The sequence below is a fragment of the Streptomyces sp. NPDC093149 genome (genome assembly GCF_044754145.1).
In the GTDB taxonomy this organism is placed as follows: domain Bacteria; phylum Actinomycetota; class Actinomycetes; order Streptomycetales; family Streptomycetaceae; genus Streptomyces.
The window spans coordinates 518,814-563,584 of record NZ_JBIVON010000002.1 but is presented as its reverse complement, the minus strand read 5'-3'; the positions used below and the strand labels follow the sequence as shown (position 1 = coordinate 563,584).

Annotated in this window: 35 protein-coding genes, 2 tRNA genes and 1 pseudogene (1 of these 38 only partly in view); 9 read left to right on the top strand and 29 right to left on the bottom strand. The window is 70.3% G+C overall.

The features are described 5' to 3' along the window. The 14 genes and pseudogenes from ACIQCZ_RS09030 to ACIQCZ_RS08965 all read right to left on the bottom strand — a co-directional run. Nucleotides 1-951 (bottom strand): annotated as a pseudogene (locus ACIQCZ_RS09030) (ribonuclease E/G); the annotation flags it as partial. 232 nt (nucleotides 952-1,183) lie between these two features. After that, complete coding sequence (locus ACIQCZ_RS09025) at nucleotides 1,184-1,966, bottom strand: TIGR03936 family radical SAM-associated protein (protein WP_402280875.1); 783 nt, start codon at nucleotides 1,964-1,966, stop codon at nucleotides 1,184-1,186. Nucleotides 1,967-2,088: 122 nt separating this feature from the next. Further along, nucleotides 2,089-3,288, bottom strand: coding sequence for a hypothetical protein (locus ACIQCZ_RS09020; protein ID WP_402280873.1), 1,200 nt, complete (start codon nucleotides 3,286-3,288; stop codon nucleotides 2,089-2,091). Between the two features lie 89 nt (nucleotides 3,289-3,377). Further along, the gene (locus ACIQCZ_RS09015) at nucleotides 3,378-5,303 is read right to left on the bottom strand and encodes a TIGR03960 family B12-binding radical SAM protein (protein WP_402280871.1); all 1,926 of its coding nucleotides are present in this window, start codon (nucleotides 5,301-5,303) and stop codon (nucleotides 3,378-3,380) included. Nucleotides 5,304-5,353: 50 nt separating this feature from the next. Continuing rightward, nucleotides 5,354-6,880: a CHAD domain-containing protein gene (locus ACIQCZ_RS09010; RefSeq protein WP_402280869.1), complete on the bottom strand. Its 1,527-nt coding sequence runs from the start codon at nucleotides 6,878-6,880 to the stop codon at nucleotides 5,354-5,356. A gap of 51 nt (nucleotides 6,881-6,931) precedes the next feature. Further along, the gene (gene rodA, locus ACIQCZ_RS09005) at nucleotides 6,932-8,122 is read right to left on the bottom strand and encodes a rod shape-determining protein RodA (RefSeq protein ID WP_402280867.1); all 1,191 of its coding nucleotides are present in this window, start codon (nucleotides 8,120-8,122) and stop codon (nucleotides 6,932-6,934) included. Continuing rightward, on the bottom strand, nucleotides 8,122-10,287 hold the full coding sequence (gene mrdA / locus ACIQCZ_RS09000) for a penicillin-binding protein 2 (RefSeq protein ID WP_402280864.1): 2,166 nt from the start codon (nucleotides 10,285-10,287) through the stop codon (nucleotides 8,122-8,124). Before mrdA ends, rodA begins: the two co-directional genes overlap by 1 nt. Before the next feature lie 61 nt (nucleotides 10,288-10,348). Continuing rightward, complete coding sequence (mreD, locus tag ACIQCZ_RS08995; protein WP_402280862.1) at nucleotides 10,349-11,011, bottom strand: rod shape-determining protein MreD; 663 nt, start codon at nucleotides 11,009-11,011, stop codon at nucleotides 10,349-10,351. 11 nt (nucleotides 11,012-11,022) lie between these two features. Continuing rightward, nucleotides 11,023-12,075 (bottom strand): rod shape-determining protein MreC, encoded by a 1,053-nt coding sequence (gene mreC, locus ACIQCZ_RS08990; RefSeq protein WP_402280860.1) that lies wholly within the window; start codon nucleotides 12,073-12,075, stop codon nucleotides 11,023-11,025. 119 nt (nucleotides 12,076-12,194) lie between these two features. Next, on the bottom strand, nucleotides 12,195-13,214 hold the full coding sequence (locus ACIQCZ_RS08985; RefSeq protein ID WP_402280858.1) for a rod shape-determining protein: 1,020 nt from the start codon (nucleotides 13,212-13,214) through the stop codon (nucleotides 12,195-12,197). Between the two features lie 290 nt (nucleotides 13,215-13,504). Then, complete coding sequence (gene ndk, locus ACIQCZ_RS08980) at nucleotides 13,505-13,918, bottom strand: nucleoside-diphosphate kinase (protein WP_093898216.1); 414 nt, start codon at nucleotides 13,916-13,918, stop codon at nucleotides 13,505-13,507. A 140-nt stretch (nucleotides 13,919-14,058) separates the two neighbouring features. Next, a complete protein-coding gene (locus tag ACIQCZ_RS08975) occupies nucleotides 14,059-14,418 on the bottom strand; it encodes a DUF4233 domain-containing protein (protein ID WP_376277141.1) in 360 nt (119 codons plus the stop codon). 5 nt (nucleotides 14,419-14,423) lie between these two features. Beyond that, complete coding sequence (locus ACIQCZ_RS08970; protein ID WP_402280855.1) at nucleotides 14,424-15,941, bottom strand: bifunctional folylpolyglutamate synthase/dihydrofolate synthase; 1,518 nt, start codon at nucleotides 15,939-15,941, stop codon at nucleotides 14,424-14,426. Between the two features lie 138 nt (nucleotides 15,942-16,079). Then, nucleotides 16,080-18,728: a valine--tRNA ligase gene (locus tag ACIQCZ_RS08965; protein WP_402280854.1), complete on the bottom strand. Its 2,649-nt coding sequence runs from the start codon at nucleotides 18,726-18,728 to the stop codon at nucleotides 16,080-16,082. 314 nt (nucleotides 18,729-19,042) lie between these two features. On the opposite strand from ACIQCZ_RS08965, the gene ACIQCZ_RS08960 reads away from it, so the two are divergent. After that, nucleotides 19,043-20,080: a hypothetical protein gene (locus tag ACIQCZ_RS08960; protein ID WP_402281263.1), complete on the top strand. Its 1,038-nt coding sequence runs from the start codon at nucleotides 19,043-19,045 to the stop codon at nucleotides 20,078-20,080. 77 nt (nucleotides 20,081-20,157) lie between these two features. On the opposite strand, the gene clpX is transcribed toward ACIQCZ_RS08960, so the two are convergent. The 5 genes from clpX to ACIQCZ_RS08935 all read right to left on the bottom strand — a co-directional run bounded on the left by clpX (nucleotide 20,158) and on the right by ACIQCZ_RS08935 (nucleotide 24,916). Then, nucleotides 20,158-21,456 carry an ATP-dependent Clp protease ATP-binding subunit ClpX gene (clpX, locus tag ACIQCZ_RS08955; protein WP_351078417.1) on the bottom strand — a complete coding sequence of 433 codons (1,299 nt, stop codon included), beginning with the start codon at nucleotides 21,454-21,456 and terminating at the stop codon, nucleotides 20,158-20,160. Between the two features lie 157 nt (nucleotides 21,457-21,613). Then, complete coding sequence (locus ACIQCZ_RS08950) at nucleotides 21,614-22,294, bottom strand: ATP-dependent Clp protease proteolytic subunit (protein ID WP_351078414.1); 681 nt, start codon at nucleotides 22,292-22,294, stop codon at nucleotides 21,614-21,616. Nucleotides 22,295-22,374: 80 nt separating this feature from the next. Continuing rightward, on the bottom strand, nucleotides 22,375-22,980 hold the full coding sequence (locus ACIQCZ_RS08945; protein WP_176729207.1) for an ATP-dependent Clp protease proteolytic subunit: 606 nt from the start codon (nucleotides 22,978-22,980) through the stop codon (nucleotides 22,375-22,377). Nucleotides 22,981-23,244: 264 nt separating this feature from the next. Beyond that, a complete protein-coding gene (gene tig / locus ACIQCZ_RS08940) occupies nucleotides 23,245-24,651 on the bottom strand; it encodes a trigger factor (RefSeq protein ID WP_402280851.1) in 1,407 nt (468 codons plus the stop codon). 188 nt (nucleotides 24,652-24,839) lie between these two features. Then, nucleotides 24,840-24,916 (bottom strand) — tRNA-Pro (locus tag ACIQCZ_RS08935). 165 nt (nucleotides 24,917-25,081) lie between these two features. On the opposite strand from ACIQCZ_RS08935, the gene ACIQCZ_RS08930 reads away from it, so the two are divergent. Continuing rightward, nucleotides 25,082-25,155, top strand: a tRNA-Gly gene (locus ACIQCZ_RS08930). Nucleotides 25,156-25,280: 125 nt separating this feature from the next. On the opposite strand, the gene ACIQCZ_RS08925 is transcribed toward ACIQCZ_RS08930, so the two are convergent. Continuing rightward, entirely contained in the window at nucleotides 25,281-25,475 is a 195-nt protein-coding gene (locus ACIQCZ_RS08925; RefSeq protein WP_351078408.1) for a hypothetical protein, read from the bottom strand. Nucleotides 25,476-25,957: 482 nt separating this feature from the next. Here ACIQCZ_RS08925 and ACIQCZ_RS08920 point away from each other — a divergent pair, with 482 nt between their 5' ends. Next, nucleotides 25,958-27,112: an acyltransferase family protein gene (locus tag ACIQCZ_RS08920; RefSeq protein WP_402280849.1), complete on the top strand. Its 1,155-nt coding sequence runs from the start codon at nucleotides 25,958-25,960 to the stop codon at nucleotides 27,110-27,112. Nucleotides 27,113-27,121: 9 nt separating this feature from the next. On the opposite strand, the gene ACIQCZ_RS08915 is transcribed toward ACIQCZ_RS08920, so the two are convergent. The 3 genes from ACIQCZ_RS08915 to ACIQCZ_RS08905 are packed head-to-tail and all read right to left on the bottom strand — an operon-like array spanning nucleotide 27,122 to nucleotide 30,963. Next, nucleotides 27,122-27,628: an HD domain-containing protein gene (locus ACIQCZ_RS08915; protein ID WP_402280848.1), complete on the bottom strand. Its 507-nt coding sequence runs from the start codon at nucleotides 27,626-27,628 to the stop codon at nucleotides 27,122-27,124. Between the two features lie 9 nt (nucleotides 27,629-27,637). Next, the gene (locus tag ACIQCZ_RS08910) at nucleotides 27,638-30,118 is read right to left on the bottom strand and encodes an FtsX-like permease family protein (protein WP_402280847.1); all 2,481 of its coding nucleotides are present in this window, start codon (nucleotides 30,116-30,118) and stop codon (nucleotides 27,638-27,640) included. Beyond that, a complete protein-coding gene (locus ACIQCZ_RS08905) occupies nucleotides 30,118-30,963 on the bottom strand; it encodes an ABC transporter ATP-binding protein (RefSeq protein WP_402280845.1) in 846 nt (281 codons plus the stop codon). The genes ACIQCZ_RS08910 and ACIQCZ_RS08905 overlap by 1 nt, the downstream gene beginning before the upstream one ends. A gap of 374 nt (nucleotides 30,964-31,337) precedes the next feature. On the opposite strand from ACIQCZ_RS08905, the gene ACIQCZ_RS08900 reads away from it, so the two are divergent. After that, nucleotides 31,338-32,534, top strand: coding sequence for a cation:proton antiporter (locus tag ACIQCZ_RS08900; protein WP_402280843.1), 1,197 nt, complete (start codon nucleotides 31,338-31,340; stop codon nucleotides 32,532-32,534). Nucleotides 32,535-32,657: 123 nt separating this feature from the next. Here ACIQCZ_RS08900 and ACIQCZ_RS08895 read toward each other — a convergent pair whose 3' ends face one another. Continuing rightward, nucleotides 32,658-33,803 (bottom strand): PP2C family protein-serine/threonine phosphatase, encoded by a 1,146-nt coding sequence (locus tag ACIQCZ_RS08895; protein ID WP_376211369.1) that lies wholly within the window; start codon nucleotides 33,801-33,803, stop codon nucleotides 32,658-32,660. Nucleotides 33,804-33,907: 104 nt separating this feature from the next. Between ACIQCZ_RS08895 and ACIQCZ_RS08890 the strand changes: the two genes are divergently transcribed. Beyond that, entirely contained in the window at nucleotides 33,908-35,140 is a 1,233-nt protein-coding gene (locus ACIQCZ_RS08890; protein WP_402280842.1) for a GNAT family N-acetyltransferase, read from the top strand. A 7-nt stretch (nucleotides 35,141-35,147) separates the two neighbouring features. Here ACIQCZ_RS08890 and ACIQCZ_RS08885 read toward each other — a convergent pair whose 3' ends face one another. Further along, nucleotides 35,148-35,957, bottom strand: coding sequence for an Fpg/Nei family DNA glycosylase (locus ACIQCZ_RS08885; protein WP_402280840.1), 810 nt, complete (start codon nucleotides 35,955-35,957; stop codon nucleotides 35,148-35,150). 92 nt (nucleotides 35,958-36,049) lie between these two features. Next, nucleotides 36,050-36,538 (bottom strand): ribose-5-phosphate isomerase, encoded by a 489-nt coding sequence (locus ACIQCZ_RS08880; protein WP_402280838.1) that lies wholly within the window; start codon nucleotides 36,536-36,538, stop codon nucleotides 36,050-36,052. Nucleotides 36,539-36,794: 256 nt separating this feature from the next. On the opposite strand from ACIQCZ_RS08880, the gene ACIQCZ_RS08875 reads away from it, so the two are divergent. Continuing rightward, complete coding sequence (locus tag ACIQCZ_RS08875; RefSeq protein WP_376211379.1) at nucleotides 36,795-38,243, top strand: amino acid permease; 1,449 nt, start codon at nucleotides 36,795-36,797, stop codon at nucleotides 38,241-38,243. 97 nt (nucleotides 38,244-38,340) lie between these two features. Then, nucleotides 38,341-39,654, top strand: a complete 1,314-nt coding sequence (locus ACIQCZ_RS08870; protein WP_402280836.1) for an FAD-binding oxidoreductase — start codon at nucleotides 38,341-38,343, stop codon at nucleotides 39,652-39,654. Here ACIQCZ_RS08870 and ACIQCZ_RS08865 read toward each other — a convergent pair. Further along, nucleotides 39,635-40,231 (bottom strand): biotin transporter BioY, encoded by a 597-nt coding sequence (locus ACIQCZ_RS08865; RefSeq protein WP_402280835.1) that lies wholly within the window; start codon nucleotides 40,229-40,231, stop codon nucleotides 39,635-39,637. The genes ACIQCZ_RS08870 and ACIQCZ_RS08865 overlap by 20 nt on opposite strands. Before the next feature lie 557 nt (nucleotides 40,232-40,788). On the opposite strand from ACIQCZ_RS08865, the gene ACIQCZ_RS08860 reads away from it, so the two are divergent. Further along, the gene (locus tag ACIQCZ_RS08860) at nucleotides 40,789-42,207 is read left to right on the top strand and encodes an amino acid permease (protein ID WP_402280833.1); all 1,419 of its coding nucleotides are present in this window, start codon (nucleotides 40,789-40,791) and stop codon (nucleotides 42,205-42,207) included. On the opposite strand, the gene ACIQCZ_RS08855 is transcribed toward ACIQCZ_RS08860, so the two are convergent. After that, entirely contained in the window at nucleotides 42,197-42,829 is a 633-nt protein-coding gene (locus tag ACIQCZ_RS08855; RefSeq protein ID WP_402280832.1) for a histidine phosphatase family protein, read from the bottom strand. The two genes, ACIQCZ_RS08860 and ACIQCZ_RS08855, sit on opposite strands and share 11 nt — an antisense overlap. 105 nt (nucleotides 42,830-42,934) lie before the next feature. Continuing rightward, nucleotides 42,935-44,362 (bottom strand): FGGY-family carbohydrate kinase, encoded by a 1,428-nt coding sequence (locus tag ACIQCZ_RS08850; RefSeq protein WP_402280830.1) that lies wholly within the window; start codon nucleotides 44,360-44,362, stop codon nucleotides 42,935-42,937. A 163-nt stretch (nucleotides 44,363-44,525) separates the two neighbouring features. On the opposite strand from ACIQCZ_RS08850, the gene ACIQCZ_RS08845 reads away from it, so the two are divergent. Continuing rightward, nucleotides 44,526-44,771, top strand: partial view of an ABC transporter substrate-binding protein gene (locus tag ACIQCZ_RS08845; RefSeq protein WP_402280828.1) — the 5' portion only. It continues 1,182 nt past the right edge of the window; only the first 246 of its 1,428 coding nucleotides appear in the window; its start codon is at nucleotides 44,526-44,528; the stop codon falls past the right edge of the window.

The window sequence follows — 44,771 nt, the reverse complement described above, 5'->3', positions numbered from 1 at the left end:
GGCCTTCGGCGCACCGGCCGGGGCGGTCGCCTTGCGCACCGCACGACGACGCGTACGCGCAGGCGGCGCCTCCACGACCTCGGCCTCGACCTCGGCCACGGCGGCGGGCTCCACGATCTCCACGGCCTCGGCGGCCTTCGGCGCACCCGCCGGAGCGGTCGCCTTGCGCCGGGTACGACCGCGCGGCGCGGCGGGCTCGGGCTCGGCGGCCACCGCCGGCTCGGGCTCGACCACGGTCGTGGCTTCCTCGACGATCTCGACGGGCTCGGCGGCCTTCGGCGCACCGGCCGGGGCGGTCGCCTTGCGCACCGCACGACGACGCGTACGCGCAGGCGGCGCCTCCACGACCTCGGCCTCGACCTCGGGCTCCACGATCTCCACGGCCTCAGCGGCCTTCGGCGCACCCGCCGGAGCGGTCGCCTTGCGCACCGCACGACGACGCGTACGCGCAGGCGGCGCCTCCACGACCTCGGCCTCGACCTCGGCCACGGGCTCCACGATCTCCACGGCCTCAGCGGCCTTCGGCGCACCCGCCGGAGCGGTCGCCTTACGCACCGCACGACGACGCGTACGCGCAGGCGGCGCCTCCACGACCTCGGCCTCCGCCTCGGCGGCGGCTACGGTCTCGGCGGCGGGCTCCACGATCTCCACGGCCTCGGCGGCCTTCGGCGCACCCGCCGGAGCGGTCGCCTTGCGGACCGCACGGCGACGGGTGCGCGCGGGCGGCGCGGCCTCCGCCTCCGGGGCACTGCCGGCTTCGGCAACGGTGCTGTCGGACACTGCGGCGTCAACGGCCGGTATGGCCGGCGCGGCAGCACCCTGGGCATCCGCCACCGGCGGACCGGCCGGGCGGGACGCGGCACGACGCCTGCGGCGCGGCGGCAGCTTGTCGCCGGGTGCGTTGTTCTCTTCACCGTTCCCGGTCGTACCGGGTTCGTTGGACTGGGGCATGCGGGCGGTTCTCCCGTCAGGCTCCCGGGCGCCGCGTCTGATTCCGGTCCGGCACGGTCCGCGTGATGTACGCGGGACCGCCGTCCGGGGCGCGGGCGCCGCACGGGAGCTCAATGTCTGGCTCGCCGGTTCCGTACGCTCCGTGCGTACGGCCTGGCGAAAGTCTTATGGGTCATCGCGCGGCCCGGCCCAGGTGGCTCCCGAGTCGGAGGGCTGCGCTGCAACGACCGCCTTACGCGGAACCTGCACCTTCCGGCGCCGTCGCGACGGCGGTCCCGACGGCCGTGGGTGGAGCGGCCGGGGCTGCCTCGCGGTCGGGCGCGAGCGGGTCGGTCACCGTGCCGGACTCCTCGTCGAAGAGCCCCTGCGCCAGCCTGGTCACCGCTGCGGGGACCGGCGGCGCCAGGTCGGCCACAACGCGGAGACCGGACAGGACGTCGTCAGGTCGCACGGCAGGTGTCACGTGCCGAACAACCAGCCGCAGTATCGCACAGGGCTTGTCCTCGGGCCTATCAGCCTGTGGATCAAGGGCCTGCAGGTCGACCACGGCGGCACGGGCGTCGAAGGTGCGCATGCCGTTCTTCGCACGGCGCTGGACCTCGACGGTCTCGGCCCCGTTGAAGGCGGCCACGGCCTTGACGGCCTCCTCGGCGGTGACTCCGTCGAGACGCAGCTCCCAGACGGAGGCGGTCAGCCGCTCGGCGAGACCTGAGGTGCGGGCCTCGACGGCGTCGGTGATGTCGAGGCCGTCCGGCAGCGAGTCGTTGAGCAGCTCGCGCAGGACACCCGGATCCCGGGCCTCGGTGAGGGCGATCTCCAGGAACTCGGCCTCGCTGCCCGTGCCGGTGGGGGCGGCGTTGGCGTACGACACCTTCGGGTGCGGGGTGAAGCCGGCCGAGTAGGCCATCGGCACCTCGGAGCGGCGCAGTGCCCGCTCGAAGGCACGCTGGAAGTCACGGTGGCTGGTGAACCGGAGGCGGCCGCGCTTGGTGTAGCGCAGTCGGATGCGCTGCACCGCCGGTGCGGGCGGCGGGCCTTCGGGCTGTCGCTTGCCCAGTGGTTCTTCTCCTCGGTGCGGGGCGGGCGCGGTGGCACGCCGCCCTCGAAATGCGGGTGGCCCGGGGTGTCCGGTCCGGCTCACCCCCGCTCGGCGTTCTTCTCTCCGAGCGAGGAGATCTCTGGTTCGGGCGCCGCGCAGGGCACAGTCGTTGGTTGTTGCGTAACACCCAGAGTACGCGCAAGGGGGCTTCCCGGTTCCCGGGGCTCGGGCGCCCCCGGCCCGCCGACCAGTGCCCGCCAGGCGTCACGGCGCGCCTGGGCCACCGTCTCGCGTGCCGAGCGCAGCGCCGCCCGGACCGCACGTCCCGTCCCGACCGCGGCCCGCCTGGCGGGAGCCCAGACGGCGTCACGCACGAAATGTCCCACCGGCGTGCACACCGTGCGCCAGACCCAGGCCACCGGCGCCCCCACGAGGTGCCACGCCAGCCAGGCGACGGCTCTGCCGACGGCCCGCGAGATGAATCCCGCGATGCGCCAGGCGACACCGAACGCGGCGGCGACCTCCCTGCCGACCGGGGCGAGAACCCTCCGGTACAGCCATCCGATCGGTGCGACGATCAGCGTCGAAACCAGCCACACCGTCGCCGTCCACAGTCCGCTCCCCACCGCCGCGATCGCGCGCGCCGTCCCTTCGAGCAGCCGGCTGATCCCGTGGCCGAGCAGCGTGAGCAGGTGCCGGTACGTCCAGACCGACGGCCGTACGAGCAGGTGTTCCACCAGCCATGAGGCGGCGAGCGCCAGGGGCGTCAGGACGTGCCTCCACAGGCCGACGGCCGGCCGGACCAGCACGGCGGTGAGCACCCGGCCGACCGCGACGCCGATCCCCCGCCCGGCCGGGACGAGCAGCTCCCGGTACAGCCGGCGCAGCCCGTGGCCGATCGGGGTGAGCACCGCCCCGTACAGCCACACCACCGGCACCACGAGCCCGTAGCGCACCGCCGGCACCAGCGCATGCCGCCAGAGCGCGACCCACGGCCGGACGAGGACCGCCGCGGCCAGCCACAGCAGCGCACGGCCCAGCGGGGTGAGCACCGTCTCGTACAGCCACGCCGCGGGGATCAGCACCGCGGTCCGGAACAGCCGGGCCAGGGCACGGCCCAGGGGGCGCAGCAGAACGCGGTCGGCGGCGCGGGCGCCCGTCACCAGGGCGTCCCAGACCAATCGCACCGGCAGGACGATCACCAGCACCACGATCCGTACCGGGATCCTGATCAGGGTGGTCAGGCAGCCCTCTCCGGCTTCGTACCGCGCGGGGGCCTGATGCTTGCCGTACTCCATGCCGTACACGACGCGAAGGCCCGGACCGGGGTTTCCCGGTCCGGGCCTTCGTCACCGAGCTGTCACCCGGACGGACTCACCCGAGGCGGCTACTTCACGACCGACAACGGCAACAGCTTCTTGCCGGTCGGGCCGATCTGGATGCTGGTGTCCATCTGCGGGCAGACGCCGCAGTCGAAGCACGGGGTCCAGCGGCAGTCCTCGACCTCGGTCTCGTCGAGCGAGTCCTGCCAGTCCTCCCAGAGCCAGTCCTTGTCGAGGCCGGAGTCCAGGTGGTCCCAGGGCAGGACCTCCTCGTAGGTCCGCTCGCGGGTGGTGTACCAGTCGACGTCCACGCCGTACTCGGGCAGCGTCTTCTCGGCGGCGGTCATCCAGCGGTCGTAGCTGAAGTGCTCGCGCCAGCCGTCGAAGCGGCCGCCGGACTCGTAGACCGCCCGGATGACGGAACCGACACGGCGGTCGCCTCGCGAGAGCAGGCCCTCGACGATGCCGGGCTTGCCGTCGTGGTAGCGGAAGCCGATGGAACGGCCGTACTTCTTGTCGCCGCGGATCTTGTCGCGGAGCTTGGCCAGCCGCGCGTCGGTCTCCTCGGCGCTGAGCTGCGGGGCCCACTGGAACGGCGTGTGCGGCTTGGGCACGAAGCCGCCGATGGAGACGGTGCAGCGGATGTCGTTCTGGCCGGAGACCTCACGGCCCTTGGCGATCACGTTGACCGCCATGTCACCGATCTGGAGGACGTCCTCGTCGGTCTCGGTGGGCAGACCGCACATGAAGTACAGCTTCACCTGGCGCCATCCGTTGCCGTACGCGGTCGCGACGGTACGGATGAGGTCCTCTTCCGAGACCATCTTGTTGATGACCTTGCGCATGCGCTCGGAGCCGCCCTCGGGGGCGAAGGTGAGACCGGAGCGACGGCCGTTGCGGGTCAGCTCGTTGGCCAGGTCCACGTTGAACGCGTCGACGCGGGTGGAGGGCAGCGAGAGGCCGATCTTGTCCTCGGTGTACCGGTCGGCGAGGCCCTTGGCGATCTCGCCGATCTCGGTGTGGTCCGCGGAGGAGAGCGAGAGCAGGCCGACCTCCTCGAAGCCGGTCGCCTTGAGACCCTTCTCGACCATCTCGCCGATGCCGGTGATGCTTCGCTCCCGCACGGGGCGCGTGATCATGCCGGCCTGGCAGAAACGGCAGCCGCGGGTGCAGCCGCGGAAGATCTCGACGGACATCCGCTCGTGGACGGTCTCGGCGAGGGGCACGAGGGGCTGCTTCGGGTACGGCCACTCGTCGAGGTCCATCACCGTGTGCTTGGACACCCGCCACGGCACGCCCGACCTGTTGGGCACGACACGGCCGATGCGACCGTCCGGGAGGTACTCGACGTCGTAGAAGCCCGGGACGTAGACGCCGCCGGTCTTCGCGAGGCGGAGGAGCAGTTCCTCACGGCCGCCGGGCCGGCCCTCGGCCTTCCAGGCGCGGATGATCTCGGTGATCTCCAGGACGGCCTGCTCGCCGTCGCCGATGACCGCGCAGTCGATGAACTCCGCGATGGGCTCGGGGTTGAACGCCGCGTGGCCGCCGGCCAGCACGATCGGGTCGTCGACGGTGCGGTCCCGGGCCTCCAGCGGAATGCCCGCGAGATCCAGAGCGGTGAGCATGTTGGTGTAGCCGAGCTCGGTGGAGAAGCTCAGTCCGAAGACGTCGAACGCCTTGACCGGGCGGTGGCTGTCCACGGTGAACTGCGGGACCCGGTGCTCGCGCATCAGCTCTTCGAGGTCCGGCCACACGCTGTAGGTGCGCTCGGCGAGGACGCCCTGGCGCTCGTTGAGCACCTCGTAGAGGATCATGACGCCCTGGTTGGGCAGTCCGACCTCGTACGCGTCGGGGTACATCAGCGCCCAGCGGACATCGCATTCGTCCCACGGCTTGACGGTGGAGTTCAGCTCACCGCCGACGTACTGGATGGGCTTCTGCACATGCGGGAGCAGAGCTTCGAGCTGTGGGAAGACCGAATCGACAGACATCGCGAACTTTCGAGAGCCGGCAAGGGTGACCATCCAGCGTACCCCGGCGTTCAGCCTTCCAGCGCCGCCCGCACCCGCGGCCGGGACGCCCGCCGCCAGACCCCCGGCAGCTCCCGCTCACCGGCGGAGGCCGCCGCCTCCTCGCGCCCGTACAGCAGTCCCCAGGTGAACGCGGACTCCCCCGCCGCGTGTGCCTGGGCGGCCAGGGTGCGCAGGGCGTCGCGGGCCACCACGCTGTCCTGGTGGTCGCCGAGGAGGGTCTGCACGGCCTTCATCCGTGCGGCGAACCGCTCGGCGGGCTTCCCTAGCGCGGGCCGGGCCGCCTCCGCCGCGTAACGGGCGCGCTTGGCGGCCTTGCGGGCGTCGTGCAGGGCGAGATCGCGGTCGTGACCGGGAGGGAGCTCCAGGGCGCGGCCGACGCGGGCCGCCAGGCGTGCGTACTCCTTCAGCACGGCGCGGGGCAGTGCCCGCTCGGGCGCGCGGGACGCGTCGGGCAGCAGCGGCGGGGCGGCGAGCAGGGTGTCGAGGCACTCCAGGAGGGCCAGGTACCGCTTTCCGTCGAGGACGGCGACGGTGCGGTGCCGGGAGCCGCCCCGGCGGGCCGCCGACCAGATCCGGAGCCGGCTGTGGACGGGCCCGAGGACCAGGGTGCGGGGCAGAGCGGCGAGGCGGGCGAGCAGACGGGCGTCGAGAACCTCCTGGTCGCGGTCGATGCCCAGTTCGGCGGCCAGCCACTTCAGCTCGTCGCCGACCGGGTCGGTGACGCTCCGGTCGAGGATCCTGCGGTACGTCCGCAGCGCGCTGCGGAGCCGGCGGGTGGCGACCCGCATCTGATGCACGGAGTCGGGGAGGTCACGGCGTACGGCGGGGTCGAGGGCGACGATCGCCTCGGCCTGCCGGCGGATGTACGCGAGGACGTGGTCGCCCGCGGTGCGCCGTGCGGTGGTCCCGCCGGTCCCCTTCTTCCGGTTCCGCTCCGGCGCGGTCTCGGCGAGCGCCCTGGCCAGCTTGGACGGCAGTACGGACGGGCGGACACCGGCTTTGCGCAGCCGTCGTTCGACGGCGTCCAGGAGGGCGGGGTCGCCGTTCTCGGCGAGCTCCACCTCGATCTCGGTCCAGGCGGCCGTGCCGTCGCCGCCCGTCAGCCGTTCGGCCCGCACGGTGTCGACGGCGACCTCGGCGAGCATCTCGCCTTCGGCGTCGACCAGGTGGTGGACGTCGCGGGCGGTGCGCAGCCGGACGACGGGGACGAGCTCGCTCCCCCGGAGCCGGGACCGGAGCAGACCGGCGAAGGAGCGCGGCAGGGTGTCGGAGAGCGGTTCCTGGAGTTCGTCCCGGATACCGGAGGCGACGGGGAACTTGAGGTGCCAGCCGGCGTCGCTCCCCCCGGTGCGGCGGCGCAGGGTGAGGGAGCCGGCGGCCAGCCGCAGGTCCTCGGTGTCGTGGTAGACGGCGTCCAGTTCGCTGACGCCCCGGTGGACGACGGCCGAGACCCCGGCCACCCGGCTCAGATCCGGGAGCCGGGTCTGAGCGGTGGCTTCGTACTTCCGCTCGATCTCACGCTTCGAGTCCGCCATGAACCGAATCTAGACGTGTTGTCCGAGGATGGGCAGTGCTCCCGCACCGGCTCAGGCGCTTATCGGCCGTTGCACCCTGATCGACTGGAGCAGTCCGACGGCCACCCAGACGGCGAACATCGAGGACCCTCCGTACGACACGAACGGCAGCGGAAGCCCGGCGACCGGCATGATGCCGAGCGTCATCCCGATGTTCTCGAAGGACTGGAAGGCGAACCAGGCGATGATTCCGGCGGCGACGATCGTGCCGTACAGCTCGGTCGTCTCGCGGGCGATCCGGCAGGCGCGCCACAGGACGACGCCGAGCAGGACGAGGATCAGCCCGGCACCGAGGAAGCCGAGTTCCTCGCCCGCGACGGTGAAGACGAAGTCGGTCTGCTGCTCGGGGACGAACTGGCCGGTGGTCTGGGTGCCCTGGAAGAGGCCCGTTCCGGTGAGGCCGCCGGAGCCGATCGCGATGCGGGCCTGGTTGGTGTTGTAGCCGACGCCCGCCGGATCGAGCGCGGGGTTGGCGAAGGCGGCGAAGCGGGCGATCTGGTATTCGTCGAGCAGACCGAGCTGCCAGACGGCCACGGCGCCCGCCACGCCCGCACCGAGCAGGCCGAGGATCCATCGGTTCGAAGCGCCGGAGGCGAGGAGCACACCGAGCACGATGACGACCATGACCATCACGGAGCCGAGGTCCGGCATCCCCATGACGACGGCCATCGGCACGGCCGCCAGGCCCAGCGCCTTGGCGACGGTCCGGTGGTCGGGGTGGAGCTGGTCACCCGCGTCGACGCGCTCGGCGAGCAGCATCGCCATGATCAGGATGATGGTGATCTTGGTGAACTCGGACGGCTGGAGCGAGAAGCCGCCGCCGATGATGATCCAGGCGTGCGCCCCGTTGACGGTGGCGCCGAGCGGGGTGAGGACCGCCAGTACGAGGATCACCGAGAGGCCGTAGAGGATCGGGACGGCGCCGCGCAGGGTGCGGTGGCCGAGCCAGATCGTGCCGATCATCAGGGCGAAGCCGATGCCGGAGTTGAGTACGTGCCGGAAGAGGAAGTAGTACGGGTCGCCGTGGGTGAGCGAGTCACGGCCCCGGGTCGCGGAGTAGACCAGCAGCGAGCCGATGAACGAGAGCGCGATCGCGGACCCGAGCAGCGGCCAGTCGAGTCTGCGCACGACGGAGTCGCGGGCGACGAGTTTGCCCCAGGCGGAGCGCTCGGGGGCGTACCGCGAGACGGAGAAGCCTGCCATCAGTCGCGCCTCCCCAGGACCGCCGCGAGGGTCTGCTCCTCCGGGGTCTTCTGCGAGTTCGGGTCGTACGGCTTGATCTCCGGGGCGTCGATCGAGCCGTCCCGCTGGATCTTCGGCAGGGACTTCTGCGGGGTGGGCAGCAGCGCCTTCTTCAGATCCTGCTTGCCGGAGTCGTCGAGACCGTAGAGGGCGTCGTAGATGTTGCGCACGGCGGGCCCGGACGCGCCGGAACCCGTACCGCCCTGAGAGATCGTCATGACGATCGAGTAGTCCTTGGTGTACGTGGCGAACCAGGAGGTCGTCTGCTTGCCGTAGACCTCCGCCGTACCCGTCTTGGCGTGCATCGGGATCTTGTCCTGCGGCCAGCCGCCGAACCGCCAGGCCGCCGAACCGCGGGTCGCAACTCCCGCGAGGGCGCCGTCGATCTCGTTGCGGGTCTTGCGGGAGAACGGCAGCTTGCCGTGCGACTTGGGCGCGATCTCCTTGACGCTCTTGCCGTCGCCGCTGACGATCGCCTTGCCGACGGTGGGGTTGTAGAGGGTGCCGCCGTTGGAGATCGCGGCGTAGATGGTGGCCATCTGGATCGGGGTGACGAGGGTGTCGCCCTGGCCGATGGAGTAGTTGACGGAGTCACCGGCGCGCATCTTGTCGCCTTCGAGGCAGTTCTCGTACGCGATCTTCTCGACGTACGAGCCGTCCTTCTTGCCCTGCTTGCACCAGGCGTCCTTGTTCGCCTTGTAGAAGTCCTGCTTCCACTTGCGGTCGGGGACGCGGCCGCTGACCTCGTTGGGGAGGTCGATGCCGGTCTCCTTGCCGAGGCCGAACTGGTGGGCGGTCTTGTAGAACCAGTCCTTGGCGTGCTTCTTCGGGTTCATGCCGCCGTCCTTCAGCCACTCCTTGTGCGCGATGCCGTAGTAGACGGTGTCGCAGGAGACTTCGAGGGCCCGGCCGATCGTGATGTCCCCGTAGCCCTGGGACTCGAAGTTCTTGAAGGTCTGCCCGCCGACGTTGTACGAGCTGGGGCAGGGGTAGTGGCCGTCGAACGGGTAGCCGGCGTTGACCGCCGCGGTCGAGGAGATGACCTTGAAGATCGAGCCGGGGGCGGCCTGGCCCTGGATGGCCCGGTTCAGCAGCGGGAAGTTGGACTTCTTGCCGGTGAGCTTGGCGTAGTCCTTGGCGGAGATGCCGCCGACCCAGGCATTGGGGTCGTAGTTCGGCAGGGACGCCATCGCGACGACCCGGCCCGTCTTCGCCTCCATGACGACGACGGCGCCGGAGTCGGCCTTGTAGTTCTCACCGGTGTTCTTGTCGAACGACTGGCGGGCCGTCTTCATCGCCTCGTTGAGCTCGTACTCGGCGACGGCCTGGACCCTCGCGTCGATGGAGGTGACGACGCTGGATCCGGGCTCCGCCTCGTCGTTCTTCGCCTCGCCGATGACCCGGCCGAGGTTGTCGACCTCGTAGCGGGTGACACCGGCCTTGCCGCGCAGTTCCTTGTCGTAGGTGCGCTCCAGCCCGGAGCGGCCGACCTGGTCGGAGCGCAGGTACGGCGATTCGGTGTCCTGGGCCTTGGTGATCTCTTCGTCGGTGACGGGCGAGAGGTAGCCGAGGACCTGGGCGGTGTTGGCCTTGCCGGGCGCGGCGTAGCGGCGTACGGCGGTGGGCTCGGCGGTGATGCCGGGGAAGTCCTCGGCACGTTCGCGGATCTGGAGGGCCTGCTGGGTGGTGGCCTCGTCGGTGACCGGGATCGGCTGGTACGGCGAACCGTTCCAGCAGGGCTGCGGCGTCTTCGCGTCGCAGAGCCGGACCTTGTCGAGGACCTCCTTGGGCTCCATGCCGAGGACGTCGGCGAGCCGGGTCAGGACGCCCTTGCCGTCGTCCTTCATCTTCAGCAGCTCGGTGCGGCTGGCGGAGACGACCAGGCGCGTCTCGTTGTCGGCGAGGGGTACGCCGCGCGCGTCGAGGATGGATCCGCGGACGGCGGGCTGGACGACCTGCTGGACGTGGTTGTTCCTCGCCTCGTCGCTGTACTCCCGGCCGTTGCGGATCTGGAGGTACCACAGGCGCCCGCCGAGCGTGAGCAGCAAGGAGAAGACGAGGACCTGGATGACGACGAGACGGATCTGGACCCGTTGGGTCCGGCCGGTCTCGGGGATGTTGCTCACAGGGCGCCCCCGGTGGTGGTCGGGCCGGAGGTCCGGGGGATGTCCTCCCGGTGGTGCGGCCTCACAGTCGCTTGACTCCCTTGATCCGTCCGGCGCGTGCGGCCCGGTTGCGGGCGACCTTGACGCGCAGTCCGCCGCGCTGGCCGCCGATCCGCAGTCCGGTGCCGGCGGACAGCCAGCCCGCGGCGACGTCGCCGCCACCGGACGATTCGGCGAGCGGGTCGTTCACCGTGCGTCTGGCGACCGCCATGACCAGGGGCACGACGAACGGCGCGAGGAGCAGGTCGTAGACGGCGGCGGTGAACAGCAGGCTGCCGAGCCCGACATGACGGGCCGCCGTGTCCCCGACGAGCGCGCCGACGAGCGCGTACAGCAGGGTCGATCCGATCGCCGCGGCCACGACCGCGACCATCGGGACGAACGCCGACTTGAGCTGCCCGGTCTCCGGCTTGACGAGCCCGGCGAGGTAGCCGATGACACAGAGCACCAAGGCGTAGCGCCCGGCGGCGTGATCGGCCGGCGGCGCCAGGTCGGCGAGCAGTCCCGCGCCGAAGCCGATGAGTGCGCCGCTGACATGCCCGTACACGAACGCGAGGGCGAGGACGACGAGGAGCAGCAGGTCGGGTACGGCGCCGGGGAGTTGGAGCCGGGCGAGGACCGAGACCTGGACGACCAGGGCGACCACGACCAGCACGACGGAGAGCAGAATCCGGTTCAGACGCATGGGAATCAGCTCTACCTCTGCTCGTTGACCGCGGTGCCGGCGTTCGGTGTGGCGCCCGGACTGCCGCTCGGGTTCGGGCTTCCGCTGGGGTCCGGACTCTCGTGGATGTTCCCGACGACGTTGCCGTTGGTGTCGACGATGTCTCCGTTGGGCGAGATGGTCACGGTGACGGTCGGGGTGGGCTTCGGCTTGGCGGGCTTGGCCGGTGCCTTCGGCAGGACCATGTCGCGGGGGTCCTCGCGCGGGGCCTGGACGACGACGCCGACGATGTCGAGCTTGGTGAACCCGACGTACGGGCGGACGTAGACGGTACGGGTCAGGCCGCCGCCCGACGGGTCGACGCGGACGACCTCGCCGACCGGGACGCCGGGCACGAACGGCTTGTCCTTGCTGGAGCCGAAGGTGACCAGACGGTCGCCCTTCTTCACCTTGGCCTTGCCGTTGAGGAACTGGACGGACAGCGGCCGGGAGCCCTGGCCGGTGGCGAAGCCCAGTTCGTCGGTCTTCTCCATACGGGTGCCGACGGTGAAGTCGGGGTCGTTGGCGAGGAGCACCGTGGCGGTGTCCGGGCCGACGGTGGTGACCCGGCCGACGAGCCCGTCGCCGTTGATGACGGTCATGTCGCGCTTGATGCCGTCGTTGGAGCCCGCGTCGATGGTGACCGTCCAGGAGAAGCCCTGGGCGGCTCCTATGGCGATGACCTCGGCGCCCTTGATGCCGTACTGTCCGGCGGCCGACTTCTTCAGCATCCGGTCCAGTTCACGCACCCGGTTGCGGTTCTGGTCGTCGCTGCCGAGCCTCGTCCTGAGCGCGGTGTTCTGCTGCTCCAGTTCAGCGATCCGGTTGTGCCGGGTGCCGGAGTCGCGTACCGCTCCTATGGCGTTGCCCACCGGGTCGACGGCCGCCGCGACGCCGTTCTCGACCGGTCCGAAGACCGTGGCGGCGGCCCGCCGGGCGCCGTCCACCGGTGACTCCTCGCCGCCGCGGATGTCCACCGTGATCAGTGCGAATGCGATGGCGATCAGCAGCACCAGGAGCAGCCGGCTCTCTCGTGTGTCCCTCACGTGCGGCGGCCGTGCCTTCCTCGTCGGAATGTTCGTGCCTGTATATCAACGATCCGGGGTACGGAGCCGCAGTGGTCCGTACAGCAGACCGATGTGTTCTGCGGGCCGGCCCGTGCCCGCTACCGGCGGGGCTGGGCGTCCAGTACCTGCTGGAGTGCCTCGAACTCCTCGACGCACTTGCCCGACCCGAGCGCCACCGAGTCCAGCGGGTCCTCGGCGATATGGATCGGCATGCCGGTCTCACGGCGCAGCCGCTCGTCCAGTCCGCGCAGCAGCGCGCCGCCGCCGGTGAGGACGATGCCGCGGTCCATGACGTCGCCGGAGAGCTCCGGCGGGCACTTGTCGAGCGTGGTCTTCACCGCGTCGACGATCGCGTTGACCGGTTCCTCGATGGCCTTGCGGACCTCGCCGGCCGAGATGACCACGGTCTTGGGCAGCCCGGAGACCAGGTCCCGGCCGCGGATCTCGGTGTGCTCGTCCTTGTCCATGTCGTACGCCGAACCGATCGTGATCTTGATCTGTTCGGCGGTGCGCTCACCGAGGAGGAGCGAGTACTCCTTCTTGACGTGCTGGATGATCGCGTTGTCCAGCTCGTCACCGGCGACCCGGATCGACTGGGCAGTGACGATTCCGCCGAGCGAGATGACCGCGACCTCGGTGGTGCCGCCACCGATGTCGACGACCATGTTGCCGGTGGCCTCGTGGACCGGCAGCCCGGAACCGATGGCCGCCGCCATGGGCTCCTCGATGATGTGCACCTGGCGCGCGCCGGCCTGCGTCGACGCCTCGATGACGGCGCGTCGCTCGACCCCGGTGATGCCGGAGGGCACACAGACGACGACCCGCGGGCGGGCCAGGTAGCGGCGCTTGTGGATCTTCAGGATGAAGTAGCGGAGCATCCGCTCGGTGATCTCGAAGTCGGCGATCACGCCGTCCTTCAGTGGCCGCACGGCAACGATGTTGCCCGGCGTACGGCCGATCATCTTCTTGGCCTCGGAGCCGACCGCGAGAATGCCGCCGGTGTTGGTGTTGATGGCCACGACGGACGGCTCGTTGAGAACGATGCCGCGCCCCCTGACGTACACCAGCGTGTTGGCAGTCCCGAGGTCGATAGCCATGTCACGGCCGATGAACGACATTGAGTTCCCCTTGTTCCCCATGAGGATGCGTCGGGCCTTCCGGACAAGCGATGATGGCTTGTTCTGGTCGGCGAGGTGGGCGCTGCGGGCGTGGAAGATTCCATCGTAGTGCCGTATGCACGGACACCGCGCGAGGGTCCTTCGCCTTTGTGGGCGGAACGGGTGGCCGTTCCACTCATGGTGACGTTACGTCGGGGTGATGCGTTCCCGCGATCCGGGACCCTATGCCGAAGGGCGACCGAATTAATTCGGTCGCCCCAGGTCATGAGCGCTGTTCGGCTGATCCGAGGTCAGGAAAGGCCCGGGAAGAAAAGCTTCAGTTCTCGCTCCGCGGACTCCTCGGAGTCCGAGGCGTGGATGAGGTTCTCCCGGGTGATCGTGCCGAAGTCACCACGGATGGAGCCGGGCGCGGCGGCGATCGGGTCGGTGGGTCCGGCGAGCGTACGGATGCCCTCGATGACCCGCTCGCCCTCGGCGACCAGTGCCACGATCGGGCCGGACTGCATGAACTCGACGAGCGGCTCGTAGAAGGGGCGGCCGACGTGTTCGGCGTAGTGCTGCTCCAGCGTGGCGCGGTCGAGGGTACGCAGCTCCAGCGCGGTGATCCGCCAGCCGGCCTTGCGCTCGATCCGCCCGACGATCTCGCCGACCAGTCCGCGCCGGACGGCGTCGGGCTTGAGCAGAACGAGGGTGCGCTGGGTCATGGTGTGCGGCTCCTTGCAGGCATGCGGGTGCGGTGAGGCGAGGCTACAGGGGTACGGGAACAGTTCCGCGGCCGGGTTGGACCGACCGGCAATCGGGTGCTCCCCGATTTCCGGTCGGTCCAAGGCCACGGGGTGCGGGATCAGCCACCGGCCGCGGCCTCGGCCGCCTCCTGCGCGGCCGCCCAGCGGGCCTTCGCCTCGTCGACCTTGCGGCCGTAGTGGACCGAGGCCCACCACAGGCCGCCGAAGACCAGGCCGAGGATGAACATCATCGGGACGACGAAGCCGCTCAGCACCAGGGCGATCTGCAGCGCCCAGCCGAGCTGTATCCCGCCGGGGCGGGTGATCATTCCGCAGAGCAGCACGGAGAGCAGCATGCCGATGCCGCAGACCGTCCAGACCGTGGCGTTCGTCAGGTCGTCGGACTTCATCGCGACGAGACCGGCGAAGCCGATCACGAAGAACTCGCCGATCAGCGTCGATGCACAGAGCGTACGCACGTCGGTCAGTGCCTCCCCAGGAGCAGCCGGGCCTCGCCGACCGTGATCACGGAACCGGTCACCAGGACTCCGGCACCCGCGTATTCGTCCTCTTCCTCGGCGAGGGTGATCGCCGCCTCCAGCGCGTCGTCGAGACGCGGTTCGACCTGGACGCGGTCGTGGCCGAAGACCTCGACCGCGACGGCGGCCAGCTCGTCGGCGTCCATCGCGCGGCCGCTGGAGTTCTGGGTGACGACGACCTCGGCGAAGATCGGCTCGAAGGCTTCGAGGAGCCCCTTGACGTCCTTGTCACCACTGGCGCCGACCACACCGATCAGCCGGGAGAAACCGAATGCCTCGGAGATCCCGTCGGCGGTGGCGCGGGCGCCCGCCGGGTTGTGCGCCGCGTCCAGGACGACGGTCGGGCTGGAGCGGACCACTTCGAGGCGACCGGGCGAGATCACCGAGGCGAAGGCCCGGCGGACCGTGTCGATGTCGAGTGCGCCGGGCTGCTCGGCACCGATCCCGAAGAACGCCTCCACGGCACAGAGCGCAACCGCCGCGTTGTGCGCCTGGTGGGCGCCGTACAGCGGGAGGAAGACCTCCTCGTACTCACCGCCGAGACCGCGCAGCGTCAGCAGCTGTCCGCCGACGGCGATCTCGCGGGAGAGGACCCCGAACTCCATGCCCTCGCGGGCGACCGTGGCGTCGACCTCGACGGCCTTCTTCAGCATGACCTGCGCGGCATCGACCGGCTGCTGCGCCAGGACGACCGTGGCCCCCTGCTTGATGATCCCGGACTTCTCACCGGCGATCTCGGCGGGCGTGGCGCCGAGCCGGTCGGTGTGGTCCAGCGAGATGGGGGTGACGACGGCGACCGAGGAGTCGATCACGTTCGTCGCGTCCCAGCTGCCGCCCATGCCGACCTCGACGACGGCGACATCGACCGGCGCGTCGGCGAAGGCCGCGTACGCCATGCCCGTCAGCACCTCGAAGAAGGAGAGCCGGTACGGCTGCTGGGCGTCGACCATCTCCACGTACGGCTTGATGTCCCGGTACGCCTCGATGAAGCGCTCGGGGTCGATCGGCGAGCCGTCCAGGCTGATCCGCTCGGTGATCGACTGGACGTGCGGCGAGGTGTAACGGCCGGTGCGCAGATCGAAGGCGCCGAGCAGCGCCTCGATCATGCGGGCCGTGCTCGTCTTGCCGTTGGTCCCGGTGATGTGGATCGAGGGGTAGGCGCGCTGCGGCTCGCCGAGCACGTCCATCAGCGCGGCGATACGCGCGACGGACGGCTCCAGCTTCGTCTCGCCCCAGCGGCCGGCGAGCTCCTGCTCCACCGCGCGGAGCGCCTTGTCCACCTCGGGGTCGGCGGGGCGGGCCGGGACCTCCTGGCCCTGCGGCGGCCCCGAGCGGGTGCGCAGCGTACGGCTCCCGGCCTCGATCACCGCCAGGTCGGGGTCGCGCTGGGTCGCTTCGTCGACGATCTCCGCGAAGGTCTCGTCGGAGTCGTCGTGCCGGTCGGAAGGGCGGGGCTCACTCACGGGGCCAGTCTACGGATGGGCACGGACATCGTGCGCGGCGCCCGGCGGTGCGGGGGCCCCGGCCTCGATCGTGCGCGCAACGGCGAAGCCCCCGTACGCCCGGCAGCGGGGTACGGGGGCCTGGCCGTCAGTGGGTGATCAGGCCTTCGGCAGGTTCGCCAGCTGGTTGGTGATCCGCTCGATGTCCGCCTCGGCCTTGGCGAGCCGGCCACGGATCTTGTCGACCACGTTGTCCGGAGCCTTGCCGAGGAACGCCTCGTTGGAGAGCTTGCCGTTGGCCTGGGCCTTCTCCTTCTCGGCGGCGCCCAGGTCCTTCGTCAGGCGCTTGCGCTCGGCCTCGACGTCGATCGTGCCGGACAGGTCGAGGGCGACCGTGGCCCCGGCGACCGGAAGCGACGCGGTGGCGTGGAAGCCCTCCTCGGCGGGCTGCAGGCGCAGCACCTGACGGATGGCCGCCTCGTGCGGGGCCAGCGCGGTGCCCGTCAGGGTGAGCTCGGCCGGGACCTTCTGGCCGGGCTGCAGGCCCTGGTCGGAACGGAACCGTCGGACCTCGGTGACGACCTGCTGGACGAGCGCGATCTCCCGCTCCGCGGCGTCGTCGCGGAAGCCGCCCGGGGCGTCGGCCCCGGGAACGGACACAGCGGCCGGCCAGTCGGCGATGACGACGGACTCCTTGCCGGTCAGCGTGGTCCAGAGGGTCTCGGTGACGAACGGGACCACCGGGTGGAGCAGTCGCAGCATGACGTCGAGGACCTCGCCGAGGACCCGGCCGGAGACCCTGGCCTGCTCGCCGCCCGCGAAGAACGTCGTCTTGGACAGCTCGACGTACCAGTCGAAGACCTCGTCCCACGCGAAGTGGTAGAGCGCCTCGCTGAGCTTGGCGAACTGGAAGTCGTCGTAGAACGCGTCGACTTCGGCGACCGTCTTGTTGAGCCGCGACAGGATCCACCGGTCGGTCACCGACAGCTGGTCGACGGGCGGCAGTTCGCCCTCCACCGTCGCGCCGTTCATCAGCGCGAAGCGCGTGGCGTTCCAGATCTTGTTGGCGAAGTTGCGGGAGCCCTGGACCCAGTCCTCACCGATCGGGACGTCGACGCCCGGGTTGGCGCCGCGCGCCAGGGTGAAGCGCAGCGCGTCGGAGCCGTACTTGTCCATCCAGTCGAGCGGGTTGACGACATTGCCGAAGGACTTCGACATCTTCTTGCCGAACTCGTCGCGGACCATGCCGTGCAGGACGATGGTGTGGAACGGCGGGACGCCGTCGTTGACGTACAGGCCGAACATCATCATCCGGGCGACCCAGAAGAAGAGGATGTCGTAGCCGGTGACCAGGACGGAGTTCGGATAGAACTTCGCGAGGCTGTCGGTCCGCTCCGGCCAGCCGAGCGTGGAGAACGGCCAGAGGCCGGAGGAGAACCAGGTGTCCAGGACATCGCTGTCCTGCGTCCAGCCCTCGCCCGTGGGAACCTCGTCGTCCGGTCCGACGCAGACGACCTCGCCGTTCGGGCCGTACCAGACGGGGATCCGGTGGCCCCACCAGAGCTGGCGCGAGATCGTCCAGTCGTGGAGGTTGTCGACCCAGTCGAAGTAGCGCTTCTCCATCTCCTGCGGGTGGATCTTGACGCTGCCGTCGCGGACGGCGTCACCGGCCGCCTTGGCGAGCGGGGCGACCTTGACCCACCACTGGAGTGACAGACGCGGCTCGATGGTGGTCTTGCAGCGCGAGCAGTGGCCGACGGAGTGGATGTACGGACGCTTCTCGGTGACGATCCGGCCCTCGGCCCGCAGCGCGCCGACGATGGCGGACCTGGCCTCCAGGCGGTCGAGGCCCTCGAAGGGGCCGGGGACCGTGATGACGGCGCGCTCGTCCATGACCGTGAGGAACGGCAGGTCGTGGCGCTTGCCGATCTCGAAGTCGTTCGGGTCGTGGGCGGGCGTGACCTTCACGGCGCCGGTGCCGAACTCCGGGTCGACGTGGTGGTCGGCGACGACGGGGATCGTGCGGTCCGTCAGCGGCAGCTTGATCTGCCTGCCGACCAGGTGCTTGTAGCGCTCGTCGTCGGGGTGGACTGCGACGGCGGTGTCACCGAGCATCGTCTCGGCGCGGGTCGTGGCGACGACGATGGTGTCGTCGCCGTCCCCGTACGTCATGGAGACGAGCTCGCCGTCGTCGTCCTGGTACTCGACCTCGATGTCCGAGATCGCGGTCAGACAGCGCGGGCACCAGTTGATGATGCGCTCGGCGCGGTAGATCAGCCCGTCGTCGTACATCTTCTTGAAGACGGTCTGGACGGCGGTGGACAGCCCCTCGTCCATGGTGAAGCGCTCGCGGGACCAGGCGACGCCCTCGCCGAGCCGGCGCATCTGGCCGGAGATCTGGCCGCCGGACTCGTTCTTCCACTTCCAGACGCGCTCGACGAACGCCTCGCGGCCCAGGTCGTGGCGGGACTTGCCCTCCTTGCCGAGCTCGCGCTCGACGACGTTCTGGGTGGCGATGCCGGCGTGGTCCATGCCGGGCTGGTACAGCGCCTCGAAGCCCTGCATGCGCTTGCGGCGGACGAGGGCGTCGATCAGCGTGTGCTCGAAGGCGTGGCCCAGGTGCAGGCTGCCGGTGACGTTGGGCGGCGGGATGACGATGGAGTACGGCGGCTTCTCGCTGTGCTCGTCGGCCTCGAAGTAACCACGTTCTACCCAGCGCTCATACAGCTTCCCCTCTACCTCGGCCGGTGCGTACTGGGTCGGCAGTTCGGGGTTGCTGGCTGGCGTCTGCTGAGTGTTCTCGGTCACGGGGGACAGTTTAGGGCCGTCACAGTCGTGCACTGAAACGGGATTGTTGAGTAACGGTGTGCCTCCCAATGGTCCACGTGGGTGGACCTTCCGTCAGGATGTTCGGAACGCATAAGACCGACCGGCCAATGGAGGGTGGGAGAAGGAGCGGGGTCCGGTGCGTGCAGCTGCAAGGCGGAGGAGGGAGTCGACGCGGAGCGTCGGCGACTGACGACAACGCCGCGGATGTGCGTGCCGGACCCCGCGACGCCGCCCTCCATTCGCCGGTCGGTCTAAGCATTCCGATGAGCGCTTCCGAACAGGGGACACCGCAGATGAGCTACAACCAGCCGGGCCCGTACGGCGGCCAGCCTCCGCAGGGCCAGCCCGGACCGTACGGCGGCCAGCCGCCCCAGGGTCAGCCCGGCCCGTACGGCCAGCAGCCCGGCCCGTACGGCCAGCAGCCGGGCCCGTACGGCGGCCAGCCGCCGCAGGGCCAGCCCGGTTACGGGTATCCGCAGCAGGCCCCCCAGGGTGTCCCGCCGCAGCAGCCCCAGCCGGGCTACGGCTACCCGCAGGCCCAGCAGCCGGGCCCCTACGGCCAGCAGCCGCCCACTCCCCCGTACGGCGGCCCGCAGTACGGCGGCCAGATGCCGATGCCCCCGGCGCAGCCGAAGAAGAAGACGGGCCTGATCATCGGCGGCGCGGTCGTGGCGCTCGCGGTCATCGCGGGCGGGGTGTACTTCCTGACGTCGGGCGGGGGCGCCAGCAACAGCGACGTGGCGGACTCCACCAAGGGGTACAAGCTGACACCGGCCGCCTCGGTGGACGAGTACAAGAGCAACTCGGCGGGCTCCACTCCGTCGGCGCCGTTGACCGGCAGCGGCAAGGCCGAGGCCGAAAAGCTGGGAATCAAGGATCCCCAGCAGACCGCGGCCGTGTACAACTCGGGCTCCCAGGAGAACCCGCTCACCGTGAAGACCCTGACGTTCCAGGGCATCTGGGGCGATGTCACCGACCCTGCGAACGTCATCGACAACTCGTTCACGAACACCGAGAACAGCATGAAGAAGAACAACGAGGGCATGGAGTACTCCCTCGTCGGCAGCCCCAAGGCGGTGACTCCGTCCGGATTCAAGGGGGCGCTGATGAAGTGTCAGGACATGAAGATCACCAACAGCAAGGGCGACGGCACCGCCAAGAACGGCCCCAAGGAGTTCACGGCGCCCATCTGCGTATGGGCCGACTACAGCACGGTCGGTGTGCTCGTCGGAATCGACGTGGCACAGTCCGTGGCCGGCAAGGGCATGCCCCAGGACGACGTGGCCGCGCTGACCGCCAAGCTCTACAACACGTCCCGCACCAAGATCTGATCGCGTCACGACGTCGCAAGGGGCGCCCCGCCGGTCCCACCCGGCCGGGCGCCCCTTCCGTCTGTGTTCACATGCCGCTACGCGGACTTCTCGTGCCGCCCGCCGTCGCTGTTCCCGATCGTCCGCGGCTCGCGCGGGACCAGCGTCGGGTTCACGTTGTTGCGGACGACGTCCGCCGTGATGACCACCCGGGCGACGTCCTTGCGGGACGGCACCTCGTACATCACGGACTGGAGGACCTCTTCCATGATGGCCCGCAGGCCACGCGCGCCGGTGCCGCGCAGGATCGCCTGGTCGGCGATGGCCTCCAGGGCCGGGCGGTCGAAGTCCAGTTCCACACCGTCGAGTTCGAACAGTCGTTGATACTGCTTCACCAGCGCGTTGCGCGGCTCGACGAGGATCTGCAGCAGCGCCTCACGGTCCAGGTTGTGGACCGAGGTGAGGACGGGCAGCCGGCCGATGAACTCCGGGATCATCCCGAACTTCACCAGGTCCTCCGGCATGACCTCCTGGAACTGGTCGCTCGCCTCGATCTCGCGCTTGGACCGGATCGTCGCGCCGAAGCCGATGCCCTTGGCGCCCGCCCGCGACTCGATGATCTTCTCCAGACCGGAGAAGGCACCGCCCACGATGAACAGCACGTTCGTCGTGTCGATCTGGATGAATTCCTGGTGCGGGTGCTTCCGGCCGCCCTGCGGCGGTACGGAGGCCGTGGTGCCCTCCAGGATCTTCAACAGGGCCTGCTGGACGCCTTCGCCGGAGACATCGCGGGTGATCGACGGGTTCTCGCTCTTGCGCGCGACCTTGTCGATCTCGTCGATGTAGATGATCCCGGTCTCGGCCTTCTTGACGTCGTAGTCCGCGGCCTGGATCAGCTTCAGCAGGATGTTCTCGACGTCCTCGCCGACATAGCCGGCCTCCGTCAGCGCGGTCGCGTCGGCGATGGCGAACGGGACGTTGAGCATGCGGGCCAGGGTCTGCGCGAGAAGCGTCTTGCCGGAGCCCGTGGGGCCCAGCAGCAGGATGTTGGACTTGGCCAGCTCGATGGCGTCGTCCCGGCCCTGCGCGCCGCCGTTCTCGCCTGCCTGGACCCGCTTGTAGTGGTTGTACACAGCGACCGAGAGAGCCTTCTTGGCGGGCTCCTGCCCGACCACGTAGCCCTCGAGGAACTCGTAGATCTCGCGCGGCTTGGGGAGTTCCTCCCACCGCACTTCGGAGGTCTCCGCGAGCTCCTCCTCGATGATCTCGTTGCAGAGATCGATGCACTCGTCGCAGATGTACACACCGGGTCCCGCGATGAGCTTCTTCACCTGCTTCTGGCTCTTTCCGCAGAACGAGCACTTGAGCAGATCGCCGCCATCACCGATGCGTGCCACGAGGTGCTTCCCCTTCGCCTGGGAGCAGCCTGGTTCAGCGGCTCCTGGTGCCTCTATCCGACGGTACCTTGCCTTGCCCCCCGTTCGGGCCCCCCTTGGCACGGTTCACACCGCCGATGCGGTGCGAACCCGCCGTGCCAAGGGGTGAAGGCCGACGTCAGACGGCCGTGGCCGCCTGCTTGCGGGTCGACACGATCTGGTCGACGAGACCGTAGGCGAGGGCGTCCTCGGCGGTCAGGATCTTGTCGCGCTCGATGTCGTCGCGGATCTTCTCCAGCGGTGTGGTGGAGTGCTTGGCCAGCATCTCCTCCAGCTGAGTACGCATCCGCAGGATCTCGTTGGCCGCGATCTCCAGGTCGGAGAGCTGCTCACGGCCGGTCTGCGAGGACGGCTGGTGGATCAGTACACGGGCGTTGGGCAGCGCCATCCGCTTGCCGGGCGTACCCGCGGCGAGCAGCACGGCCGCGGCGGAGGCCGCCTGACCCATGCAGACCGTCTGGATGTCCGGCTTCACGAACTGCATCGTGTCGTAGATCGCGGTGAGCGCGGTGAACGAGCCGCCGGGGCTGTTGATGTAGATCGAGATGTCCCGGTCCGGGTCCATCGACTCCAGGCACAGCAGCTGCGCCATGACGTCGTTGGCCGAGGCGTCGTCGATCTGCACGCCGAGGAAGATCACGCGCTCCTCGAAGAGCTTCGCATAGGGGTCGTACTCACGCACGCCCTGCGAGGTGCGCTCCACGAAGCGCGGCACGATGTAACGGTTGTCCACCTGCGGGCCGGTGTAGAGGCCGCTCGCGGAGGCGCCGGGGAAGTTGTTCATGTGGGTGTTCACCATCCTGGTGGCGTTCTGTGGCTGGGTGTCTCGGCGTACGAGAGGTGCGCGGGGCTGTGGAGCCCGAACCGGTGGGTACCGGATCAGGCGCCGGTGCCGCCGCCGCCCGGAACGCCCGATGCGATCGTGATGATCTCGTCGATGAGGCCGTACTCCTTGGCCTCCTCCGCGGTGTACCAGCGGTCGCGGTCGCCGTCGCGGATGATCGTCTCGACCGTCTGGCCGGAGTGACGGGCGGTGATCTCCGCCATCCGCTGCTTGGTGCGCAGCAGGTACTGGGCCTGGATCTTGATGTCCGAGGCCGTACCGCCGATGCCGGCCGAACCCTGGTGCATGAGGATGTCGGTGTTCGGGAGCGCGAAGCGCTTGCCCGCGGTGCCGCCGGTGAGCAGGAACTGGCCCATCGAGGCCGCCATGCCCATACCGATGGTGACCACGTCGTTCGGGATGTACTGCATGGTGTCGTAGACCGCCATGCCGGCCGTCACCGAGCCGCCGGGGCTGTTGATGTAGAGGTAGATGTCCTTGTCGGGCTCGGCGGCGAGGAGGAGCAGCTGCGCCGTGATCTTGTTGGCGATCTCATCGTCGACCTGCTGACCGAGGAAGATGATGCGCTCGCCGAGCAGTCGGCTGTAGACCTGGTCACCGAGGCCTCCACCGAGGGACGGCTCACCGGCGGCGTAGGGCATCAGATTCGTCACGTATCCACCTGCTCGTCTCTGACGGCTCCGGCCGTCTCAGCGTCTTCGTACCGGGTGGGCGGGGACTCCCCTGCCCTTCCTATTCATGGACCCTAACGCGCAGGTAGGACAACGCCATCCCGCTTCCGCAACTGTTCGCTGGGAGCGCAAGCTCCGCAGTCCGCACAAGGGTTGTGGGGCACCGTACGCCATACGACGACGGGCTCCGAACGCACAGCGTCCGGAGCCCGTCGTACGGGTTCAGCGCGAGGCTCAGGCCTCGTTCTTCTCCTCGGCGGCGTCGGCCGCTGCCTCGGTGGTGCCCTCGGCGGCCTCGACCGTCTCGATGGCCTCCTCCGCCACCTCTTCATCGTCTTCCAGGTCGACGACCTCACCATTGGTGTCGACGACCTTGGCGGCCTCGACGACCACGGCCAGCGCCTTGCCGCGGGCGACCTCGCCGACGAGCATCGGCACCTGGCCGCCCTCGACGACGGCCTGGGCGAACTGGTCGGGGCTCATGCCGGAGGAAGCAGCACGCCGCATGAGGTGCTCGGTGAGCTCCTCCTGGTTGACGTTCAGCTTCTCCTTGTTGACGATCTCGTCCAGGATGAACTGGGTCTTGATGCCCTTGATCGCCTGCTCGGAGGTCTCGGCCTCGAACTCCTCGACCGTCTTGCCCTGGATCTCCAGGTACTTGTCGAGGGTCAGACCCATCTGACCGAGCTGGTGGTGCTCCAGGTTGTGCTTGCGGGTCTGGACCTCGTCCGCGAGCAGCTTCTCCGGGATCGGGACCTCGGCGAGCTTGAGCAGCTCGTCCAGGACACGCTCCTGGGCCTGGGTGGCCTGGTCGTACTGCTTGGTGGTCTCCAGGCGCTTGCGGCTGTCCGCCTTCAGCTCGTCGAGGGTGTCGAACTCGCTCGCCATCTGGGCGAACTCGTCGTCCAGCTCGGGGAGCTCGCGGGCGGCGACCGCGGTGACCTTGACGGTGACCTCGGCCTCCTTGCCCTCGGCCGAGCCGCCCTTCAGCTCGGAGGTGAAGGTGGCCTCGCCACCCGCCTCCAGGCCGGTGACGGCGGCGTCGATGCCGTCGAGGAGCTCGCCGGAACCGATGGTGTACGAGACACCCTCGGCCACGCCGTCCTCCAGGACCTCGCCGTCGACCTTGGCCTGCAGGTCGATCGTCACGACGTCGCCCTCGGCGGCGGCGCGCTCGACCGGGTTGGTGGAGGCGAAGCGCTCACGGAGCTGCTCCACGGCCTTCTCGACGTCCTCGTCGCTGACCTCGAGGGCGTCGACGGTGACCTCGATGCCGGAGTAGTCCGGGATCTCGATCTCGGGGCGTACGTCAACCTCGGCGGTGAAGGCCAGCAGTTCGCCGTCCTTCAGCTCGGTGATGTCGACCTCGGGCTGACCGAGGACGTTGAGCTCACCCTCGTTGACGGCCTCGGTGTAGAACTTCGGGAGGGCGTCGTTGACGGCCTCCTCCAGCACCGCACCGCGGCCGAAGCGCTGGTCGATGACCCGGGCGGGGATCTTGCCCTTGCGGAAGCCCTTCACCGTGACCTGCTGGTTGATCTTCTTGTACGCCGCGTCGAGGCTGTCCTTGAGCTCCTCGAAGGGCACCTCGACAGTGAGCCGAACCCGGGTCGGGTTCAGGGTCTCCACGGCGCTCTTCACGGTTCGGTCTCCTTGTGGCTGACTTCTTGGGGTTCTGCTCCGCCGCACGGGAGGCGGCTTCGCGGACCGAGCCCGGTACATCAGACACACGGGCACGCATTTTGCATAGTAACGGCAAGGAGACGGACTCCCACAATGCGATCGTGCCGGTGGTCCGCGGTCCCGCGAGCGGTCCGTGATCTTGCCGGTGGTCGGGGTGGCCGGATTCGAACCGACGACCTTCCGCTCCCAAAGCGGACGCGCTACCAAGCTGCGCCACACCCCGTCGGTGCGACACGTAGGGTACATGCAGAAAGGCGGCCCATCGGCCGCTTTGCTCGTCCGGCACCGAACGCGACACCGGGTGACCGCAATCGGGTGTGCGGGCAGCGCCCGCGACCCGCTACGATGCTTCTCGTACCGCGGTCCCCGGACCTGCGGTGCGTTGCTTGCGGGCGTAGCTCAATGGTAGAGCCCTAGTCTTCCAAACTAGCTACGCGGGTTCGATTCCCGTCGCCCGCTCCATGCTTGGGCCCGGTCCGACGAATCACTCGTCGGACCGGGCCCTTTGCGTTGTGCCCGGGTTCCGTCGGACGCGCTCCGCCGGGTGACCTCCCGCGCCGGGGCGCGGGGCAGCCGGTTCGGCCGGATCAGAAGCTGATCTGGTTGATGGTCTCCGCTATGGAGTTCATGAACCTGTTGATCGACGGCGCCATGCCCGTCGACGCCAGGAAGAAGCCGAAGAGCACCGCGACGATCGCCGGACCGGGCTTGATCGAGCCACCTCGGATCAGGACCACCAGGATGATCGCCAACATCAGCACCACAGACAGTGAAATGGCCACAACTGATCACACCCTTGGTCGGTCCGCCTTGCCGGCCCGGAGGTGTCCCGCCGAGCACTCCTCCGCTCCGTCCATCGTGCCACCAACTCCCCTGTGGTCGCTGCCAGGTGACGGATCGAAGTGACAGGATCGCGCCATCCTCGCGCCCCATGTGCGCCGGGGGGCGCACACCCGCACAAGGGGGGCGCCACGGGCCCCGGACAAGACTCCGCGCACCCTGTGAGCGAGCTGTGAATCAAACAATCGCAACACCGTGCGACTGTGACGGTTCCCATACCCACACACTTCATTCACATGCAATTCCAGGACGAGCGTGCGGCAGAATTGGCACCCCTCAATAGCCAGACGATATGCCCTATTCAACAGGGATGAATCTGGGCATAGCGGGCGGTTCTCGGCGGTTTCGCTTTTGATTGGACGCGAACACCAGATATCCGTGAGCGGTTTTACGAATTGCAATCGGGGCGTCTAGGGTGCTTTGAATGTTCCCCGCTCCGAACGTATTTCACAGGGCCCCGCTCCCATCAGCGCCCCGGGAGTCGGAGCCCAGACACCAAGGGACGATGACCACCACCGCGGCGCCCCCCGCAACGGTGGCGAACAAGCCTCCGGCGACCTCGTCGGCGAAGAGGCGGGACGCCTACTTCGACAACGTCAAATATCTGGCCATCGTGCTCGTCGCGGTGGCGCACTCATGGGAACCGGTGATGGACGGCAGCCGGACCGCCCGTGCGCTGTACATGGTGGCCTACACCTTTCACATGCCGGCCTTCATCATCATCTCCGGCTATTTCTCCCGCTCGTTCGACATGTCCGCCGCCAAGGTAAAACGCCTGGTCACCGGCGTCGCCGTGCCCTACGTGGTGTTCGAGACGGCGTATTCACTGTTCAAGCGGTACGCGGACGACTCCCCCGATCATCCGATCAGCCTGATCGACCCCTGGTATCTCACCTGGTTCCTGGTCGCACTGTTCATCTGGCGCATCACCACACCGCTCTGGCAGTCGCTGCGATATCCGCTGCCGGTGGCGCTCGTCATCGCCGTGTTCGCCTCCTTCTCCCCGACGATCGGCGACGATCTCGATCTCCAGCGCGTTCTGCAGTTCCTGCCGTTCTTCGTACTGGGGCTCCGACTGAGGCCCGAGCACTTCGAGATGGTCCGCCGGCGTGAGGTGCGGATGCTCGCGCTCCCGCTGCTCGCCGGGGCCCTGGTGTTCGCGTACTGGGCGGCGTCGCGGATGCAGCTGGGCTGGTTCTACCGCAGCAACAGCGCGCAGGAGATGGGCGCCCCTTGGTGGTCCGGTGCCGTGATGACGCTGGCCATGTTCGGCTGCGCCCTGCTGCTCACCATCGGGTTCCTGTCCTGGGTGCCTCGGCGCCCCATGTGGTTCACCGTGCTCGGCGCCGGGACGATCTGCGGCTATCTGCTGCACGGGTTCCTGATCAAGGGCGCCGAATACGCCGGGCTGTTCGACACCTACGACTGGCTCTCGGCGCCCGGCGGACTGGCCCTGGTCTCCCTCGTCGCGGCCGGGGCGGTGACGCTGATGTGCACGCCGCCCGTACGGCGGGTGCTGCGTCCGGTGACCGAGCCGGAGATGGACTGGGCGTTCCGACGGGACGCGGCCCGGCGCTGATCCGGTGGCTCAGTCCTGCCCCGTGTTGGCTTGAACCGATTGCTCGGCGGGCGATCCACCCGAGGTGAGCCCGAGCAGGCGCCGTACCTGCGCATACTTCTCGGTCAGCCGGGTACGGGTCGCCGGTTCCAGCACGGCGAGGCGGTCCGGGTCGGCGTTGTGCGCCAGGTCGGACTCCTTGATCAGCAACGCGCCCGGGGTGTCGAGGATGCGCCGGGTGTAGGCAGCGAGGTCCTCGCCGTCACGTTTGGTGACGGCGAGGACCATGTCCTTGACCTGCTGCGGCAGCGCGGCACCGGCCAGCCACTCCTGCGACAGCGCGTCGTCCTCGACGGCGTCGTGCAGCCAGGCCGCGGCGATCTGTTCGTCGCTGCCTCCCCTGATCCGCACGCCCTCGGCGACCGCGGCGAGATGCTCGGTGTACGGGCGTCCCGCTTTGTCCCGCTGGTCGGCGTGGGCCTCGCGGGCGATCGCCTCGATTTCGGCCAGGGTCAGCCGTGCGCGTCGTGTGGGCATGGCCCGACTCTACGGACGCGCGGCCGTCCGGCGCAGGGCGGCCCGGGCCGGGACCGTCACGGCGGCCAGGCCGAGTCCGATGGTCGCGGCGAGGAAGGACATGTACAACGCCGGTGGGATGTAGGGCGATTCGCCCGTGAGTCCCTTCACCATCGGGACCAGTGTGGCCAGTGCGATGGCGGTGCCGAGTGCGGCGCCGGTGACCGTGACGAGCAGCGCCTCCCAGCGGATCATCCCCATGACCTGGCGGCGGGTGGAGCCGACGAGCCGCAGCATGGTCAGTTCGCGGCGCCGGTCGAGGACGGTCATCACCAGGGTGTTGACCGCGGCGACGGCGGCGAATCCACCGAGAACCGCGGCCATGGTGGTGTTGGCCCAGGCGTTGAGTTCACGGTTCTGGTCCTGCGCGGTGGCGTAACCGGTCCGGTCGGTGACCGTGCCCAGCGCGGTGAGCTTCCGTGCGGCGGCGGGTGTGGCCCGTACCAGCAGGTCGGTGGCGTACGGCGAGGTGACATGGGCGCTGAGGTCGGCGGCGGGCAGTGTGACCAGACCGGTGCCCAGGCCGCGGCCGTAGACGGCGACGATCTTCGGAGCCGCCTCGGTGCCGTCCGGGAGGCGCAGGGCCAGCCGGTCGCCGGTCCCGACCTTCGTGGATCCGGCGAGGGTGGTGTCGATGGCGACGGTACCGGGGCGCAGGCCGGTCAGCGATCCGGACCGGACGTCGAGGTCCTGGACCTCGGTGAGGTCCCGGCCGGAGCCGATGATCCCCTGGACGGAGGTGGTCTGGAGCCGCCGTTCCCCGCCCGATCCGGTGGCCACCAGGACGGAGCCGCGGAGCAGCCCGACGGCGGTCGTGACACCGGGTGTGGCGGCGGCCCGCTCGGTCGCGTCGGAGGCGAGTCCGGCCGGCGCGGAGACGATGTGGTCGGCGGTGATGGCGTCGCGCTGCTGGTGTGCGATCACCCGTTCCTCGCTGGTGTGCATGAAGACGAGCGTGGAGGAGAAGGCCATGGCGAGCACGATCGGGGTGATCGCGGAGGCCAGGCGGCGCGAGTTCGTCCGGGAGTTGGCGGCGGCCAGCGAGCCCGGCGCGCCGGCGGCGCGCAGCGGGAAGCCGATGACGGCGGCGCAGATCCGGGCGATCAGCGGGCCGAGCAGGCCGACCGCGAGCATGAAGAGCATGACGACGCCGAGTGCGGCGTTCGCCGCGTCCTCGCCGCTCGTGGACGCGGCGACGCCCGCGAAGGCCACGCCGCCGCCGAGGGCGGAGATGCCGAGCGGGGTGCGGATCCAGCCGAACGGCGGGCGTTCCACCGCGGACTGCGCGAGAGCCAGGCCCGGCCTGGTCTTCGACGGCCGGCGGGCTGCGAAGTATCCGGCGCCCAGCGCGGTGAGCATCGTGGTGGCCGCGGTGACGGTCAGGGGCAGCCAGGACACCCGCAGCGCGACGGCTTCGGGGATGGCGCCCCTGTCCTGGAGCTGACCGAACCACCAGTGGGCCAGGGCGATTCCGGGCAGGCAGCCGAGCGCGCCGGCGAGCGGTGCGACGAGCAGGGACTCGGTCGCGATGGTACGGCGCAGCTGGCGCGGGGTGGCGCCGATGGCGCGCAGCAGGGCGAACTCGCGGCTGCGCTGACCGACGGAGAGGGCGACCGTACCGGCGGCGGTGAAGACGGCGACCATGGTGGCGATGCCGCCGAAGGAGCCGCCGAGGCCGACGAGGAGTTCCTTGGCGCCCGCGAGTTCCGCGTCCTCGACGGCGCCCCGGCCGTCACCGGTGTGGACCTGGACCCCTGCGGTGTGGTCGACGGCCTCGCGTACCTGGTCGGCGAGACCGGCGGTGGGGGTGGAGCGGGCTGCGAGCACGGCGATGGCGTCGACCCGGCCGGGGTGGCCGGAGAGCTGTACGGCCTGCCGGTCGGTGAACCAGACGGTGGCACCGGTGGCGGTGGTGCCCGCGACGCGGAACTCCCGTACGCCCACGGGGGTGTCGAGGGTGATCCTCTCGCCGACCCGGGCCCCGGCGCCGGTGGGGACGACGACCTCACCGGTCCCGGGCGCGTCACCGGTGAGCAGCCGGGTACCGGTGAGGGCGGTGGAGCCCCAGCCGTGTGCGGTGAGGAGGGTGCCGTCCTGCCGTACGGGGTAGCTGACGTCCCCGATCGCGGCTGTGGCGCCGGGGACGGAGGCGACCTTGCCCACCAGGGATTCGGGGAGCCTCGCGGTCCCCGGTACGGGTGTGGCGGCGTCGTACTTCCCCTCGCCGCTGCCGACCGTCATATGGGCCTGCTGGTCGGCGGCGACGACCACGGGCGCCTTGGCGTAGCGCTCCGCCGGCACGGAGGCACGCACGCCGGTCTCCAGCAGGATGCCGCAGGCGGAGACGATCGCCGCGGCCAGCAGGAGCGCGACGAAGGTCCCGGCGAACGACGCGGGTTTGAAGCGGACGGCCGCGCGGGCGAGGCCGTTGGGGACGCGCGGGCTGAACATCAGGCTGCTGCTCCTGCGGGGGCGGGGGCGGTCTTGGCGGTCAGAGCGGTCATCCGGGCCGCGATCTGTGCGGCGCCGGCGCGCGGCAGGCTGTCCGCGATCGCGCCGTCGGCGAGGAAGAGCACCCGGTCGGCATAGGCGGCGGCCACCGGGTCGTGGGTGACCATGACGACGGTGGCACCGAGGCTGTCCACCGCGTGCCGGAGAAGGGCGAGGATCTCGGCCGCGGTGGTGGTGTCGAGGGCGCCGGTCGGTTCGTCGGCGAAGACCACGTCGGGGCGGGTGACCAGGGCGCGGGCGACGGCGACGCGCTGCTGCTGGCCGCCGGAGAGCTGGCCGGGGCGGCGGTCGCCCTTGTCGCCGAGACCGACCCGGTCGAGCATCTCGGCGGCTTCGCGGCGGCTGCGGGTGGAGCCGGTGCGCTGTCCGGCCAGGCGCATGGGCAGGACGACGTTCTGCTCGACCGTGAGGGACGGGAGCAGGTTGAAGGCCTGGAAGACGAAGCCGAGGCGGGTGCGGCGCAGCTCGGTGAGCCGGTTCTCGCTCATGCCGGTGATCTCGGTGCCGCCGAGGCGTACGGAGCCTTCGGTGGGGCGGTCGAGTCCCGCCGCGCACTGCAGGAAGGTCGACTTCCCGGAGCCGGACGGACCCATGACCGCCGTGAAACTGGAGCGCGGGAGGGCGAGGTCGATGCCCCTCAGGGCGTGGACGGCGGAGCTGCCGCGGCCGTACTGCCGACGGACGCCGCGCAGTTCGACGGCGAGGTCCGAGGGTCCGGCCCCATGAGGGATGCCCTCCGTCGACTGCCTGTCCTGCGCGCCCTGCCTGGTGCGTCGCAGCCCCATGGTGTCCTGCCTTTCGGTTGCTCCCGGCCGGTCTTCCGGCCGGTATCCCGAACGTACGGATCACGGGCGGGTCGGGACCATGGCGGCTGCTGGCGGATCGAGGGTGGGGGAAACCCCAGGGTGCTCCCGGGGGCGGGCGGGCCCGGGGGCCGTCGAACAGGCGGACGGGCTTCGGGGCGCTGTCGGAGGCGGGACAGCGGTCCGGGGTGCGCGGGCGGATCCCGGGTGCTGCGGATGGGGCCGGTCCTCGGGTTGCCGGGGTGGCCATAGTTGCAACGTCAATCGTTCGGTAAACTAATTACTGACGATTCCTTGACGCTCTCTTGACCCACCGAAGGAACAGGCTCATCGGACACGCAGACACGCTCATCGCCATGGGCGGCGCCTTCCTCGCCGCCGCCGTCCTCGCCCGCGTCGGCAGCCGCATCGGACTGCCGACCATCCCCTTGTTCATCCTGGCCGGAATCCTGCTCGGCCCGCACACACCCGGCATCGTGCTCGTCGCCGACCCGCACGACCTGGAGATGCTCTCCGCGCTCGGCCTGGTGCTGCTGCTCTTCTATCTCGGCCTCGAATTCCATCTCGACGACCTCAAGGCCGGCGGCCGCAAGATGGCCGTCGCCGGCGGCACCTATCTCGCCCTGAACGTCGGCGCCGGGCTCGGCTTCGGCTTCGCGCTGGGCTGGGGCACCTCCGAAGCGCTGGTGCTCGCCGGTGTGCTCGGCATCTCGTCGTCGGCCATCGTCACCAAGGTCCTGGTCGACCTGGGCCGTATCGGCAATCCGGAGACCAAGCCGATCCTCGGCATCATCGTCGTCGAGGACGTGTTCCTCGCCCTCTACCTGGCCGCTCTCCAGCCGATCCTGTCGGGCGCCGAGAGCCTCTCCGCCGCGGCGGTCGACGGCGGCAAGGCTTTCGGGTTCCTGCTGCTGCTCGCCGTGATCGCCCGGTACGGCACCCGGGTCATCGGCAAGCTGATCAACACCCGGGACGACGAACTCCTCGTCATCTCCTTCCTCGGTGCCGCGGTGCTCGTGGCGGGAGTCTCGGAGTGGTTCGGGGTCGCGGACGCGATCGGCGCCTTCATGGTCGGCCTGATGCTCGGCAGCACGTCCTCCGGCGCCCGCATCCTCAAGCTGGTCCACCCGCTGCGGGACGCCTTCGGCGCGATCTTCTTCTTCGCCTTCGGTCTCTCCATCGACCCGGGCGACCTGCCGGTCGTCCTGTGGCCGGTGCTGGCCGCCGTCGCGGTGACTCTCGCCATGAACGTCCTCGCCGGGATCGCCGCCGCCAAGGTGTACGCGTTCGGCCCGCAGGCCACCGCGAACATCTCCACCACACTGGTGGCCCGCGGCGAGTTCGCCCTGATCCTCGCCACGATGGCGGCGGCCGCGGGACTGGACGAGCGGCTCTCCCCGTTCATCGCCGGATACGTACTCCTCCTCGCGGTCCTCGCACCGTTGGCCGCCGGGCGGTCGCACTGGCTGGCCCGTGTCCTGCCGGGCGGGCGGGGCCGGGGTGAGGGCAGTGACAGCGACACCGGCGCCGGACAGATCTCGGTCCCTGCCTGAGACGACGACCGGCAGGTCCGGGTACCGGCACGGCGCCGGGTACCCGGACCGGCCGGGGGCCGGGATCCGGCGAACGGCCGGCGGCCGCCGACGCACATCCGGCCCGAGCCGCTTGCGCGGGGTTCAGGACCGGCGTGACAGCAGCAGCAGCGCCCGGTCGTCGTTGACGTCCTTGGCGCATGCCTCGATCAGATGCCAGGCCGCACCCTCGAAACCGGTGGCGACATAGCGGTCGGCCTCACCGGTCAGCCGGTCGATGCCCTCCGCGATGTCGCGGTCGGACGCCTCCACCAGGCCGTCCGTGAACAGCATCAGCACGTCGCCCGGGGCCAAGGAGCCCTTCACGGCGTCGAACTGCGCCCCGTCGTACACCCCGAGCAGCGGGCCCTCCGCGACCTTCTCCTCCCACCGGCCGCTGCCCGAGTGCAGTTGCAGGGCCGGCGGGTGTCCCGCCGAGAGGAGTTCGTAGTCACCCGATTCGAGGTCCAGGACCAGATGGATCGAGGTGGCGAAGCCCTCGTCCCAGTCCTGACGCAGCAGATAGCCGTTGGCCGCCGGGAGGAAGCCGTGCGGGGGCAACGAGCCGAGCAGCCCGCCGAAGGCGCCGGACAGCAGCAGGGCACGGGAGCCCGCGTCCATTCCCTTGCCGGAGACGTCGGTGAGGACGGCCTCCAGCGTCCGTCCGCCGTTGGTGCGGGCGGCGACGACGAAGTCACCGGAGAAGGACTGCCCGCCCGCCGGGCGCAGCGCCATCTCGCGGTGCCAGCCCTGCGGCAGCCGGGGCAGCGCGCTCTGCACCCTGATGCGTTCACGCAGGTCGAAGAGCATGGTGCCGCCGCGCCGCCACGGCACACCGACCCTGGCCCGGAACTGGGCGAGGACCAGTCCGAAGAAGCCGCAGGCCGCGACCACCAGGACGATGCCGGGAGTCACCCGGGCCGGGCCGTCCTCGTACGGACCGAGTGCGAGCGACTCCACGATCAGGGCCGTGGCCGCGGTCGCGTACAGACCCAGCAGACTCGCGGGCCGCAGCAGCAGACCGCCCGCGACGATCGGCAGGACGAGCGCGGCCGGTGAGCACCACACCGGGTCGAACAGGGTGGCGCAGGTGATGGCCGGAATGGTGAGCAGCAGACCGGCCAGCGCGATCCAGTCCGAGCCGTCGCCGCGGAAGTAGTCGACACCGGACTTGCGCAGCGCGATGCGTGCCCGGTGCGCCGATTTCCGCAATCGGGCCGGGTACGACTCTGCTCCTGCACGTCGGGCCATTGCGGGGACTTTATCGACCCGACGGCCTCCGGTGCAGGGGGACCCCGTGACAATGCGTTCGAAATCGGGTCGACCGGGCGCCACGCCCCTGATAGGGATGGCCCATGACTACTGAGCTTCGCGTACTGCAGCCGTCCGAATGGAACGAATGGTTCGAGTGTCTGGAGCTCGCATTCGGCGGTGTGGCAGAGCCTCCCGAGCAGCGCGAGCTGGACGAACAACTGACCGAGTGCGAGCGGTCGATCGGGGTCTGGGACGGCTCCGACGTCGTCGCCACGGCGGGGGCGTTCAGCTTCCGGCTCGCCGTGCCCGGCGGGACGCTGGTGCCCGCCGCAGGGGTCACGATGGTGAGTGTCGCGTCCACCCATCGCAGGCGCGGCCTGCTGACGTCGATGATGCGTCGGCAGCTCGACGACGTCCGGGCACTGGGTGAGCCGATCGCCGTCCTGACGGCTTCGGAACCGGTGATCTACGGCCGGTTCGGCTACGGCGCGGCCTCGCGTCAGATGTCGTTGACGATCGACACGGACCGGGTGCGGCTGACGGTTCCCGAGGGCACGGACGAGGTCCGGCTGCGCCACGCGAAGCCGGACGAGGCGATGGCCGCGTGCGAGGCCGTGTACGACCGGCTGGTGGCCGGCCGGCCCGGCACACCGGCCCACGGCCCCGGCTGGGAACGCAAGCCGATGGTGGACCCGGTGAGTGCACGGCAGGGCGGTTCGGCGCAGCAGTGCGTGCTGGCGGAGCTGAACGGGCAGATCGTCGGCTATGTGACGTACCACATCAAGCCCGAGTGGGAGCCGTCCGGTCCCAAGGGCCAGGTGAAGGTGAACGACCTGGCCGCGCTCGACCCGGCGGCGTACGCGGCGCTGTGGCGGTTCCTCTTCGAGATCGATCTGACCTCGACGATCGACGCGCGCAACCGGCCGGTCGACGACGCGGTGCTGCACCTGGTGTCGGACGTGCGACGGTGCAACATCCTGATCCGGGACTGTCTGCACGTGCGGCTGGTGGAGCTGGGGGCGGCGCTGGAGGCGCGGGCGTACCGGGCGCCGGTGGACGTGGTGTTCGAGGTCGAGGACGCGTTCTGCCCCTGGAACGAGGGGCGTTGGCGGCTCACGTCCGACGCGCAGGGGACGGCGACCTGCCGTCGGACCGACGATGCGGCCGACCTGGCGCTCTCGGTGAGGGAGTTGGGTGCGGTGTATCTGGGCGGCGAATCCCTGAGCTCGCTCGCCCTGGCCGGGCGGGTGCGGGAGTTGCGTGCGGGCGCGCTGGCGGAGGCGTCGCTGGCCTTCTCGTCGGACGCGGCGCCGTGGCTGCCGCGGGGGTTCTAGGGGCCTTCTAGGCCTTCTGGCATCCCGGGCACCAGAAGAGGTTGCGGGCGGCGAGATCGGCGGTGCGGATCTCGCCGCCACAGATGTGGCAGGCCTGCCGGGCCCTGCGGTACACGTACACCTCGCCGCCGTGGTCGTCGACCCGTGGCGGACGTCCCATCGCCTCCGGTGTGTGCTCGGGGCGGACCGTGTCGATCCGGTTGTTCCGCACGCCCTCGCGCATCAGCATCGCCAGGTCGGCCCAGATCGCGTCCCACTCCGCACGCCCGAGGTCCTTGCCCGGCCGGTACGGGTCGATCCCGTGCCGGAACAGCACCTCGGCCCGGTACACATTGCCGACCCCCGCGATGACCTTCTGGTCCATCAGCAGGGCCGCGACGGTGATCCGGCTGCGGGAGATGCGCCGCCACGCCCGCTCACCGTCCTCGTCGGTCCGCAGCGGGTCCGGGCCGAGCCGGTCGTGTATCGCGCGCTTCTCGGGGTCGGTGATCAGCGCACACGTGGTGGGGCCGCGCAGATCCGCGTGGTGGTCGTCGTTCACCAGGCGCAGCCGGACCGTGTCGGTGGGCGGCGGGGCCGGGGCCGTACCGAAGCCGAGCTTCCCGAAGAGGCCCAGGTGGATGTGGACCCAGCCGGCGGCCTCGAACCCGAGGAAGAGGTGCTTGCCGTGGGCGTCGACGCCGGTGAACGTCCGGCCGTCGAGCAGCGCGGCGCTGTCGGAGAACTTGCCCTGCGGGCTGCTCACCCGCACCGGCCGCCCGGCGAACCTGTCCCGGTGGTCCGCCGCGAGACGGTGGATCGTGTGTCCCTCGGGCACGACGGCTGCTCTCCTCGATGGCGTGCGGACGTGGTGACGTGTGCACATGGCTGTGCCGCCGGGGGTACCGGCGGCACAGGGACGGAAACCGGTCAGCCCTGCTGCGGGTGGTGGGCCGGGATCGGGGGGAGCTCGCCGGTCGTCTCGTACGCCGTGAGCATCTCGATCCGGCGGGTGTGACGCTCCTCACCCGAGTACGGGGTGGTGAGGAAGATCTCGACGAACTTGGTGGACTCCTCCACCGAGTGCATCCGGCCGCCGATGGCGACCACATTGGCGTTGTTGTGCTCGCGGCCCAGCGCGGCCGTCTGCTCGCTCCAGGCGAGTGCCGCGCGCACTCCCTTGACCTTGTTGGCGGCGATCTGCTCGCCGTTGCCGGAGCCGCCGATCACGATGCCGAGGCTGTCCGGGTCCGCGGCCGTCCTCTCGGCGGCACGCAGGCAGAACGGCGGGTAGTCGTCCTGGGCGTCGTAGATGTGGGGGCCACAGTCGACGGCCTCGTGGCCATGGGCCGTGAGCCACTCGACGAGGTGGTTCTTGAGTTCATAGCCGGCATGGTCCGAGCCGAGGTACACGCGCATGTTCCGAGTGTGGCACGAGCGTCGCCGGGTAGCCGTCATCGGGGTCGGGACCCTCCGGCCGACCCGCCCGACGGGCGGCGGGAGCCGTGTGCGGGCCTCCTGCGCGGGCGCCGTGTGGCCGACACCACTCGGTCAGATTCGGAAGAAGGGGTTCCGCTTTTGTGGTCCGGCGGGCTTCAATGCATCACTCGCCGCCGCACCCCACTCCGGCGGAGAGTCACGCACCGCGTGATCCGAGAACGTAAGGATTCGATCCATGACGTCGCAGACGACTCTGGCCGAGCCGGGCCACCAGCCCGAGCAGCCGGACCGGCCGAACGGGCCGGACACAACGGGCTCATCCGACGGACTCCAGGCAGGCCTCAAGAACCGCCATCTCTCGATGATCGCCATCGGCGGGGTGATCGGCGCGGGCCTCTTCGTCGGCTCCGGCGCCGGTATCGCCGCCGCGGGACCGGCCATCCTGCTGTCCTACGCCCTGGTCGGCCTGATGGTCGTCTTCGTGATGCGGATGCTCGGCGAGATGGCGGCGGCCCGCCCCAGCTCCGGCTCCTTCTCCGCCTACGCCGATCAGGCGCTGGGCCGCTGGGCCGGCTTCTCGATCGGCTGGCTGTACTGGTTCTTCTGGGTCGTGGTGCTCGCCGTCGAGGCGACGGCGGGTGCCAAGATCCTGGAGGGCTGGGTGCCGGGCGTCCCGCAGTGGGCGTGGGCACTGATCGTGATGGTCGTACTGACCGCGACGAACCTGGTCTCGGTCGGCTCGTACGGCGAGTTCGAGTTCTGGTTCGCCGGGATCAAGGTCGTGGCGATCGGCGCCTTCGTGGTCGTCGGACTGCTCGCCGTCTTCGGGGTGCTGCCCGGCTCGGACAACCCCGGCGCGGGGCTCGCACACCTCACCGACACCGGCGGGTTCTTCCCCCAGGGACCCGGCGCCATCCTCACCGGTGTGCTGATGGTCGTCTTCTCCTTCATGGGCAGCGAGATCGTCACGCTGGCGGCCGGCGAGTCCGAGAACCCGCAGCGCGCCGTCCAGAAGGCCACCAACAGCGTGATCTGGCGGATCGCCGTCTTCTACCTGGGCTCGATCTTCATCGTGCTCACCCTGCTGCCGTGGAACGACAAGTCGATCGTGAAGGACGGCAGCTACGTCGCCGCCCTCAACTCCATCGGCATTCCGCACGCCGGCCAGGTGATGAACGTCATCGTCCTCACCGCCGTGCTGTCCTGCCTCAACTCCGGCCTCTACACCGCCTCGCGGATGGCCTTCTCGCTCGGTGGCCGCGGGGACGCGCCCAAGGCCTTCGCGCGGGTGAACAAGCGGGGTGTGCCGCAGGCGGCGATCCTCTCGTCCGTCGTCTTCGGCTTCGTCGCCGTGTTCTTCAACTACCAGTGGCCCGACACCGTCTTCCAGTTCCTGCTGAACTCCTCCGGTGCGGTCGCCCTGTTCGTCTGGCTGGTCATCTGCTTCACGCAGCTGCGGATGCGCGGCATGATCCTGCGCGAGTCGCCGGAGAAGCTGGTCGTGCGGATGTGGCTCTTCCCGTATCTGACCTGGGCGACCATCGCGATGATCTCGTTCGTCCTCGTCTACATGCTGACCGACGACGGCGGACGCGAGCAGGTGCTGCTCTCCCTGCTCGTCGCGGCGCTGGTGGTGGCCATCTCGCTGGTACGTGAGGTCCGTCAGCGGAAGGCGCGCGCCTGAGGCCGTCGGCCGTATCCATACCTGACGGCAGATGTCAGGTATACGGGGGAGGCTCTCCGTCGTAACGCCACCGAGCGAACGACCGGAGAGCCTCCTCATGACATCCGCCCCCGCCCGTGTCCCCACCGGCTTCCAGACCGGCTTCACCGTCCGTCCCGACCTCGTCGTCGAGGCCGCCCGTGCCGAGGACGTACGGACCGCCGTGGCCGACGCCGCCGCGCGCGGCCTGCCCGTCCGCGTCCACGCCACCGGCCACGGGCTGTCCGGGGCCGTCGAGGGCGGGCTGCTGATCAGCACCCGCCGGATGGACTGCGTCGAGATCGACCCGGTGCGCCGCACCGCACGCATCGGCGCGGGCGTCACCTGGGGCCAGGTGATCGAGGCCGCCGCACCGCACGGGCTCGCCCCGCTGAACGGCTCCGCACCGGGCGTCGGCGCCGTCTCGTACACCCTCGGCGGCGGGCTCCCGATCCTGGCCAGGGAGTTCGGCTACGCCGCCGACCGGGTCCGCTCGCTCGACGTGGTGACCGCCGACGGCGTACTGCGCCACGTCTCCCCGCACAGCGAGCCCGAACTCTTCTGGGCGCTGCGCGGCGGCGGGCACCGGCTCGGTGTCGTGACCCGCATGGAGGTCGACCTGGTCGAGGTCGGGCGGCTGTACGGCGGGTCGATCGCCTTCGACGGGGACGGGGACGGGGTCGGCGACCGCGTGATCCGCCGCTATCTGGAATGGACCCGGACCGTGCCCGACACGCTGACGTCCTCACTGTCCGCGCTGCGGTTCCCCGACAGCCCCCGACTGCCGGAGCCGATGCGCGGCCGGTACGTGATCTCGGTGCGGGTCGCGTACACCGGCGAAACGGCCGGAGGCGAGCGGCTGGTCGCGCCGCTGCGGGCGATCGGCCCCGCGCTCACGGACTCGCTGCGGGAGATGCCGTACACCGACAGCCACACCATTCACAACGATCCACCGTTCCCGCACGCCTACTACGGCGACGCCGTGGTGCTCGGCGATCTGGACGCGGGGCGCGCCGTGCGCACGCTGGAGCTGACCGGGCCGAAGGCGCCGATGATGACCGTGGTCCAGCTCAACCACCTGGGCGGCGCGCTGGCCGCGCGGCCGGCCGTCGACAACGCGGTGCCGTACCGCGAGGCCGCATTCCTGCTGCGGCTGCTGTCGCCGCTCGACGGCACGGACGTGGCGTCGGTACGGGCCCTGTACACGGAGGTGGCCGGGGTGCTCGCCCCGCTCGCCCTGGGCCGTTCACTGAACTTCTCCTTCGGCGGCGGGGACCGCACCGAGGGATTCCACGACGCGCGGACACGGCAGAGGCTCGCCGGTCTGGTGTCGCGACACGACCCGGCGAGCCTCTTCGGAGGGAGCTACGGCATCAGCCGCGACGGCCGATGAGCTTCCAGGCCGCGGGCAGCGCGCCCATCGCCAGCGCCGCCTTCAGCGCGTCACCGAGCAGGAACGGCACCAGGCCGGCCGCGATCGCGGCGCTCGCCGACATGCCGGTGGCCAGTGCCAGGTACGGAACGCCGACCGCGTAGATGATCGCGGAGCCCAGCACCATCGTGCCCGCCGTGCGCAGCACGGAGCGGTCGCCGCCGCGGCGGGCGAGGCCGCCGACCACGGTGGCGGCGAGCAGCATGCCGAGGACGTAGCCGAACGAGGGGAAGCCCGCGCCGGAGGTGCCCTCGGAGAACCAGGGCATGCCCGCCATGCCGACGAGCGCGTACACGGCGAGGGAGAGGAAGCCGCGGCGGGCGCCGAGCGCGGTGCCGACGAGGAGCGCGGCGAAGGTCTGGCCGGTGACGGGGACCGGGGAGCCGGGCACCGGGACGGCGATCTGGGCGGCCATGCCGGTGAGCGCGGCACCACCGACGACCAGGGCCGCATCGACGGCGTAACGGTGCCTGGCGGCGGGCAGCAGGTCGGCGAGGACCGCTCCGGTACGGGCAGGGGCGGTGGCAGCAGTGCTCATCGGGACTCCGCGGGGTGAGGGCAGGTGGGGGACAGACTGAGGCCGACGTTAGCCCACGGGTTAACGCGCGATCACCGTCAGTGGCCCACAAAGCGACGGTTGAGGCATTGGTGGGGTTCACACAAAGGAGCTCACGCAATCACGCGGCGGCGTGATGCTCGTCACTGAGGTGAGGGCGGATCAGTTCGATTTCTGCGGGGAGGGGCGCCCGGGAAGGACTGTAGGTTCCCGCCAAAAGGAGGGTCGTCCGCGGGTCGTATCCCCGCCCGCCGGGGACCGCTCCCGCATCGCCCGGAGCCGCTTCCGGCCCGCCGGAGGCACGCGCCCGAACCGCCCGGGATCCCTCCCCGGCATCGGTGCGTGCCCGAATGTGCGCCTTGTGTGAGCATCGTGCCCGTAATGCGGACAGTGGTTCCCTGTGGGCGGAGTGCGTGCTCAGACTGTCCGCGCAGGTCCCCCACGCCCCCCACCACATGCGCTCCGTCCCCCCACGTCCCCCCACGTCCCCGCACGGCCCCCACGTGCGTCGTGGCTCCCCTACCGAACAGAGCTCGTCCATGTCTCGGAACACCGCGTCTCCCCCCACCGACTCCCCGGTCGCCGTCTCCGGCACCGGGGACGATTCGGCGCTCACCCACGGGCTCAAGCAGCGCCACCTCTCGATGATCGCCCTCGGTGGTGTCATCGGCGCCGGGCTCTTCGTCGGCTCGGGTGCGGGTATCGCCGCCGCGGGCCCGTCGATCGTCGTCGCGTACGCCGTCTCCGGGCTGCTGGTCATGCTCGTGATGCGGATGCTCGGCGAGATGTCCGCCGCGAACCCGGCCTCCGGTTCCTTCTCCGTCCACGCGGAGCGGGCGATCGGGCCGTGGGCGGGGTTCACCGTGGGCTGGGCGTTCTGGGTGCTGCTCTGTGTCGCCGTCGGCCTGGAGGGCATCGGTGCCGCGAAGATCGTCACCGGCTGGCTGCCCGGCACACCGGAGTGGGCCTGGGTCGCGCTGTTCATGGTGGTCTTCCTGGGCACGAACCTGGCCTCGGTGAAGAAGTTCGGCGAGTTCGAGTTCTGGTTCGCCACCCTCAAGGTCGTGGCGATCACCCTCTTCCTGGTGCTGGGCGTGCTGGCGATCCTGGGTGTGCTGCCGGGCACGGACGCCCCCGGCTCCACCAACCTCAGGGGCGAGGGCGGCTTCATGCCGAACGGCGCCGAGGGTCTGGTGATCGGGCTGCTCGCCTCCGTCTTCGCGTACGGCGGTCTGGAGACCGTCACCATCGCCGCGGCCGAGTCCGAGAACCCGGTGCGGGGCGTCGCGAGGGCCGTGCGGACGGCGATGTGGCGGATCGCGCTCTTCTACGTCGGCTCGATGGCCGTCGTCGTCACCCTGGTCCCGTGGGACGACCCGAAGGTCGTGGAGGTGGGCCCGTTCTACGCGGCTCTGAACCACCTCGGCATCAGCGGCGCGGCGGAGATCATGAACGTGGTCATCCTGGTCGCCCTGCTCTCCGCGATGAACGCCAACATCTACGGTGCCTCGCGCATGGCCTGTTCGCTGGTCGCCCGCGGCCAGGGTCCCAAGCGGCTCGGCAGGATCTCCTCGGGCGTCCCGCGCGCGGCCGTCCTGGTCTCGTCCGTGTTCGGCTTCCTGTGCGTACTGCTCAGCTACTGGCGGCCCGATGACGTCTTCCCGTGGCTGCTCAACATGATCGGCGCGGTGATCCTGGTCGTCTGGATCTTCATCGCCCTCTCCCAGCTGATCCTGCGCGACCGGCTGGAACGCGAGGCACCGGAGAAGCTGGTCGTACGGATGTGGCTCTTCCCGGTCCTGACGGTCGTGGCGCTCCTGGCCATGCTCGGCATCTTCGTCCTGATGCTGCGCCAGCCCGGCACGCGTGACCAGCTGATGGCGTCCGGCGCCCTGACCGTCGTACTGGCGGCGGTCGGTCTCGTACGGCAGCGGCGGTCCGCGGCCGTCAAGGGCTGACGTCGGGCACGCACGGCACGTTGAGGGAGAGCAGCGCACCGCCCTGCTCCCCGATCCGGATCTCGCTGACCGCACCGTTGCGCAATTGCGGGAAGACCCTGCGGTAGGCGCCCAGCGGAATCGACAGCAGTTCGCACAGCACGAGCCGGAGCAGGGTGTTGTGTGCGACGACGAGGACCCGCTGCCCCGGGTGTCCGTCCGCGATCCGGCGCAGCGCCATCGCCCCCCGGGCCGCCGCAGCCCGGGGGTCCTCGGCACCGGGGAAGGGGTGGGCCACCGGGTCCGCGCGGTACTGCCGGGCCCACTCCGGATCCCCGGCCGCGAACTCCGTCAGAGTGCGCCCCTCCACCTCGCCGAAATCGCATTCGCGCAGGTCGTATTCGCGCCGGGGCACGAGACCGAGCGCCCGGCACGCGGGCTCCGCGGTCTCGATCGCGCGCGTGACCGTCGAGGTCCAGATCGCGTCGACCGGGTGCCGGACCGCCCACTCGCCCAGCCGCTCGGCCTGGCGGCGCCCTTCGTCGGTGAGGGCGATGTCGCTGACCCCGGCGTAACGGTTCTCCGCGTGCCAGACGGTCTGGCCGTGGCGGACGAGCAGCAGGTCGGCCGGTCTCCCGGTCATGGCTTCTCCATTCGGGTACGAGGGGTCATGGCTTCTCCGTTCAGGTACGGGCGGGCCGGGGTGTCGCCGAACGACCAGGGGCGGAGCACGACCGATCCGATCGGGTCACGACGCCTGGGCCCGCGTACGGGCATGGGCGGCGACCTGGCCCGGGAGCCAGCCCCGTCGCTCCAGTTCGTCCACCAGCGTGAGGTACGGCTCGGTGTACCACGCCGTACGCACCGGATGCGGGTGCAGTACGTGCCGCAACCGCACCATCCGGCCCGCCGCCCCCTGCAGCGTGGTCGTGGCCCGCGCCCCGTACGCGGCGAGGACGGCCATGCCGAGCGCCGGCTCGCTGTACCGCGGGATGTACACGGGCCGGCCCAGGATGTCGGCGCGCAGCCGGCTCCAGTAGCCGCTGCGGACCGCGCCGCCGGTGAGGGTGAGCCGGTCGTACAGCTGGGCGCCGAGCAGGTCGAGGTAGTCGAGGCAGAGCCGTTCGACCAGGCCCACCCCGGTCAGCAGGGCGGCCCAGTGCTCGGCGTCGGTGGCGGGCTCGCCGAGCAGGAAGCCGGTGGCCTCCGGCGCGACGAAGGGGAAGCGCTCGCCCGGCGCGGCGAGGGGGTACGCGACCACGCGCGCGGGCTCGTACGCACGGGCCGACGCGTCCATCCGCGCCGGGTCCACGCCCGGGAAGGCGGCGGTCAGCGCCCCGCCGCCCGCCCCCGAGGCCCCGCCCGGAAGCCAGAGCCCGTCCGGCGCCCGGTGGTTGTAGACGACCCCGGACCGGTCCGCGACCGGCGACGAGGTGACCCCCTTCAAAACCAGCGTCGTACCGAGCACCGAATTCCAGGAGCCCACGGTGAGCGAACCGGAGGCGATCTGCGCCGCGCACCCGTCCGTCATCCCCGACACCAGGAGCGTGCCCGCCGGAATCCCGGTCTCCTCGGCCGCCGCCCGCCCCACCTCGCCGATCCGCCGGCCCGGCCGCACCACGTCCGGGAACAGCCCGTCGGGCAGGCCGAGCTTGCCGAACCTCCGCCGCGGCCAGGCGTCCCGTTCCAGGTCATAGCCGGTCTTCAGGGCATGACTGGAGTCGGTGGGCAGAGGAGTTCCGGCGAGCCGCGCCAGCACCAGGTCGGCCTGGTGCATGACCCGTACGCCCTCGCCCGCCCCTGCCCCGTACTCCTTCAGCAGCCACATCACCTTGGGCAGCGCCCAGCTCGGCGGGGTCCGGGCCGTGGCGGCCTCCGTCACGGCGCGCCCGTCGTCGTACATCACCCCCGGGGTCAGCGGTCGGCCGGTCCGGTCGCCGAGCAGAACGGTGCCGGAGGTGGCGCAGACGGCGAGCGCACGCGGCGCCGGGCAGTCGCGCAGCGCCTGGCGGCTGGCCGTGCAGACGGCCGTCCACCAGTCGAGGGGGCTCTGCTCGTGCCGCACCCCGTCGCGTCTGCCGGCGAGCGGGGCGGAGCCGCTGCCGAGGATCTCACCACGGTCCCCCGCCACCACCGCGCGGACGCTCTGCGTGCCGAGATCGATACCCATCCACATATCGGCCCTCCTTGTGAAGTTCTCACTCTGCACCGAGAATTTCCGTTGCGCGAGGGATTGACGGCCAACTTCTGTTGTTCCAAGCTCTGTTAACCAGTCGACTCGACGTGTGAACGGCATCGCTCCCCTCCCCCCATCTCCGGCCGGACCGTGGAGGTCACGGATGGACATGCACGCGCACGACCGGCGGCGGTTCCTCGCCATCGGCGCGGCGGCGGCCGCGTCCGCCACCCCGCTGCTCACCGCCTGCGGCGCGGGCTTCGGCGGTGACAACAGCAAGGGCGGCGGCTCCGCGGCCGACGACGTCACCGGTTCCTTCGACTGGAAGCGGGCCAAGGGCAGGACGGTCAAGGCACTGCTCAACAAGCATCCGTACACCGATGCCCTGATCGCCGATCTGAAGGCGTTC

Coding starts and splice junctions, on each gene's coding strand:
- ACIQCZ_RS09020 (WP_402280873.1), bottom strand. CDS start 3,288: ATGGAGTACGGCAAGCATCAGGCCCCCGCGCGGTACGAAGCCGGAGAG.
- ACIQCZ_RS09015 (WP_402280871.1), bottom strand. CDS start 5,303: ATGTCTGTCGATTCGGTCTTCCCACAGCTCGAAGCTCTGCTCCCGCAT.
- ACIQCZ_RS09010 (WP_402280869.1), bottom strand. CDS start 6,880: ATGGCGGACTCGAAGCGTGAGATCGAGCGGAAGTACGAAGCCACCGCT.
- rodA (WP_402280867.1), bottom strand. CDS start 8,122: ATGGCAGGCTTCTCCGTCTCGCGGTACGCCCCCGAGCGCTCCGCCTGG.
- mreD (WP_402280862.1), bottom strand. CDS start 11,011: ATGCGTCTGAACCGGATTCTGCTCTCCGTCGTGCTGGTCGTGGTCGCC.
- ACIQCZ_RS08985 (WP_402280858.1), bottom strand. CDS start 13,214: ATGTCGTTCATCGGCCGTGACATGGCTATCGACCTCGGGACTGCCAAC.
- ndk (WP_093898216.1), bottom strand. CDS start 13,918: ATGACCCAGCGCACCCTCGTTCTGCTCAAGCCCGACGCCGTCCGGCGC.
- ACIQCZ_RS08960 (WP_402281263.1), top strand. CDS start 19,043: ATGAGCTACAACCAGCCGGGCCCGTACGGCGGCCAGCCTCCGCAGGGC.
- ACIQCZ_RS08950 (WP_351078414.1), bottom strand. CDS start 22,294: ATGGTGAACACCCACATGAACAACTTCCCCGGCGCCTCCGCGAGCGGC.
- ACIQCZ_RS08945 (WP_176729207.1), bottom strand. CDS start 22,980: ATGCCCTACGCCGCCGGTGAGCCGTCCCTCGGTGGAGGCCTCGGTGAC.
- ACIQCZ_RS08920 (WP_402280849.1), top strand. CDS start 25,958: ATGTTCCCCGCTCCGAACGTATTTCACAGGGCCCCGCTCCCATCAGCG.
- ACIQCZ_RS08915 (WP_402280848.1), bottom strand. CDS start 27,628: ATGCCCACACGACGCGCACGGCTGACCCTGGCCGAAATCGAGGCGATC.
- ACIQCZ_RS08910 (WP_402280847.1), bottom strand. CDS start 30,118: ATGTTCAGCCCGCGCGTCCCCAACGGCCTCGCCCGCGCGGCCGTCCGC.
- ACIQCZ_RS08905 (WP_402280845.1), bottom strand. CDS start 30,963: ATGGGGCTGCGACGCACCAGGCAGGGCGCGCAGGACAGGCAGTCGACG.
- ACIQCZ_RS08900 (WP_402280843.1), top strand. CDS start 31,338: ATGGGCGGCGCCTTCCTCGCCGCCGCCGTCCTCGCCCGCGTCGGCAGC.
- ACIQCZ_RS08895 (WP_376211369.1), bottom strand. CDS start 33,803: ATGGCCCGACGTGCAGGAGCAGAGTCGTACCCGGCCCGATTGCGGAAA.
- ACIQCZ_RS08890 (WP_402280842.1), top strand. CDS start 33,908: ATGACTACTGAGCTTCGCGTACTGCAGCCGTCCGAATGGAACGAATGG.
- ACIQCZ_RS08880 (WP_402280838.1), bottom strand. CDS start 36,538: ATGCGCGTGTACCTCGGCTCGGACCATGCCGGCTATGAACTCAAGAAC.
- ACIQCZ_RS08875 (WP_376211379.1), top strand. CDS start 36,795: ATGACGTCGCAGACGACTCTGGCCGAGCCGGGCCACCAGCCCGAGCAG.
- ACIQCZ_RS08870 (WP_402280836.1), top strand. CDS start 38,341: ATGACATCCGCCCCCGCCCGTGTCCCCACCGGCTTCCAGACCGGCTTC.
- ACIQCZ_RS08865 (WP_402280835.1), bottom strand. CDS start 40,231: ATGAGCACTGCTGCCACCGCCCCTGCCCGTACCGGAGCGGTCCTCGCC.
- ACIQCZ_RS08860 (WP_402280833.1), top strand. CDS start 40,789: ATGTCTCGGAACACCGCGTCTCCCCCCACCGACTCCCCGGTCGCCGTC.
- ACIQCZ_RS08855 (WP_402280832.1), bottom strand. CDS start 42,829: ATGACCGGGAGACCGGCCGACCTGCTGCTCGTCCGCCACGGCCAGACC.
- ACIQCZ_RS08850 (WP_402280830.1), bottom strand. CDS start 44,362: ATGTGGATGGGTATCGATCTCGGCACGCAGAGCGTCCGCGCGGTGGTG.